42 protein-coding genes (1 of these 42 running past the window's edge) are annotated in these 57671 nt (G+C 49.1%); 10 read left to right on the plus strand and 32 right to left on the minus strand.

Annotation, left to right across the window (positions count from 1 at the left end; all coding sequences use genetic code 11):
• Positions 1–57: 57 nt before the first annotated feature.
• Complete coding sequence (locus tag A8O23_RS19235) at positions 58–543, minus strand: ankyrin repeat domain-containing protein (protein ID WP_066625091.1); 486 nt, start codon at positions 541–543, stop codon at positions 58–60.
• Between the two features lie 307 nt (positions 544–850).
• On the opposite strand from A8O23_RS19235, the gene A8O23_RS19240 reads away from it, so the two are divergent.
• On the plus strand, positions 851–1771 hold the full coding sequence (locus A8O23_RS19240; protein WP_066625092.1) for a lytic transglycosylase domain-containing protein: 921 nt from the start codon (positions 851–853) through the stop codon (positions 1769–1771).
• 119 nt (positions 1772–1890) lie between these two features.
• Here A8O23_RS19240 and A8O23_RS19245 read toward each other — a convergent pair whose 3' ends face one another.
• The 5 genes from A8O23_RS19245 to A8O23_RS19265 all read right to left on the minus strand — a co-directional run bounded on the left by A8O23_RS19245 (position 1891) and on the right by A8O23_RS19265 (position 9277).
• The gene (locus A8O23_RS19245; RefSeq protein ID WP_066625095.1) at positions 1891–2475 is read right to left on the minus strand and encodes a hypothetical protein; all 585 of its coding nucleotides are present in this window, start codon (positions 2473–2475) and stop codon (positions 1891–1893) included.
• Positions 2476–2477: 2 nt separating this feature from the next.
• A complete protein-coding gene (locus A8O23_RS19250) occupies positions 2478–3770 on the minus strand; it encodes an LVIVD repeat-containing protein (protein ID WP_066625097.1) in 1293 nt (430 codons plus the stop codon).
• A gap of 206 nt (positions 3771–3976) precedes the next feature.
• Entirely contained in the window at positions 3977–4426 is a 450-nt protein-coding gene (locus A8O23_RS19255; protein WP_066625099.1) for a hypothetical protein, read from the minus strand.
• A gap of 172 nt (positions 4427–4598) precedes the next feature.
• Positions 4599–7352 (minus strand): S8 family serine peptidase, encoded by a 2754-nt coding sequence (locus A8O23_RS19260; protein ID WP_066625101.1) that lies wholly within the window; start codon positions 7350–7352, stop codon positions 4599–4601.
• Between the two features lie 626 nt (positions 7353–7978).
• Positions 7979–9277, minus strand: a complete 1299-nt coding sequence (locus A8O23_RS19265) for a DEAD/DEAH box helicase (protein WP_066625222.1) — start codon at positions 9275–9277, stop codon at positions 7979–7981.
• A gap of 480 nt (positions 9278–9757) precedes the next feature.
• On the opposite strand from A8O23_RS19265, the gene A8O23_RS19270 reads away from it, so the two are divergent.
• From A8O23_RS19270 to A8O23_RS19275, 3 genes are read left to right on the plus strand one after another with little or no spacing between them, the layout of a single operon-like run.
• Entirely contained in the window at positions 9758–10843 is a 1086-nt protein-coding gene (locus tag A8O23_RS19270) for a toxic anion resistance protein (protein WP_066625104.1), read from the plus strand.
• On the plus strand, positions 10843–11019 hold the full coding sequence (locus A8O23_RS21705) for a hypothetical protein (RefSeq protein WP_192849057.1): 177 nt from the start codon (positions 10843–10845) through the stop codon (positions 11017–11019). The genes A8O23_RS19270 and A8O23_RS21705 overlap by 1 nt, the downstream gene beginning before the upstream one ends.
• Complete coding sequence (locus A8O23_RS19275; RefSeq protein WP_066625107.1) at positions 11016–11819, plus strand: hypothetical protein; 804 nt, start codon at positions 11016–11018, stop codon at positions 11817–11819. The genes A8O23_RS21705 and A8O23_RS19275 overlap by 4 nt, the downstream gene beginning before the upstream one ends.
• A 134-nt stretch (positions 11820–11953) precedes the next feature.
• Here the strand turns inward: A8O23_RS19275 and A8O23_RS19280 are convergent, their stop codons facing one another.
• The 7 genes from A8O23_RS19280 to A8O23_RS19310 form a co-directional block, all read right to left on the minus strand.
• Positions 11954–16042, minus strand: a complete 4089-nt coding sequence (locus A8O23_RS19280; RefSeq protein WP_066625110.1) for a chemotaxis protein CheB — start codon at positions 16040–16042, stop codon at positions 11954–11956.
• A gap of 142 nt (positions 16043–16184) precedes the next feature.
• A complete protein-coding gene (locus tag A8O23_RS19285) occupies positions 16185–17741 on the minus strand; it encodes a GAF domain-containing protein (RefSeq protein ID WP_066625113.1) in 1557 nt (518 codons plus the stop codon).
• 348 nt (positions 17742–18089) lie between these two features.
• Positions 18090–20639 carry an ATP-dependent helicase HrpB gene (hrpB, locus tag A8O23_RS19290; protein WP_066625115.1) on the minus strand — a complete coding sequence of 850 codons (2550 nt, stop codon included), beginning with the start codon at positions 20637–20639 and terminating at the stop codon, positions 18090–18092.
• 122 nt (positions 20640–20761) lie between these two features.
• The gene (locus A8O23_RS19295) at positions 20762–24850 is read right to left on the minus strand and encodes an IPT/TIG domain-containing protein (protein WP_066625117.1); all 4089 of its coding nucleotides are present in this window, start codon (positions 24848–24850) and stop codon (positions 20762–20764) included.
• A 1051-nt stretch (positions 24851–25901) separates the two neighbouring features.
• Positions 25902–27434 carry a TROVE domain-containing protein gene (locus A8O23_RS19300; protein ID WP_066625121.1) on the minus strand — a complete coding sequence of 511 codons (1533 nt, stop codon included), beginning with the start codon at positions 27432–27434 and terminating at the stop codon, positions 25902–25904.
• Between the two features lie 81 nt (positions 27435–27515).
• On the minus strand, positions 27516–29564 hold the full coding sequence (locus A8O23_RS19305) for an AAA family ATPase (RefSeq protein ID WP_066625123.1): 2049 nt from the start codon (positions 29562–29564) through the stop codon (positions 27516–27518).
• 57 nt (positions 29565–29621) lie between these two features.
• Entirely contained in the window at positions 29622–31040 is a 1419-nt protein-coding gene (locus tag A8O23_RS19310) for an RtcB family protein (RefSeq protein ID WP_066625125.1), read from the minus strand.
• A 250-nt stretch (positions 31041–31290) separates the two neighbouring features.
• Here A8O23_RS19310 and A8O23_RS19315 point away from each other — a divergent pair, with 250 nt between their 5' ends.
• A complete protein-coding gene (locus tag A8O23_RS19315; protein ID WP_153042292.1) occupies positions 31291–31701 on the plus strand; it encodes an SPW repeat domain-containing protein in 411 nt (136 codons plus the stop codon).
• Positions 31702–31795: 94 nt separating this feature from the next.
• The gene (locus A8O23_RS19320) at positions 31796–32677 is read left to right on the plus strand and encodes an alpha/beta fold hydrolase (protein ID WP_066625224.1); all 882 of its coding nucleotides are present in this window, start codon (positions 31796–31798) and stop codon (positions 32675–32677) included.
• Between the two features lie 263 nt (positions 32678–32940).
• Here A8O23_RS19320 and A8O23_RS19325 read toward each other — a convergent pair whose 3' ends face one another.
• From A8O23_RS19325 to A8O23_RS19340, 4 genes are all read right to left on the minus strand, one after another.
• On the minus strand, positions 32941–33318 hold the full coding sequence (locus tag A8O23_RS19325) for a hypothetical protein (RefSeq protein ID WP_153042293.1): 378 nt from the start codon (positions 33316–33318) through the stop codon (positions 32941–32943).
• A gap of 103 nt (positions 33319–33421) precedes the next feature.
• Positions 33422–38329 carry an IPT/TIG domain-containing protein gene (locus tag A8O23_RS19330; RefSeq protein WP_082883174.1) on the minus strand — a complete coding sequence of 1636 codons (4908 nt, stop codon included), beginning with the start codon at positions 38327–38329 and terminating at the stop codon, positions 33422–33424.
• A gap of 184 nt (positions 38330–38513) precedes the next feature.
• On the minus strand, positions 38514–39575 hold the full coding sequence (locus A8O23_RS19335) for a nucleotidyltransferase domain-containing protein (protein ID WP_066625136.1): 1062 nt from the start codon (positions 39573–39575) through the stop codon (positions 38514–38516).
• Positions 39559–40326: a nucleotidyltransferase domain-containing protein gene (locus A8O23_RS19340; protein ID WP_066625140.1), complete on the minus strand. Its 768-nt coding sequence runs from the start codon at positions 40324–40326 to the stop codon at positions 39559–39561. Before A8O23_RS19340 ends, A8O23_RS19335 begins: the two co-directional genes overlap by 17 nt.
• A 199-nt stretch (positions 40327–40525) precedes the next feature.
• On the opposite strand from A8O23_RS19340, the gene A8O23_RS19345 reads away from it, so the two are divergent.
• The gene (locus A8O23_RS19345; protein WP_066625142.1) at positions 40526–42271 is read left to right on the plus strand and encodes a WYL domain-containing protein; all 1746 of its coding nucleotides are present in this window, start codon (positions 40526–40528) and stop codon (positions 42269–42271) included.
• Between the two features lie 45 nt (positions 42272–42316).
• Here A8O23_RS19345 and A8O23_RS19350 read toward each other — a convergent pair whose 3' ends face one another.
• The 14 genes from A8O23_RS19350 to cysC form a co-directional block, all read right to left on the minus strand.
• Positions 42317–43093 (minus strand): DUF4488 domain-containing protein, encoded by a 777-nt coding sequence (locus A8O23_RS19350; RefSeq protein WP_082883175.1) that lies wholly within the window; start codon positions 43091–43093, stop codon positions 42317–42319.
• A gap of 41 nt (positions 43094–43134) precedes the next feature.
• Positions 43135–43911: a sulfite exporter TauE/SafE family protein gene (locus A8O23_RS19355; RefSeq protein WP_066625145.1), complete on the minus strand. Its 777-nt coding sequence runs from the start codon at positions 43909–43911 to the stop codon at positions 43135–43137.
• A 23-nt stretch (positions 43912–43934) separates the two neighbouring features.
• Entirely contained in the window at positions 43935–44234 is a 300-nt protein-coding gene (locus tag A8O23_RS19360; RefSeq protein ID WP_074988443.1) for a hypothetical protein, read from the minus strand.
• A gap of 52 nt (positions 44235–44286) precedes the next feature.
• Complete coding sequence (locus tag A8O23_RS19365) at positions 44287–45393, minus strand: HesA/MoeB/ThiF family protein (protein WP_066625147.1); 1107 nt, start codon at positions 45391–45393, stop codon at positions 44287–44289.
• A 42-nt stretch (positions 45394–45435) separates the two neighbouring features.
• Complete coding sequence (locus tag A8O23_RS19370; protein WP_066625153.1) at positions 45436–45846, minus strand: molybdenum cofactor biosynthesis protein MoaE; 411 nt, start codon at positions 45844–45846, stop codon at positions 45436–45438.
• 53 nt (positions 45847–45899) lie between these two features.
• On the minus strand, positions 45900–46139 hold the full coding sequence (gene moaD, locus A8O23_RS19375) for a molybdopterin converting factor subunit 1 (protein WP_066625159.1): 240 nt from the start codon (positions 46137–46139) through the stop codon (positions 45900–45902).
• Between the two features lie 337 nt (positions 46140–46476).
• Positions 46477–46932, minus strand: coding sequence for a hypothetical protein (locus A8O23_RS19385; RefSeq protein WP_066625162.1), 456 nt, complete (start codon positions 46930–46932; stop codon positions 46477–46479).
• A 574-nt stretch (positions 46933–47506) separates the two neighbouring features.
• A complete protein-coding gene (locus tag A8O23_RS19390) occupies positions 47507–49723 on the minus strand; it encodes a xanthine dehydrogenase family protein molybdopterin-binding subunit (RefSeq protein WP_066625167.1) in 2217 nt (738 codons plus the stop codon).
• On the minus strand, positions 49720–50715 hold the full coding sequence (locus tag A8O23_RS19395; RefSeq protein WP_066625169.1) for an FAD binding domain-containing protein: 996 nt from the start codon (positions 50713–50715) through the stop codon (positions 49720–49722). Before A8O23_RS19395 ends, A8O23_RS19390 begins: the two co-directional genes overlap by 4 nt.
• Positions 50712–51239, minus strand: coding sequence for a (2Fe-2S)-binding protein (locus tag A8O23_RS19400; protein WP_066625229.1), 528 nt, complete (start codon positions 51237–51239; stop codon positions 50712–50714). Before A8O23_RS19400 ends, A8O23_RS19395 begins: the two co-directional genes overlap by 4 nt.
• Before the next feature lie 572 nt (positions 51240–51811).
• Positions 51812–52408 (minus strand): nucleotidyltransferase family protein, encoded by a 597-nt coding sequence (locus A8O23_RS19405; RefSeq protein WP_066625171.1) that lies wholly within the window; start codon positions 52406–52408, stop codon positions 51812–51814.
• A 5-nt stretch (positions 52409–52413) separates the two neighbouring features.
• Positions 52414–53571: an XdhC family protein gene (locus tag A8O23_RS19410; protein ID WP_066625172.1), complete on the minus strand. Its 1158-nt coding sequence runs from the start codon at positions 53569–53571 to the stop codon at positions 52414–52416.
• 92 nt (positions 53572–53663) lie between these two features.
• The gene (gene cysQ / locus A8O23_RS19415) at positions 53664–54491 is read right to left on the minus strand and encodes a 3'(2'),5'-bisphosphate nucleotidase CysQ (RefSeq protein WP_082883177.1); all 828 of its coding nucleotides are present in this window, start codon (positions 54489–54491) and stop codon (positions 53664–53666) included.
• A 2-nt stretch (positions 54492–54493) separates the two neighbouring features.
• Positions 54494–55108 (minus strand): adenylyl-sulfate kinase, encoded by a 615-nt coding sequence (gene cysC / locus A8O23_RS19420; protein ID WP_066625174.1) that lies wholly within the window; start codon positions 55106–55108, stop codon positions 54494–54496.
• Positions 55109–55508: 400 nt separating this feature from the next.
• On the opposite strand from cysC, the gene A8O23_RS19425 reads away from it, so the two are divergent.
• Together A8O23_RS19425 and A8O23_RS19430 are read left to right on the plus strand one after the other, a co-directional pair.
• Positions 55509–55904, plus strand: coding sequence for a hypothetical protein (locus A8O23_RS19425; RefSeq protein WP_153042294.1), 396 nt, complete (start codon positions 55509–55511; stop codon positions 55902–55904).
• A 13-nt stretch (positions 55905–55917) separates the two neighbouring features.
• Positions 55918–56817: a sulfotransferase domain-containing protein gene (locus tag A8O23_RS19430; RefSeq protein WP_066625180.1), complete on the plus strand. Its 900-nt coding sequence runs from the start codon at positions 55918–55920 to the stop codon at positions 56815–56817.
• Positions 56818–56819: 2 nt separating this feature from the next.
• On the opposite strand, the gene A8O23_RS19435 is transcribed toward A8O23_RS19430, so the two are convergent.
• Positions 56820–57293 carry a hypothetical protein gene (locus A8O23_RS19435; RefSeq protein WP_066625183.1) on the minus strand — a complete coding sequence of 158 codons (474 nt, stop codon included), beginning with the start codon at positions 57291–57293 and terminating at the stop codon, positions 56820–56822.
• A gap of 356 nt (positions 57294–57649) precedes the next feature.
• Here A8O23_RS19435 and A8O23_RS19440 point away from each other — a divergent pair, with 356 nt between their 5' ends.
• A protein-coding gene (locus tag A8O23_RS19440; RefSeq protein WP_066625186.1) for a hypothetical protein crosses the window boundary here: on the plus strand, positions 57650–57671 show its 5' portion. The gene runs 194 nt beyond the window's last position; the window shows 22 of its 216 coding nt (coding positions 1–22); it begins with the start codon at positions 57650–57652; the stop codon falls past the right edge of the window.

A 57671-nucleotide genomic window follows, 5' to 3' on the forward strand; every position in this document is an offset into this window, starting at 1 on the left:
GCCTGTTTTCTGAAAAACAGGCTAAAAACGGGGCTCATTATTAATGGTTAGAGTTACTTACTTCTGTAGCAATTCTATGGCCTCTTGGTTTCCTTGTTGGTAGGCCAGGTCAAGTGCATTCAATCCGCGTACATCGCGCAGCGTTTGGTCGGCTCCAGCTTCAATCATCAGCTTTACCAGTTTATTGCGGCCAAATAAAGTTGCATACATGAGAGCGGTTCCGCCGTTACCTGTCTGTAAATCTAACTCTGCGCCGTGTTCAATCAGAAGCTTGGCAATGTTTTCGTAGCCTTTAAAGCACACCCCCATTAAAGCCGTGTTGCCACCCAAATCCTGGATATTAGGGTCTGCGTTAGCCTCTAACAGCAGCTTTGTTGCTTCATAATGGTCATCGTAACACGATAGAATTAGTGGAGTAAACCCCTTGCTGTTTTGCATGTTGATGTCAATTCCTTCCTCAATCAGCTGTTTCAGATACGCAACATCGCCTTTGCGGGCGGCGTCAAACAATAAATCTTCGGTAGCGGTAGAGTAAAATGTCATATCTAGGTTGTTAAATGAATATTCAGGAAGTAAAAAGCGCTGTCATTCTCTTCTATTGTAAATGTATATCAGAAAAAACGCATAAAAGAACCTGTCAGGCTAGGGTGTTCAAAGCCCAAAAACAGAATGTACGTAAACCAAGGCGTAACGTCTGAGGCAATAACAAGAACTTTTTGTTTTAGTTATTAGACAGTAGGTTGAAAAGAGGGCTTTTAAATGACTAATTTTTGATTTTTTCCACGTAAAAGGGAATAAAAAACCTTTTAAAGGGTTTAGTAAATAGAATACCAATCAGAAAGGAGTCCCCATGTCACAGCATATCTGGAAATTAGTTTGCCTTACTTTGGCCATAGTGTTGGCTTTACAGCTTTGTAGCCAACAAGCAGCCCCTTCCTTTGAAGGAGAGAAAGAAGGTGCTAGTGGCGGCTTGGTTCATGATGGAAAGCTGTTCCGGTCGCCGGCTATGCCTGATGCCCTAACTTTTGCCGGAGAACCGGTTCCTCTGAATGTACCAGACGTAGCGGAACGCCTTGATCGCGAACTTCTGGCCAACAGCTATATGCATACCAGCACCTTGCTAGGCTTAAAGCGGATGCAGCGCTACCTGCCAGAGATTCAGCAAATTCTGAAAGAGAATGACATTCCGGAAGATTTTATTTATCTGGCTTTGGCAGAAAGCCTTTTCAGCCAGGTAACCTCTCCGGCTGGAGCCTCTGGCTTTTGGCAGCTCATGCCCGATACGGCCCGTGGATATGGCCTGTTGGTCAACAGCGAAGTAGATGAGCGGTACCATGTGCAAAAAGCCACATTAGCCGCCTGCCGCTATCTTCACTCTGCCAAGAAGCGTTTTGGTTCCTGGACTAATGCGGCCGCGGCTTATAACCGTGGTGTAGCGGGAATTGCCCGGGCTATGGAAAAACAGGGGGTAGACTCCTACTATGACCTTTACCTGAACGACGAGACTTCCAGGTACATGTTTCGCATCTTAGCCCTGAAAGAGGTGCTGGGGAATCCGCAGAAATATGGTTTTGAGTTACCCGAAGAGCATGGTTACAAACCTTTGGCCTCGCGTAAGATTACGGTTACCGCCAGTATTCCTGACTTACCCAAATATGCCCTTGAAAAAGGTACGAATTATAAAACCCTAAGACTCTACAACCCTTGGATCAAAGGCTATAAACTAACAGTAGCACCAGGGAAGGAGTTTGTGCTGCAGTTGCCGGAGTAAATAACCTTCTCACCAAACATTTTTTAGGTTATACCAGACAGATGCAGAAGGGTATCCGTTACGCTAAGCAGGTTGTATAGAATAAATGGCGTTTTAGCCTTGTTTTCTGAAAATCAGCCTTAAAACACAAAACCCATACGTACAGACAGCCTTTTGAACGTATATTCATCTTGCCGAAAGCCGGAGTTCCACCACGTGATTTTAGAGGAGGCCTTTTGCATTTTGTAGCCTAGGCTAAAGACATACGCGGTGTTGTTGCCCGTTTTAACCGAAAGGCCAAGCGCTGGGTTCACCATCCATCCTCCTTTGTTCTCTGTTCGTTCAACCTCACTGCTGAAGGTGGCAGAACCGTAGCCGGCATCTAGGCTGTAAAAGGGGCTAACGCGGGTGTTCAGAAGGGTGCCTCTCAGGCCTAGGCTAATGGGAGTAATCAGCATGTTAGAATAGAAATCTGCCCCAACGGTAGTTCCCACGCTTAGCAAACGGTGCAGCTGGTATCCTCCAAAAATAGAGAAGGTAGGCGAGGTTGAAATGTCGTTGTAAGCGTTTGTTTTGAGGTCTTGGTACAAAAAGCCTATCTCCACCATACCCGTGAACTTTGAGGTGTTATTTCCCGGGGCAGAGGCTGGAGTTGAAGAGGTTTCCTGGGCCTGTGCTGAGCAAATGGTCAGCAACAGGCACCATAGTGTCAGTTGTTTCTTCATGTTTAAGCTCCGGCCGGCACTACTGGTATTTTGCTCATGAGGGTGATGTTGGCAGGGTCACGGTAGTCATATTGGTACAGACCATCTTTTCCGATCATCATGAGAGTGTTGCCCAGCGGAATCACATCAAAAGCGTCTTGGTTTTTGTAATGCTTCAAGAGGTTTTCGTTCAGCTTGAGCGGATTTTTGATGTCGAATACTTTCAAACCAAACTGGCCTTCGCACAGAAACAAAGTAGATTGGTCTATGCCCAACCCGTGCGGATTCTGCATGGGGAATGTTTTAACCAGTTGCGGGCTACGTGGGTTGCTGATGTTGATGAGTTCCAGCTGGTTTGAGAAGCCTTGGCAAGCGGTGCCTGACCGCAGAGTTACATAGGCTAAGTCACCGTCTACCACCACTGGGTCACAGGCGCTCACGTGGGCATAGGTGGAAAGGTGTTGTGGACTGGCCGGGTTGCTGTTGTCATAGATGTGCATGCCATTGTTAGAGCCAATAAACAGCATGTTCTGGTACGGGAATATAGTTTCAATGCCCCACGGTAGGCTAATTTTCTGGCCCTTCTGTGGGTTTGCCCCGCTGCTGATGTCAAACAATTGTAGAGAAGCCTGCCCAACGGTATATAAATGATTGCCGGTAATAGTAAAGCGTGCCATAGAGCCACCTTTGCCTACGCTACCACCTGGTGATCCAGACTCTGACGATGAAGCGGTGTTAAAAACATTGCCTCTGGTTTCAAAGAAGATGCCTCCGGGAGCTCCGGTGCTGCAGTCTGAGCTATAGGGTTTGGTTACTACTTTCTCGTCATAGCGGGCCAGGAAAGTCTCATTATTACTGTTGAGTTGGTAGCCATACAGGTCAAACACGTCTTCCACCCGGTTTACCAGTGTTACGGCGTTAGGCTGTGAAATATTCAGCACTACCATATCAATGTAGCTGTCAGCGTATAACAGATTGTCTTTTACGGCCATGTCTACGTTGCCGGGTATGGCCACAAAGCCCACTGGTTTGGGGGTGGCTGGGTTCGTGTTATCAATGATATGAATGCCTTCCTGCATTTCATTCACGAACAGGTAATGACCAAACGCATAGATTTTTCCGGGATTCTGTAGCGCCCGTACCGGCTCAACTTTTACCGAACTCCGCAGTTCGGTTTTAGTCATCATCACCGGGGTGTATTCTACATACGTGATAGTAGATTCACACTCATCGGTGCAGGAGCTCAGCAGTAATCCGCAACAGGCAATGAGGGCCAGTAGCTTTTTTGGCAGAATGCGTAAAGTTGTAAGCTGCATAGTTGGTGTATTTGGTTGTTAGTTTAGACAATTGATCAGAATCTACTTTACTAACAAGAGCCCAAAAGATATGCATTAGTTGCACGCCCTTTCACTTATCCTATATTAAAATATTTAAAAAAGCCTTGCCCACACTTTTTTAGGTTTTCGCTTTGGTATGCTCACCGGCATAGGTTCAGAAAAGGTGCTGTTCTATTTCTGTTGCGTTAGCCGGCGGTACTAAGCTGGTTCGTAATGTCATCAATTACTTCACCTGCAAATTGCTGGGCAATCTGGTCAAGTTCAGGATTCGTCCATGGCTGAAAATACCTTTTCTCTTGCCATTTTGTATGGAGGTCTGGGCCAACGGAATAGGTGGTATGCTCTAAATGGAAGATCAAGTCTTTGGCTACGTCAAACGCTGATATCCCTGGTCTCTGAAAACCTATGAGCTGTAACCGTAGTCCCATCCGGGCAACGTTGCCATTTTCCAGACTCAATTCTTTCTGGCTGGGATTTTGGCGGTCTTTGGTCCAGGTGTCTACTACTTTCTCCAGCCGGAAATCATCAAACATAGGTATCACTTCCGCCAAGTTTTGGTATACTTTTTCAGCTAGTTTAGGAAGAATCTGATTATGTATGTGTAGCAGTGAGTCTCTGTCTTTGGTGTCTGACATAAATTGAATTATTGGGAGGTGGAATGCAAGTAACCTGCCAAGGCCACAAAACTTGGGAATCTGTTTTGGGTCTGGTTTTTCAAAATTAGCATAAAAACGACAACCTGAAGGCATGAAAAAAAAGCCTTACCAAAAGGGTAAGGCTTTTCTGAGGCATGAAGAATATGAATAATTACTGAGTCAGAATTATTTTCTGGCCTATGGCTTTTCCGCCGGTAGATACTCTGTACAGGTAAGTGCCAGTTGGCAGGTTTTGACCATTGAAAGGTACAGAGTAAGAGCCTGCTGCTTTTTCTTCTGCTACCAGAGTGGTGATTTTATGCCCTCGGGCATTGTATACCTCAACCGTTACAAAGCCGTCCTGTTCAACAGCATAAGAGAGCGTGGTAGTACCTCTGAAAGGGTTAGGGTAAGCATAGTTGCGTGCCTCTGCGGCTGGTGCCATGGCCTGAGCGGCGCTGGAAGAAGTGGCAGCGGGTTGGGTGGCGGCATCCCAATTGGTGTGGGTGCGGGTGACAATGACGGCAAACTCGGCGCGGGTAACTTCTTGCAACGGTTTGAAAGAGGCGTGCAGGGTAGGGAACAGATCAAGCGGGCCTTGGGTAACGGAATAGTACGCGTTGATTAAGTTCAGTTCCAAAGCTACGCTTACATATCCTTCCAGCCCAGCCGGAATAGAGGAGGCGTCTTCAATTGGATAGGATTTGCCGTTAACTGTCACTGAAACTTGTTTGCCGTTGCGAGAAAGCGCTGCCTCCTGCAACCCTAATGCTTGTACCAAAGAGTACGCTACCTCCGCCCGGTTCACGTTTCCGTTGGGGTTGAACTTTCCGTTGGCGGCAGGAGTCATTACCCCATTGAATTCTTGGGTGCGGTCACGCAAGGCGGCGCCTTTGGCTAGTACAGACTCAGCCAACAGTAATTGAGCTCCACTCACATCGGATACTGAAACAGCACCGTTCGTAGGCATGAACTGGCGTACCGCCTGCCCCATCATCAGATAATCTGCTAGCTGAATCCGTTTCAGTTTTTCATTAGGCTTAAATCCGTTAGACAGGGCATCTACCAGCCTTGCTGAGACAGCCATTTTAATAGAAGCTTCCGCCGGATGCCCGGTTATGTCATTCAGTCCGCTGGTGCCGGTAACTTGTGATACAGATAAAGTGCCCGCAATGGTTTCTGGCAAGGCAATGCCGTTTAATCCTTCCGCCTTTAATGTCCAGGTGCCGGCCTCAGGGGCTGCCACGGCCATGCCGCGGTCATAATACAGGGCAAAAGCTACCGGAATACCAGATCTGTATTGTTGGCCGCTAGGTGACAGCAGAATTAGGTTCACCGGATTTCCAGTTAGGCCTAACAAGCCAGTGGCATTAAACTTAGCTTCCAGGCTGTTGGTGCCTGGCGCCACATGGAAAGTAATTTGGTTTGTGGCAGGGGTGGCAGGGTTGTAGTTAATGCTGAAGCCTTGGGTTTCCGTTGAGGTGTTTACGCTGCTGTTAAAGCTTCTGGTGTAGTTAAGGGTGGCTCCAAAGGCAGTGTTGCGGTAAATGTGGTCAATGGCGGCATAGGCGTTTACATATCCGGCGCCCACTTCCCATGATGCCCGGTTAGGTATGTTAGTGGCTGTTTTCTGTAAAATGACTTTTACCTGTGCCGGAGAAAGTGAGGGCTGTGCTTCCAGCATGAGGGCCACAATACCAGCCACGTGGGGCGTAGCCATAGACGTACCGCTCATATGGGTGTAGAACGGAAGGTGGGCTGGGGATAATTCAGCGGCATCCATTTCAGCGGCCAGCGATGAAACTGGGGCAATGGCTCTGGTGGAGATTACGTCTACCCCTGGAGCCACTAACGTTGGTCGGTTTTCATAGCTCCAGCTTTCGCCGTCTACCGTGAAAGAACCGCCTTCGCCTTCTACGCCTCTTGATGAGAAATCAGCCAGACGGCCATATTTATCACCGGCGCCAACAGAAATTACCCAGGGAGCAATGGCGTAAGGGTTGTGTGTGTCTGAGCTGGGGCCATCGTTGCCCGCAGCAAACACGGAGATAATTCCTAGGTCATAAGCTTTTTTGGAGGCAATATTTACCGGATTAGCCGGGTCAAAGTCGCCGCTGGTTCCCCAGGAGTTGCTGATCACTCGTATTCCATACTGAAACTGGTGCGTAAGGGCGTAGTCGTAACCACCCAGTGCATCTAAAATGAAAAGTGCTCCGCCTGAGCCGTAGCCAATGAGAGAAGCTCCGGGAGCTACTCCGGCATACAAACCATTAGACATGGCACCGTTGCCTCCAACTGTACCCGCGCAGTGAGTGCCGTGGCCAGAGTTAGTGTCAGTGTTCGGTACATTCTCCAGGTAAGTCACAGGTAACAAGGTAGACAAGGCGTTTAAGTTGGTGGTACCCATTACATTTTGTACGAGGTGGGTGCCTAGTTCAATGTCTGAGTGGGTGCCGTCTACGCCACTGTCGTTGATCATGACACCCACACCTTTGCCAGAAACTGGCATGCCGTTGTTACGCGCCATGATTTCTTTGTCGGTCCGGAGACGCTGCACCCCTGTAAGATGTGTGTCGTTGTTGTTAAAATAACTTAACTTCTTGTTCAGGAAAACAGAACGGACGTGCGGGCTTTGGGCAAGAGCTTCTACTTGGGCGGCAGTGGCAAGAATGCCTGCCATTGGTAACTTCTGAAGGGTAATGCCTTGGCTTATGCCCAGCGACTTGAGGAGCTGGAGATGAAGGGCGGAGGGAGCACCGTCTCCATGAAAGGTAACCACTACCTGTGCTGGGGTGGTAGAGCTTTGTAGTACCTGTAGCAGTTGCTTGTCAATAGTGGCTTGAGCAAAGGCAGTGGTGCCTGCTAACAGAACAAGAACGAAGAGACTTACCAGTTTCTTCTTGATTGGGGGGTAGACTTTGAACATAAGGTGTTGTTTGGTGAAGGGTGGATTAGGAAAGCAGTGCGGGGCAGTGGGGGAGCTGCCCCGCACCTCAGTAGCTGTCGCCTTTACCTGTGCTTCTTTTGTGCCGAAACATTCAAGAAACTTATGGGTTTTAAGGGTAGGGCTATGATTGCTTTTTCACCAATACCACAATGTTCTGTCGAAGGTTTGGGAATAAGTGGTGGTAAAAGTAACTAGGACTAAAATGTAATCTTATATAATTTTTATTGTATTAATATCTTTTTAGTATTTTTATGTTAAGTAGGGATAGAGTTGTAACAGGTGATTTGACAAATATTATTTTCTGGTTTTTGCAGTGGTAAAGCAGGTCTAGCCCTAAGCTTTCTGTAGAAAATATGTTAAGTAGAAGGTGGGATGGTATCAAAAACAGGTATGAAAATTTTTGAGATTTACATATAATTTTAAGAACATCTAGTGCGCCAATGTTCTGTTATTGACTGTAAGCATAGGTAAAGGGGCATTTTGTAAAGTTCGGTTATAGGTAGCGATAATGCAGTTAATATTCCATTCTTCCGGCTCTGGCAAGTAGAGTCAGTAAACCGATAAGCTCTTAATATATCATAGTACCCATCTGTTTGAGCCAGGTGCTACCTCGCTTTCTCCACCTTCACCTTTTTCCCTTTTAATTTTTCTGCGCCCAGCAATGGTAGCGCTTTGTCAATCTTCTGCCGGTTAACAGCCACATAGGCAGCGTGATCTTGTAACTCTATGCGGCCCAGGTCGGTTTTTTCAAGCTTGCCTTTTTGTAGTATCCAACCCACAATGTCTACTTTGTTCACTTTGTCTTTTTTGCCGGCGCTGATGTACAGAGTTTCCCATGGAGAGGGTGGAGGTGGGGAAGCCTGAGCTGGTAAATGTTCTGGGGTTGGTGTAGTGGAAAGATACGCTGGCCTTTCACCTTCGTGGAGGAGGAGGTAAGCTGTGCCCTTGGCGTGCATGCGGGCTGTGCGGCCGTTGCGGTGTATGAATGCCTGCGCGTCAGGTAACTGGTAATGTACTACGTACTCCACTTCAGGTATATCTAAACCGCGGGCAGCCAGGTCTGTGCTGAGAAGTAAATGATAGGTGCCGTTCCTGAATTTCATGAGCGTGCGCTCCCTGTCCGGTTGCTCCAGACCTCCATGAAACACACCATGCGCCAACTTCTTTGAGCGGAGGAAAGAGCTGACTTCTTCAACGGCATCGCGTTGGTTACAGAAAACAATGGTGGGTCTATTCCCAATTTTGCAGAGCAAACGGTAAAGGGGAGAAAGCTTTTCTTTTCCGGTTACGGCTACAGACTTCAGTTGTATTTCCGGGGCGCTGCTAGAGTCTTGCAGGAAATTGACGGTTTCCGGATTCCGTAGTCCGGTGAAATCTGGAATAGTTTCCATGGCTGTCGCTGAGGTAAGAAGCCTTCTGTTGACATGCGGAAGCTCCCCAATAATAAACCCCATGTCTTCCTGAAAGCCCATCTCCAAAGCTTTGTCAAATTCGTCTAACACCAACGTGTGAATAGAAGAGGTGTTTAACTGGTGTTCGCGCAAATGCGCTGCTATTCTGCCGGGTGTGCCAATAAGAACTGCCGGCGGATTGGCCAGGCTTTTTTTCTCCTCGTACATAGCATGGCCACCATAGAAGCAATCTACCTTCACGCCCAGGCCCATTTGTTGCAGCACCTGTTCAATTTGCAGCGCCAACTCTCGGGTAGGGGCCAAAATAAGGGCCTGTATGCCTGGCAACGCAGGTTGTAACCGTTCTGCCAAAGGCAGCAGGAAGGCCAGGGTTTTGCCAGAGCCGGTAGGTGACAGCACCACCACATCGTGCTTTTTGGCAGCCTGTAGCGTGGCTTCCTGCATTTCCGTGAGCTGTGTGATTTTGAGCTTGTCCAGTATCTTCTGCTGCATGTTTTCTTCCATATTGGGTAAAGGTAGTCAATTAAGGGCTGCCCTTATGAGCTGTGTACGCTGCCGTTTTGCGCCTGTTTTCTTAAAATCACACCTAAAACAGGAATTATGTAGGCAAATCGACAGGCGAAGGTAATATGCTAGACCTGCTATGTTTTTAGCTTGTTTTCTGGAAAAGAAGCCGAAAACGAGGTGAGAAGCTTCTAAGATCACCATGCCTGCATGAGATTTTTTTCCTGAACATTTCTATCAACTTCTGTAAACTTTAGTTATTTCAGTGCGACTAATGCAGGTGTATGAGCTGCCGAACTGCAATGTTTTCTAGAGATACTACTGTGAGGGCGTTGCAAAAAGAGGTATATTGGGGCAAGTAAACGTTAGGGTAGAGCGTTATTCTTCAGGACGAGGAAGCGTAACGCCAGCAGGGTTTCTGCCAAAGAAGAATCTATTATCTAGACCAGAAAAGCGAATAAGAATATTATGGAAAATACTGATATCATTTTATCTGAGAACAAAGAGCTGGTTCAGCAGAAAGCCCTGGAGATGTCTAAAACCATTGACCCTGCCAAGCCTGAAAGCCTAAGTAATTTTGGGGTGGAGACGCAGCGGAAACTGGGTTACTATTCAAACGAGCTCCTGACAAAAGTAAAAGCCAAAGATTCTGGTGATGCCGGAGAGGCCATCAATGAACTGCTTGCCCAGATAAATCAGATAAAGGTAGACGAAACCGAGAAGCCTGGTTTTTTCTCAAGGTTGCCCTTTGTAAAGAAGATTTCTGACAAGTCTAAGCGCTTAGCCAGCCAATATAACTCTGTCTCAGAGAACGTAGACGATGTGGTGGTGAAACTGGAGAAAACCCGCCAGAGCGTCATGAAAGACAGCACCGGGTTGGAGGTAATGTTCAAGCAGGTGGTGGAGTACATTCATGAGGTACGCTCCCTCATTGCCGCCGGCAAAATGAAGATTGAGGAAATAGAGACGCAGGAAATACCAAAGCTGCAGGCTGAGGTAGCCACCAGCGGCGAAGATGAGCTGGTGGTGCAGCGTTTGGCGGACATGGTGGCGTTTAAAGAACGGCTGGAGAAGAAGGTGCATGATTTTACTTTGTCGCATACTATTGCCACCCAAAGCATGCCGCAAATCCGGATGATCCAGACTACCAATGATGTGCTGGCGCAGAAAATACAGAACTCTATCACTACCGTTATTCCTGTTTGGCGGCAGCAGGTAGCCATAGCCCTGGGGCTGGAAAAGCAGCGAAAAGCTCTTGAGATTCAGAAGAAAGTAACCGATACTACAAATGAAATGCTCCTGAAGAACTCGCAGCTCCTGAAAACTAATGTAGTGACCGCTGCGCAGGAAAATGAGCGGGGCATTGTAGACGTGGAGACCCTTAAGAAAGTAAACAAAGACATGGTAGAAACCCTTGATGCCGTGCTGAAGATTTCTGAAGAAGGAAGCCGGAAACGGGCCGAGGCCGTAAAAGAGCTGGCTCAGGTACAGGAAGAACTGAACAGCAAGATTATTGGTGCCTTAAATAAATCTAAACAACTGGAAGTTGAATAATGGCCGCAGACCCAGAAACAGATAAAACAAAGCCGCGCGTTCTGACCCAAGAACAGGATGCGCTGCTGGATCTGTACCTGCAAAATCTGGATAACTTCTTTGAGAACCAGAAAACAAACGAGAAACTACAGGTGGAGATTGAAACGCTGCACCTCAAGAAAATACTGACGGAATGAAGCAATTCCTGCGTTCGCTGTTTGGCTTAAAGGAAGTAACAATTAAACGTACGGGAGCAGGGACAGGGCCAGCAGTTGGAGAGCTGGAGGTGGCGTACATCAAAAGCTCTAACAAACGGCTTGCTGTGCTGCAAACTCTTTCTGAAAAGTACCAGAATACTGCACACGCCTCAAAAATGCAGGCGGTGTACGAAAAAACAAAAAATATTCATTCATACCTGGTTGGGCGCAGGTTGGCGCATGAACTGGAATTGTTTCACTTGCAGAACACAGATCATTTCATCAAAACCTTTACCGTTATACTGGAAGTACACCAGAAACACCAGCATTTAGCTTCTCCACCACCTTTGCCGGAACTGGAGGCAAAGCCCCGGGTAAAACGGGTAGAAAAAAGTCTGCAGCTGCCGGAAATGATCAAACCGATCAGCACTCAAGGCCAGTCGGCGCACCCGTTAGGTGCACGCACGCCTGTGCCACGGCTGCAAGTACCTGATATTTCCCTCAACACATTTGAGCGCATTTCATACCTACACGAAAATGCCGTGGGCAAGCTGGTGGTGCATCAGGTGGGCTTTACCTCTTCGCCAGAAGAAAAAAACACATTTCTGGCTCACATTACCTCAAGGTTAGGGCTGGAAGAAATCTCATACGTGGGCAACGCCCATGTCACCATACCTAACCAAAACGGCGTAACTCCTACCGGCATTGTTCCTATTATCCATTGGGAGGGCTTTCTCTATGCCATAAATCTTAATGATTACCGCCTGTTTCCCGTCCGGATTTATAGGAAGGGAATGTAGAGGTTTAGCGGGGAAGGTGTTTAAAAGTACAATGGGGAGAGAAACTGTAACTTGTTTTAATGTTACTTCTGCAAAAATTAATTCCTGTTTTAGGCTTAGTTTTCAAGAAACAGCCCTAAAACAGGAATAGAAATTTATTGTTGCAGGTAAATTCTGAAGGTAGTGCCTTCGTTCAATTTGCTCTCCACTTCAATCTTGCCCCCTGCGTTCTGTACAATCTTACGTACCATGTACAAGCCAATGCCAGAGCCGTCTACATGGTCATGGAAGCGCTGGAACATGGTAAAGAGCTGTTCCGTCTGCTCTTCTGTCATGCCTAGGCCATTATCTTGCACGGTGAGCAGCACAAACTCTTCCTGCTTTGTAAACTGGAGGCTGATGTGCGGCTGCCTGTCCGGAGAATGGTACTTAATGGCGTTCGAGAGCAAATTGTAGATGATGCTCCGTAGGTTTTTCTCTGAGAAAGTTAACGTTGAAACGTGGTCGGTATCAATGTCAATCTGCGCATTGGTTTCTTTTAATATCGGGTCCAGGTCCAGAATAATGTCTTGTACCGCCCGGTTGAGTTGAATGGTGGTGGCTTCGGTGGTGTGTTCGTTCTGTAACTTCGTGATTTCAGTGAGGTTGCCAATGGTACGCTTGAACCGCTCAATGGCCCCCTGCATCATGGCCATGATCTGCTGCACATCTACCTGGGCAAATTCTTCATCAGGTAGTTCCTGTTTCAGCTCTCGCAGCAGGGCCTCAATGTTGTGAATGGGGGCTTTTAAATCGTGCGAGGCGGTGTAAACAAAATTATCAAGGTCGTCAATGACCCGCAGCAGGTGGGCATTGGTTTCTTTAAGCTTAATCTGCGCTTCCTTAAGATCTGACAAGTCAATAAAAGACCCCAGCACCCGGTGCGGCATTTGGTACTCATTATGGATAATGTAGGAACGGTTGTAAATAAAAGCGTAGGTGCCGTCGGCGCGGGCAATCTTAAACTCATCTGCCCACTGGTCCTGACCACTGTTTATTGCCTCGTTAATTCCTTTTACTACGCGGTCACGGTCTTCTAAATGTATTTTACTGAACCAGGCGTTAATGCCTTTACCCATCAGTTCAGCCTTGTGCCCTAAAATTGACTCCAAAGACTCGCTCCACCAGAGTTCGTTTGTGATGAGGTTCCAGTCCCAGACCACATCATTGGTGGCCATAGACACTAATCTAAATCGCTCCTGGCTCGCACTAAGCTCTTGCGTGCGCTCCATTACCCTTTTCTCGAGCTGACCGTTCAGTTTTATCAAGTCTTCCTCGGCACGCTTCAGGTCTTCATACGCCAGCAGAATCTTCTCTTCGCTAGATTTATTTTCGGTGATATCGGCCATGGTAATGGTAAGGCCATCGCCCATTTTGGCGGCGGCAATCTCATACCAGGTGCGGTGTTGGTTAAACTCAAGGTTCTGCTCCAGGTGCAGAGGTTCACCTGTTTCCACCACCCGGACCAGCTTTTTAAACAGCCCGCTCTTTTTAAGAAACGGCATGTCTACCTGCGTGCTCTGCCCCAGCAACTGTTCCTGTGTTTTCCCCAACAGCTGCTCTGCCTGCTTGTTCAGAAGGCTCCAGGTAAAATCAGTAATGACTTTTTCTTCGTTCCGTATAGCCTTGAAAGCCATAATGTTGTTCAGGCTGCTATTTAAAACCCCCTGTACTACATTGCTCAGCACCTTTAAGGTGGTTACTTCCACAAAGCTTAACACTACGCCATCTTTGTTGCCATCTTGCTTGAGGTAGGGCAAAATACGCATCAGAAAGAACTTGCCGTCGTGGGTTTCTACCTCTAATTCCACCTCTGCTGAGGTGTTGTTGACCATCTTGATATCTTCTAACCAGCGGGTATATTTGAGGTTGTGAGACAGGTGGTGAATAGGCCGGCCTAAATCAATGTCAATGATGTTGATGATGTCTTTTACCGTAGGAGTGAACTTACGGATCACCAGTTTATGGTCCAGGAAGAGCTGCGCAATGTTGGAGCTCCGGATGTAGTTATCAAGGTCTTCATTAAGCTCCTGCAGTTCCCGTATCTTCAGCTGATGTTCTGAGTTAACCGTGTGTAGCTCCTCGTTCAAAGACTGCATCTCTTCATTAGAACTCTGCAGCTCCTCGTTAGAAGACATAAGTTCTTCATTGGTGCTCTGCAGCTCTTCGTTGGCCGTGCTGAGGTCCTGAACCGTCAGGTGCAGGCTTTCCCGTGCATCTTTCAGTTCGGCTTCTAAAGTCGTCAGCTGCTGGAAGAGGTCTGTGTCTGCTTCGGTCACCACGGCTGCCTCCAAATTCTTGAGCGTAGGGTTGATCTGGTTCAGTTCCTGTAAAATGACCAGCAGTACCTTAGGTAGATCAGGCTCAATGGTGATAGGTTTCACTGAAAGTTGAATCAGGCTTTCTTTCTCCCCTAACTTCAAGATAGCCTGCCGGCTCACAGGCTCATGAAACTTTAGTACCTTCCGCACATCTACACTTAAAGTTACCGCAAGGTCTTTGGGTACCATTTTCAGCAGATTTAGCTGCAACCGCTTATCTGGCAGTTTCAGGAAACGGTTAAAATCACCTACGCCGTGCAGTAACTGAAAATTTTCATCTACATACAGGCCGGTAATCTTGAAGTCCTCGGCAATGGCGTCTAAAAACAGCTCGTTGTAGTTGTCCTGCTGAGTGGCTTTTGCCGATTGCCTGCCGCTGTTTTGCTGGGTGGGGGAGCTGGCATGGCCGCCAATCTGCTGGTAAAAGCCTTTGGTTTCTTTTACCTTCTGAAACAATTTCCATTTGCGGTTCCTTTCAGAGAAAATAGATTTTAATTCACCTATGTTCTCTGAAGGGCCCAACAGTAAATACCCTTTCAGCTTCAGGGCATACGGGAAAATGCCCAGTACCTTTTTCTGTAGATCGGGATTCAGGTAAATTAGCATGTTTCGGCACGTGATCAGGTCTAACCGGCTGAACGGCGGGTCTTTCTGCAGGTCATGCTGGGCAAACACCACTTGTTTGCGTATGGTCTCCTTTATGATGTAGCGGTTGTTCTGGAAGTTAAAGTACTTCTGGAGTCTTTCTTCTGAAAGTTGCTTGGCAATAGTAGCCGGATAAGAGCCTTTTGAGGCATGGCGTATGGCTTTCTGGTCAATGTCAGTGGCGAATAGCTTGACATGTGTTTCCCGCCCCAATTTCTCAAATGCCTCCTGAAACAGAATGGCAAGTGAGTACACCTCTTCCCCGGTGCTGCAGGCAGTTATCCATACTTTTATGATTTCCTCGGGCGGGGTTCTGGAGATAATCTCAGGAATAACCTCATTTTCCACTACCTCAAAGGCTTCAGGGTCCCGGAAGAATTGGGTAACCCCAATCAAAAACTCCTGGCAAAGAATCTTGATCTCGGCAGGTGTGTCGTGCAGGTAATCTAGATAATCTGACAGCGTTTTTACCTTCAGGGCATCCATCCGTTTCTGAATGCGGCGGTAAATAGTGCCCCGCTTGTAGTTCTTAAAATTGGTCTGTGAATGGGTGCAGATTAGATCTAATATTTCCTCTAAGACTTCGTCATCAGAATTGGCTATGTTGCGCTCAATTATGGTCTTTACCAGCGGAATTTGCCGGGTGTATTCAATGATCTCATTAGGCATTCGCTCCGGTGAGAAGATATAGTCAACAAATCCGGTTTCAATGGCACTTTTAGGCATACCGTCAAACTTAGCAGTGGCGGGGTCTTGCACCATGACCATGCCGCCAGCTTTCTTGATCATTTTTATGCCCTTGGTGCCGTCAGTTCCTGTGCCTGACAGCACAATGCCAATGGCGTACCTGCCCAAGTCTTTCGCCATAGACTCAAAAAAGACATCAATAGCAAAGTTGGGCTCTCGGTTACGTACCTGGTCTACCAAATGTAGCCTGCCATTGCTGATGGTAAGCTGCTTGCCGCTGGGCAGCAAGTACACGCAGTTGGGTTGTGTGACCATGTTGTCCTCGGCCTCACGCACCTTCATTTGGGTATGTTTAGACAGCAGCCCGGCCATCAGGCTCTTGTGGTCCGGAGACAGGTGCTGGATAATAACAAAAGAGAAACTGGAGTTGCTCGGGAAATGATCAAAAAGCTTATGGATGGCTTCTAATCCGCCTGCCGATGCCCCTATGCCAACCAAATAATGATCTGTTTTAGGAGGAGGGAAAGACTTAGCGTCACGCTGAGTTGTCATATACAATTAATCTGTCGGCAAGACTCTAAAAAAATGAGGCTAACTCTCCGGTAGCCTTATTTTTTCAGGTTTTGCCTTTGCCTTCTACATTAAAGTGGCGCAATGCACCGCCTTTATTACTTCCTTCTGGGCCAAATAGGCTTTAGTACCTCTCCCTGATAATCTTCTCCAGCACTGCGCTTCTTAGGGCTTCGGCTGCTTCCAACTCTTCAGGTAGCCAGGGAAGAGAGGTGTGCCTTACCGTATTCTGGTATCTGGTGAAGGAGTTTCTTGGGTGGTAAGATTTGCCGTCTGCTTCCATCTGTATGGCCTGATCAGGATTACCTCCCCAATGAATGGTCTGCAATACCTCCGGCCGAAAACCTAGAACGTACTCAGCCTGTTCAGGGTTAATACTCATCATGATCAAGCCGCTGGCCACCTCATGGTATTCTTTTGCCCGCACGTATTGTTTAGGCAACGTGTCAGTGGCGTATACTGCAGTGTTCTGGTTTCGTTTTAGCCAAAACACCAGTTCTTTTATTTCCTGATTAGATGGTACCTGCCCCTCTGTCCAAACACCCCCTTCGTACAACACGGCAACACCTGAAAGGTTTAGCAATTCAGAAATTTTAGTGTTGCCATTCAACAAGCCATCGGGAAAATTGGAGGTGGTGTATAACTGTTCCAACAACTGTGCGTGAATGCCCCTGAGTTGGGCTCTGAGTTCAATGGATTTCTCCCGTTCTTTGGCCGCCAATTGCGTAGACACAATGTCAGAAAGCAACTCTAAAGCAGACCTGAGCTCATAACTTGGATGTATGGCAGATCGGTGGTGGCAGGAGATAAGGCCCCATAGTTTATCATCAATAATCAAGGGCAGAGACATGGAAGCCATAATACCCATGTTGGCCATGTATTCTAAATGCACACCCGCCACGCTACGCAGGTTACACTCTGAAAGATCAGTGAACCGCTGGGTAATAGGGTTGATGACTGGTATTAAACGCGCTGGTTTATATTCTCTGGTAGGTATGAGGCGGTAGGGGTTGCGAAGGTACAGGTCCCGGGTTTGCTTGGGTACGTCTGAAGCCGGAAAGCGAAGCCCCATGTAATCTTCCATGTCTTCTTCTTTGGCCTGCCCAATCACCATTCCGTTCCACTGCGGGTCGAACTGGTACGCCAGAATTCTGTCAAAGCCCGTGAGCTTTTTCATTTCCTCTACGGTTATCTGAGCTATTTCCTCAATAGAGTTGGCTTGTTTTAGTAGGGAAGTGATGTATTTGGTTTGCTGGTACAGCTGTATAAACGTACCAGTCTCTGTGGGGAGTTTAGCTTTTTCAATTTCAATAAGTACGTACTCCTCGGTGGGGTGCACCAGTGCCGTAAATGCCACCTCTTGGCCCTGAACCTGAAACGTAAGGGTAAAGGGGATTTTTTCCTGTGAATTTTTGCCCTCTATCTTGCTCTTTAAATCTTCTGCCTGTTCATTAGGCAAGAAGCTAGCGATAGGCCGACCCTGAATATCCTCTATAGGTAAATTCAGGAATTCACTGGCATTTTCACTGACCTGCCTGATTTTAAGGTTCTGCTTGTCTAGAGTAAGAAGAAAGCCATGGCGTTGAATCAAGTTTACCAAATGCAAAGGAATGCTACCGCAGAACTCTGAATCATAATTTTTCTCGAGAGTAAACCCGATAGGGGCTTGTTCTTTTTGCATAGTAGGTAGGGGTTATATACACGCAGAATAGAAACTTCGGGAGGTAAATTATGACAACTTCTCCATATTGCCAAAAGTGAAAAACCTATTGATTATCAGAAACTTTTTAAAGTGATCAACCATGAAATCAAAGTATTTATAAATGGTTGAAGAAGACTCTACTACGGGTTCAAACCAAGAGATAGTAGCTTAAGGTAGCCTCGCCAGAATTTAGTGTAGTATATCAGCAGTGAAGGGGTCTGATTATTCCGATATTTTCGTGTTCCCTATAAAATAAAACCCCTCACCTGCCAAAGGAGAACGAAGGGTTTTCAGGCTGTTTTTTGAAAATCAGCCTGAAAACAGAAGCTACCAGGTCCTCTTCTTAGTGCCGCGGGTGGGAGGGGCGGAGAGAGGATCTTCGGGCCAGTGGTGTTTAGGATAGCGCCCTCTCAAATCCTTCCGAACATCAAAATAGCCGGTACTCCAGAAACTGCGGAGGTCGCGGGTGACTTGCACAGGGCGCGAGGCGGGTGAAAGTAAGTGGAGGAGGAGCGGTACTTTGCCGCCGCCTATGCGGGGAGTGTCTAGCATTCCGAAAACTTCCTGCAGACGCACGGCCAAAACAGGGGCCTCCACATCAGAATAATCTAACGCTATGCGGGAGCCGCTGGGTACCTCAAAATGCGAGGGGGCTAACCGTTCCATTTCCTGGCGCTGCTCCCAAGTCAGGTCTGCCAATAGTATTTCTTTAAAGTCAAGCTTGGCGACCTGGTCCATCGTCCGGAGCCCCAGCAGGTGCGGAGCCAGCCAATCTTCCATGGTAGAGGCTAAGGCGGTATCTGAGACATCGGGCCAAAGGTCTGGCTGAAGGTGGTGCAGAAAAGCCAGCCTTTGCCGGACTTTCAATGCTTCTTCTGGCCATGGCAGGCGCTCCACGTTTTTTTCCTGAAGAGCCAGCAGCAGTGCTTGGGTCACCAGTTCAGGGTCGGGAGAAGCCAAAGAAGTTTCTTCCAAGGTAAGGGCACCCAAGGAGGTGATTTGACGGGCTATTACCCGTTCGGTGGCAGCGTCATACCGCACTTCCTGCTTTTTCTCTAGCTGAGACGAAAAGTACTGTAATATTTCAGCTTTTGAAAGGGGAGCGGCTAACAGTACTCGGGGCTGCTTTCCCAGATCAAGGTGCGCCACGCCATAGAATTCAGCCTCAGAAAACAGCTCAGTGGCCAGGGTGGCTCGTTGGCCATTCACCAGCCGCACTTTGCCGGAGGTTTCTCTCTGAGCTAAGCGGTCTGGATAGGCCAAGGCGGTAAGCAATCCGGCAGGGTCTGTGTTTAGATTCCCTTTGGCTAATTTGATTCTTTGCCGCAGGTTCTGGGCCTGTTCCTTTACTTTTCTAATAGCATTTTCATCTGGCACGAAACCAGGGGTGGGCGGACGTTTTCCGGTCAATAACTCCAGGCGCAGGCCCAAGTCTGGCAGCGGATTTCCCCACTGAATCTGGATGGGCTTGAGAACATCTCGGTCAGATAACAGGGCAGCCAGATCACAGGCGGTGGTGCCGAAACCTAGCTCATTGCCCCGCATCACCAGGTGACCCAACCGGGGCGATAAACCCAAAGCTGCCAATGCTTTTCCGTGCGCGGTGGGGTTGCCGTTGTGTTCAATGGCCTCTAATTTCAGCAGCAGTTCTTTGGCCAAAGCCAGCGCAGCGGCGGGCGGAGTGTCCAGCCACTTCAGATCAGTTACATGCTTTACTCCCCAGATGGAGAGTTCCAAGGCTAGACCGGTTAAGTCGGCCTCGCAAATCTCCGGCGCTTGCCTGTCGGGGAGTTGCAAATGATCAGCTGAAGACCAAAGGCGGTAACAAACACCAGGCCCCAAACGACCCGCCCGACCACGGCGCTGATCTGCGGCTGCCTGTGAAACTGGAATGGTAGCCAAGGTGGTGAGGCCGGTTCTGGCCACGAATTTAGGCACCCGCGCAAACCCTCCGTCTATCACAATTTTAACGCCTTCAATGGTCAAACTGGTTTCTGCTATACTGGTAGTTAGCACTACCTTCCGTTGCCCCGCCGGAGCCGGACGAATGGCCGCCATTTGCAGGCTCAAGTTCAGGTCGCCATGCAAGAGGTGTAGGTTTACGTGGGCCGGAAGTTTCTCTTCCAGTACCTGACCAATACGGCGCATTTCGCCCATGCCGGGCAGAAACACTAGCACATCGCCCTCTGTTTCCTGTGTCAGGGCCTGACGTATGGCTTTTGGTACCAGGGCAACCAATCGTTCGGCGGGACGGGCACCAGATTGAGCTGCTACCTCGGCAGCTGAGAGATAATGCGTTTCTACCGGATACTGCCTGCCCTCGCTGCGGATGACGGGCGCCTCCAGCCATTGCCCCACCTGAGTGGCGTCTAACGTCGCACTCATGACCACCAACCGCAAATCTGGCCGGAGAACGGCTTGCGCATCTAAAGCCAGAGCTAAACCTATATCGGCCTGCAGGCTACGCTCATGGAATTCGTCAAAGATAATGGCAGCCACATTTTCTAAACCAGGATCAGACTGCAGCAGGCGCGTGAGAATTCCTTCCGTGACTACTTCAATTCTGGTTTTGTTGGAGGAAACGTGCTCCATGCGCACCCAATACCCCACCGTCTGGCCAACTTCCTCGCCCAGCAGATCGGCCATGCGCTGTGCCGCTGCCCTTGCTGCTAAGCGGCGAGGTTCCAGCACGATGATCTTGCCGTTGTTACGCCAACCGGCCTGCAACAAAGCCAAAGGCACCAAAGTGGTTTTACCGGCCCCCGGAGGAGCTTCCAACACCGCCCGCGGATTTTGCTCCAGCGCCTCCATCAGGCGCGGAATGGCTTCGGAAACAGGTAACTCAGGTAAAGGCAAGGGAAAAGAATGCTTCGTCATCTGCCTCAAATTTCAGCATTCTTTCTGAGTTTTGGTAAAGCCGATGGTGGTGAATACGTTTTGAAGCTGTTTTTCCAAAAAGAGGGCTAAAACACTTCATACAAGTGGAGGGAGAAGTGCAGTTACAGCACCATAATCCTTTTCACTACGGCTCCATTAGAAGTCTGCACCCGCACGGTGTAAATGCCCGGCCCAAAATGGGAGAGGCTCAATTTCACCTCATCGCCCGGAACAGGTTCCCCCTTTTGTACTAGCAATGTTTTCCCGATGGCATCATACACTTCTACCTGCTGCACAGTATAGTTGGCCTTGTACCAGTTAACGGTGATCTCGCCGCGGCTAGGGTTCGGGAAAACGGCAATGGCGTCTTCCTTGCTCAGGTCTAGAACTGCAAATTCATCTCCGGTAGCTTCCCCTCCGGCCCCTTCAATTTTCACCGCTCCGGTACTCACTCCTTTAGGTGCTTTTACCACCAAAGTAGTAGGCGTAGCTTCTAAGACAGCCGTGGGTTCCCCATTGAAGAATACCGCATCTGCCTGCCCATCGGCCCCGAAATTCTGGCCAGTGATGGTGACCAGCGTGCCGGCGCTCCCGCTGTTGGGGCTAAACGAAGTGATAACCGGAGCAGGGATAAAGGTGAAATCAATGGCGGTCTGGGCCGTGCCTCCGGGCGTCTGCACCTGAATTTTACCCGACTGGGCGTTGGCCGGTACTTTCACCGTGAGGCTATTAGCTGTGGCAGCAATAACTTGAGCCGCTGAAGTGCCAAAAGTTACAGTGTTGCGGTTAGTAGCTTCTGCGAAATTGCTTCCCTGCAGAGTTACCGTTACGTCTGTCTTTCCTTTGTCTGGGTTGAAGTTGGTGATGACAGGGCGGTGCCAGACCATGAACTCCTGCGCGGCTTCCACTTGCCCACCTAAGGACTTAATCAAGATTTTTCCTTTTGTGGCAGTGGCGGGAACCTCCACCATCAACTGCGTTTTTGTGGCCTCAGTTACTCTTGCTTGCACGCCGTTGAAGTAAACAGTGTCTTCCTGCGCAACTGAAGAAAAATGGGTTCCAGTTATGGTGACCATGCTGCCCGGTTTTGCCTCAAGTACGGAAAGAGAGCTGATGGTGGGTGGCTGAAAGATAATGTAGTCTGAGCTGCTATGAACGGCTCCATCTGGGGTAACCACCTTGATTTTCCCGGTGAAGGCATTTGCTGGCACCGTTACTTTTAGTTCTTCGGCAGAGGCACTCTGTACCTGCGCTGCTACCCCGTTAAAGTAGACCTTGTTGGCGGTGGCATTGACGGCGAAGTTTTTCCCGGTAATGATTACCTGTTGTCCTGCGCGGCTTTGGGTAGGGGTGAAAGACGAGATAGACGGAGACACGACCACATTCTTGGCCGACAGCTTGCGGTCGCTCAGCACGGGCGGCATGTCGTAGATGCGGTTCTGGATGGTGTTGGTGCGCACCGGCTCGTTGTAGTCGAAGAAGATGTCGGCCAGGTTCTCTATCAGGTGCTTCTCCGGCAGGTCTGCTTTCGGCCTCACGCTGAACTGGATGAAACCGTTGCTGCCGGCCTGGTCGGCGGCGCTGTCGGGCAGCATGATGTTGTTGAAGGTGAAGGTGAGCACCGGCTTCTCCTTGCCGCTCACAGACAGCACGTAGGGGTGCGACACCGCGCCCACCTGGAAGGTGGCCATGTCAAGGTCTACTGAGAGCGTGTCTACCACCACCACTCTATATGCCACGTCGGTGCCGGTGTTCTGGAACCGGACGGTGTAGCGGAGGGGGGTGTTGGTGGGGGTATAAAATTCAGAGGTCAATCCCACGGGAACCACCTGTTTGTCGTTGGGATCATAGGAGTCGATGATGGGCAGGCAGCTCTCTGAGACTTCCAGCTCAGGGTCGTCGGGCGGCAGGGCCATCATGGCGGGCGCGGGAATGCCATTGTTGCGCGACCTGATCTCCAGATTGGCGCTGGCCATGGTCTTGATCGGGTGCCCCTCGGGCTGGTCGGCCTCCAGTCTTATTACCCTGCCGGTGGTGGGGACGCGGAGTACTGTGCTGTCGCCGGAGGCTAATTGGTATTTGCCTGTCAGAAGCAATTCTTGGTCTTCATACACGCGGAAAGAGAGGCTGTCGGTCATGTTTCCCTCACCTTTGTTTTGGAGTAAAAAGCGCGCTTGTTCATCTTCTGCAGTAGAGGCGGCAAGGGTAATGTCAGCTTTACTCCATTCCGGCAATACTGGGTATGTATTCACTGGCGTAATCCAAGCCTTGGTGCAGACGGTAAGGCCCCTGATGTCGGGGTCGGCGCAGGAGACGGAGTCCAGTATGGAGATAACGCCGCGCTGGCCCGGCTGCAGGGTGCCCACCTCAAAGAGGTAGTTGCCCTTGGCGTCTCTAGTGAATGGAAGGCTGGCTGATTTGAAGGCCACCTCCGCGGGGAACTGCACTGTCACCTTAGCGTTGGCCGCCGGGGCAAAGCCGTCGTTGGAGTAGGAGACGGTGGTGACATTCTCCATGCAACGACGCCGCCTGTTAGAGGAGAGGTCTACCTCTAAATATGGGGAAAGGATGACCTGATTCCCGAAGTTTATATTATTAACTCCACCGTTTGCTGCTGTTACATTAACTGGCTTACCTTCTGCAGCATTATAGCAAATTGGTGTAATTTTTCTGCCATTCCCTTGGGGAAGGACAGGCTTTACAATGTAGCTACCCGTATCTACATTAATGGCATAATTGCCCTGAGCATCAGAAATTCCATAAAAAGGACCAGGATAAGCAGCCACCACCACTGCCTCCATTCCTTTTTCAGATTCATTTGGTGAGCAGTCACCGGACTCTTCCTGGAAAATTTTTCCTTTGATAAAAGTCTGATGAAGGGAAATGCTAGCGTCAAATAAATTCACGCAAAAAGCATCATAATAGCCGTAGTTTTTAACTGTGTGCTCTCCAGCAGTAAATGATTCTAAGTAATACCCTAGCACCTTGCTGACAGAACCAGAGGAAGGTAAGATTTTCATTACCAAGCCAGGAGTACTTTGTCCTAAATTTGATTCCCAAATTATGGTCCCGTTTTGATCATAGCTGGTAATTCTTGGCAAGGGATTATTATTTTCTGCGGTTATATAGCCACCGGCCTGTATTCTGCCTTTTAGATAGGCAACAGTAAGATAACGGCTGTTATTACTTGGGAAAGCCCCACTTTTAGCCCAGGCTACCTTTCCACTTGGTTCCAACTTGGCAATGAAAGCATCACTAATTGTGTCTGTGTTAACTGGTGGAGCAGGAGTGTTGAGTTCAATCTTGTCAAATGCTGTTTTACCGCTAAATGTACCTGCCACATATACGTTGTCCTCATCATCTAAGGTAAGGTCTATGCCCTCGGTAGAACCTTGCTCTCCCCCAAAAGATTTTGCTTGAAGTACCTCTCCTGTAGGGGAATATTTTACAAAAAGCAGGTTTTTGACTCCATTAGGGCTGTTGAGATTAAAGCTGCCGTAGTTACCAGAGCTTGAGATGGACCCAACTTGTATTACATCACCTGAATGATCAAATGCTAAGGAAGAACCCTTAGAAATTAAGTTTTCACCCAAGCCAGCCTTCACCCATTCTAATTGTCCGTTGGTGTTATATTTTAGAACAAAATCGCGCTCTTTACAGCAGGCTCCGCTATATAGTTGTAGACCAAGAATGCTTGAACTCATGGTGGAACCTGTTATATAAGTGTTGCCGTTTTCATCTGCTATAATCTGCCTTGGATAAACAGCCGAGAATTGCCCCTCATCTTTAACCCAGAGGTTGTTCAACTCAGAGTCAAATTTGGCAACAACTATAGAGTTTTGTTTTCCATTACCTAAGACGTAGATAAAACCTTTGCTGTCTACAGTTACCGAAGGGAAATGTTCTCCCAGGGTACGTAAAGATTTGAAATTCTTCAAATTGCCCGCTAGGTCGAAAACCGCAAGGAAGCTTGCATCAGAACTAACTTCAGTGGAAGAGGTGGTAGAATTAATGTACCCTCTGGTTTCAAGGTAGTGACCCATAGTGCCCACCACGTACATGTTGCCTTCTACATCAGTGGCAGCATCATAAACAAAATCAGTGCCTTTGCTGCTGAAGCTAATAGGGTTAAACAGCGCCTGTGAGAAGGTTTTAAGACCTCCAAGGAAGAAAAAAACAATGAATAGAAGAAATACTATAGGGGTTTTCATAAGCGGGGGTTATGCGCGGATTTAATTTGATATGTAAATTTTCTATGAGTAAACATACAAAAATACCAACTAAAAGAAATGAAATAATTCTGTGCGCTTGCACGTAGCCAAAAGGGAGAGTAAGGTAGTTGGAGCTTTTGGATATATAAAGCAACTAGCTGTTGCAGAATCTACTAGCTGATGCTGCTTTGGAATTTAGCCAAAGAAACGGGCAACAAACGGGAAGAGACATTTTGGCGTGCTACCTTACACCAGTTTCTTTCTCTGGGAGAAAGAGTAGCAGGACTTGAACCTGCACTTCCCGAACCTGAATCGAAGTAACTCTTGCCTACGGCACCGTTCTTTGGTTAAAAATTTAATAGGTATTGCCAGCTCATTCCCCCCATTGGTAACTGTTTTGTTGGGTACACCAATGGAAATGAGCTTCAAATTCTACTTGTAAATAATTAAGGCACACGAGCGGGCGACAAGCGATAGGAGACTGTACGTTGCTCTACCAACTGAGCTACACCTCCAGTGATAAAAGCTGGTGGAGGTGACGGGACTCGAACCCGCGACCCACGGATTAAGGATCGAAGTAACTCCCACCTACGGCACCGCTCGTTTTTGCCTTGTTTTTCAGAAATCAGGTCTAAAACAGGAGAGGGGAAAGGGCGACAGGCGGCGCGTGCTTACCGCCCTTGCGGACGGGCAGGGCTCGAACCTGCAACGTCAAAAAGACTTACCACGAAGTATCACGCGCCTACGGCACCTTTCCTGTTTCTCTGTTTTCTAAGTAAGTTTTAGCGCTTCAAATTTGTTTAGTCTGGTGAGGCCATAAAAGGAGGCGGAAAGGGCGACAAGCAACAGGAGACTGTAAACATTGCTCTACCAACTGAACTACGCCCCCTGGGGAGCGGAGGGACTCGAACCCCCGACACATGCTATCGAATGGAAGTCGAAGTAACTCCCGTCTACGGCACCTTTCCTTTTACTTTGTATGGTTCTCAACTTGCGTTTTAGGGTCGTTTTCTTAAAAACAGGCCGGAAACGCTTTTATAGTATTGCAGGTTTAATCTATCTCGGTTTTCTCTACCTCCGCCAAAGCGTTGCCGCCGTTCTCAATGGCCTGCAGTACTTCAAACACCTTGTCTGACCAACCGGAGATCAGGAAGACATCGTCCTGCTCCAGGCTTAGGGGCGTGGTGCCATGGCCGGCCAGGTCAAACAGGTAGAGGCGGGCGCAAGGGTACAGGGCCTTGTACTGCTTCCACTCGTGAGCCAGGCTGGTGTTGTTGCCGGTGCTGTTCCAGAGCTGGCAGTCGGTGAAGAGCATGATTTTGTCTGCTTTCACTTTCCGTTGGCGCAGGTCTTTGATCACCAGAAAGCCATTGGTGCTGTAGCCCACTTCGCCTGCCTTACGGTACAGCTCCTGCACGTTGGCCAGCACTTGCCCTTTGGGCAGGTTTATGGTTTTCCAGGTGTCGCCGAACATGCCGGAGATGACCCGCTCACATTTGTGTTGCAACAGCATGCCCAGGAGCAGGCCAATGTCATAGAGCATGACCTTGCTCCGCGCCGATACCGGCATCTGCATAGAGCCCGACACGTCACAGGCCACGACCACCTTCTGCTCACCGGAAAAGCCGGGCAAATTGCGGATGCTGTGCTGCACGGCCTCTTCCAGCGCGCTGAGCACGCGGGAGACATCGGCTGAGGCCAGGCCTTTCACCTCGCGGTACGCCGCCAGAAACCGGAACGGCAACTGCTTCGCTTTTTGCACCGCCAGCGGGCTGGCCAGCGTCTGACATACCTTCCGGATGTGCGCATCAGAAACCTGGGCCTCCAGAATGTTGCGGAGGTTGCGCAGCAGGGCCATATAGCCCAGCCGCCCGCTGTCTATGAGCTCTTCCCACTTCGCTCGAAACGCCTGATCCCGCGCCTCCTTATCTGCAAAGGGCTGTTGCCCCAGCGCCGACAGTTCGGTTTCCCAGGTGTAGGGCGTGGGCAGTGTGTTAGAGGCAATCTGGTGGAATACGGCTTGCTGCCGCTGGTCTTTGGGCTGCGGGTGCACCAGGAACAGGGCATCGCGGAGTTTGACCTCGGCGGCGCGGTTGTACTTGGCGAACTGGTAGGCATCAAAGCGGTTGAAGGCCAGGGCCACGCCCCGCTGCAGTTGCTTTGAAAGCCGGTTCAGTTTTTTGGTGCCTTGGCGGCCGTTCCGGAGCTGGTAGTACGCCAGCAATTCGGTAATTTCATCGACGCGTTGCAGGGTCTGGGCCACGGCGCGGCTCACCAGGTTGTCGCCGCGGTGCCGGTGCGCCAGCTCCACCAGCAATACCAGGGGCACGCTGCGCAGGTTCATTTTGGTGCGGGCGTACACCGCCAGCTTCGCCACAAACTCCGGCTCGTTCTGCGCCACCAGTTCCTGCAACCGCTCCAGCCGGGCACCGGCGGTCTGGTAAAAGGTGTTCTGCAACGAAGCCGTGACAGTGGCCGCGTACAGCTCCGCCTTCGGGTCCATTTTCCAAGCCAACGCCCCCTCATAATTCAAGGTGTCGGCTTCGGTCGCTTTTGTTTTCGGTTTGAAGAAGTTGAATCGCATCGCCTTTGTGGTTAGTGAACGATACAAAGGTGAGGGGGCAGTGCGCAGTCTTTTTGCGTAGGTGGAGAAAGTTTTAGAAAATTAATTAAAATTATTGTTATGCCTCTGAATAAATTCAAATAAAGTAATTGTAATATCTCTTGCGTCTTGGTTTTGGCTTATGTCTTTCCAAGTTAAGTTATGGGCTTCAACTTCATCTAGGACAAATTTTGAGAATTTGTTTTTATAATCAGTTGTCAAGGTGTTGCTGTTTGTCTCTTTAACTTTAGGAATTTTTGGTACTTTATTTCTTAATCTTTCAGTAAGGAATTTGCCTAATCCTTCTTGTCTGTACCTTAATTCTGTAAATTCCATTCTATCAACAATCTCACTTTCAATCTTTAGAACTTTTTTCATGATTCTATTTATGATTACCGCCGAAAGGGTATTCTCGATCTCTAAAGCGCCAGTTGTTTTATAAAGAAATTTTTCGCTTTGCCATTTCTGGTACTCTTCATGCTTTTGTTGTTTCCAATCACTTGAATCTTGATCTGCAAGAATGAAAATTCTATTGGAAAGGAAATGAGCTTTTATTTTGTTAAGGTCATTAGAATTTTCTTCATTAAAAAGATAATGCTGAAGATTTGAACCAGCATATTCAAAAAAAGAATAATGTAAATCTTCCTGATATGTTTTTGTTTGGGTGTTGGAGTATGCTAATAAAAATGCTTGAAGGTAGCGCCTGTCTGAGATTCCTTCTACCCATATGCTACAATTTGACATAAAAACTGAAGCATTGTAAACACCGAGTAAGTCTAATACTTTGGTATTGTTTCCAATTACTTGGGATATTCTTGTTGGGCTCTTATTCTCAATCTCAATTTTTTCGAATGAAAAGATTGAGATTGATTTCTGATGTGATAAACTAAGATTTAACAGATGATTGGAATGGCTTGTTAAAAAGAAAGTTAGATTTTTACTTTTGATGAAGCTATTCGCAAGAAGTGTGTTTAAAAAAATGTGTTGAAGTCCAGGGTGTAAGTTTATTTCTGGCTCTTCAATGAAAAACCATGAATCTTTTTCTGCCATAAATATAGGATAGAGGAGAATTATTAAAGATTGAACGCCATCACCTAAATCATGAATTTCTCTGTCTTCTTCTCCTTTAATATAAATCTGAATATGTTCCTCTTCATTAGTGTCTTCTTCAAGGGCGATTATGTCTATATCTCTTCCATCAAAAAAGTTATTACTTAGAAATTCTTCGAAATTTCTAAATCTATCTCTAATTTCTCTTCTGCTATTCCTGTTTTTCTTTATCTTGTTGAAGAGATCCATTCCAGTAAAGACTTCTATCTTGTCTTCTGGCTTGATTTGATAGTGCTTGCAAATTGTTGAATGGTATATATCTCTATTGATTTTATAGGTTTGATTATTGTCTGATTTGTCATAAAAAGAGACAGCGGATCTTAGTGTAGGAATATAAATTTTTTTTGGACTAAAATAGTCAATTTTAGAATTTAATAGCGTTGTGGTTAGATCTAATAAATTTTTGAAATTATTAAACCCTTTTAAGACTTTATTTGATGAAGCGTTTACTCTTATATAGCTAGTATGATTGCCTCCTGTCTCATTTATGATTTCATGAATATTTACAATAACGTCAAGAGCAAGGTTGAGTTGTTTAATTTGGATTAGTGAGGTTGATATATCGTCTGATGAATTTAAAGAGTTTATGGTGTCGTCAATAACTTTATTAATATAATATTCATTTACTTCTATTGAACTTGAATTGAAATTTATTATAAAATTTTTTATTTTATTAAAGAAGGTATAGTCTGGGTTTATATTTTGAACTGAGTTTGCTGAAGTTCTTTTAGTGATTGTAACATGAGATCCTTCATCGAATGAAGTAAATATATTTTCTGCTTCAAATTTAATCTTCTGTATAATTTCTTGAATGTTAATATTTAATAAGTTAAGTGATGGAAGTTTGAGTAAAGATCTGGTAAATCTGCTTTTACGGGAATTGTTTGAGCCAATTAATATATTTAATTTATTTATACTGCCTATACAGTTAATTATTTGGTTTTCAGTATTTATATAATCTTGGTTAATGACACTTTTAGGTAAATACAAGTATTTGTTCATTGATAAATTTTTATAGCCGGTTCATTATTGTCCTAGTTCTATAAATCTATCTAATTTTTACTCCCCCTCCAAATACTTCTCATTCCCACACATTCGCACAATCTTAGGGGTGAAAGTGCCTACCACGTCTACCAGTTCCTGCTGGGCGGCCATGACCTGGTGGATGTCTTTGTAGGCCATGGGCGCTTCGTCCAGGCCGGAGCCGATGAGGTCTATGCCCGCGGCTTGCAGGTGCTGTTGCACCAGGGCGGGAGAGAGGGTGTTCTGGGCTTGGGTGCGGGACATCTGACGTCCGGCCCCGTGCGAAGCGGAGTTGACCGAAGCCGCCACGCCGCGTCCGCGCACGATAAAGCCGGGGGCGGTCATGGAGCCCGGTATAATACCCAGCACGCCTAATCCGGCCGGAGTAGCGCCTTTGCGGTGCACAATGACTTCCCGCCCCTGCGCGTCCAGCTCTCTCCAGGCGAAGTTGTGGTGGTTCTCCACTAGGGCCAGCGGTTCCAGGGCCAGAGCCTGCGCCAGCCGCGCGTGAATCTGGTGGTGGCACGCGCTGGCGTAGTCGCCGGCCAGGTTCATGGCGAGCCAGTATTCCTGCCCGGCCTCAGTGTCCAGATCTAGCCAGGCCAGGTGGCGGGCCTCCTGCGGAAGCGGCGTTTGCGCCATGGCCAGTTTGGTGTAATGCCCGGCAATTTGCGCACCCAATCCGCGGGAACCCGAGTGGGAGAGAATACCCAGATATTCTCCCACGGGTAAGCCAAACTCGTTCTGGGCATCAGAGAGCGTCACCGCCCCGAACTCCACAAAGTGGTTTCCGCCACCCGAAGAACCCAACTGCGAAAAGGCCCGGTCTTTCAACCCACGCAGCACCGGAATCTCCATGAACTCCGCGCGGTCAATCACGGCATGCTCCTGCGGCTTCTGGAACGTGGCCCGCCCGAAGCGCGTGTTGTCTACCAATATCTTTTTGAGTTGGTCGCGTTGCTCGGTTATCAACGTGGCCGGAGCTGGGTAAAGCGTCAGGCACATGCGGCACCCAATGTCCACGCCCACGGCGTAGGGAATAATGGCGTTGCGCGTGGCCAGCACCCCGCCAATGGGCAAGCCGTAGCCTTGATGCGCATCGGGCATGAGGGCACCCGCCACCGCCACCGGCAAACGCATGGCCGTCACCATCTGGCGCTTCGCCCCTGACTCAATCCCCTCCACGCCATACGTGGTGAAGGGAATAGGTGCGTCATGCAGGGGAATAATGCCTGGTGCCTTGGGTGCCGTAAGCGCCTCTGCCAAGTCCGCGAGAACGGGGTGGGCAAGGTATTCGGCTGGGTTGGCCAGTACCTGCGCTAAAAGTAGAAGCTGTTCCTCTAGGGGAGTAGCGGCAAAGTGCGCCTGCAGCAATTTGAGCGTCACACCAATTGCCTTGCCCTCAGGGAAGCCAAGGGCGAGCAGGTCTTTTCCGGTAAGTGTTTCGTTTGCCATAGTTTGTAGGGTTGCGTGTTGAACAGTGGCAAAGCAAAAGCTAATGTGCGCAGTGTTTTTGCGCAGTTTTAGAAAAATTAATACAAGTTTTTGTTTTTGGGCTGATTTCTAGAAAACGGGCCAAAAACAAATTAAGACCGAAGCGTTTCCTCCTGATTATTTCGCCTGAACATCCTTTGAGCCGCCTCGTACAGAACTAGACATGGTACGCTTTGGGCTACCGGCTTTTTCCACCTTAAATCAGAAATATATGTGGCAACCTATTTCAAGAGAACTGCACGGCATTGCCGATGTGGCGTATATTCCGGCCGTAGCCTCGGCCCCCGAGACAGTGGGTTTTACCGAAGAAGAAACCGCCACCACCCTTTGCCGCGCCATTAGCGGCGGAACCTTGGTGTCAGCCTTGGTCACCAGGGCAGAGTGGGGAGCCGTAAAGGCCATGCCCTTTAAAATGCACCTGGCCGTTGACTTTGCCACCAGCGCCTTTGCGTTGGCCGCTCCCTGGCTTTTTGGGTTCTCTAAAAATGCGAAAGCCCGCAACACCTTTGTCGCCATGGGCTTGACTGGTCTGGTCGTAGGCTTGCTGTCCAGACCCGAGGAAATGGATCCTGACAAAGAGCAATGGCTGAAACAGAAGGCCGAACAGCTTCCGCCGTTGTAGGTGCCTTTACGGCTCCAGTTTGATAGCCAAGCTTGGGCAGCCTGTTGTCTGGGCTTGGCATTTTTTTCTTCGTCTGAATTCAAAAGAACGTTCTATGCAAGACCAGCTTACTGTTGACCAAATTATAGATCGGCATAAAGAGGCCGGTACGTTTATAGAGGTAGAACACCTGAAGACTTTTGTGTTGGATCAGGGCGGTGGTGAGGCGGTTTTATGCGTGCACGGGGTACCTACTTCTTCTTACCTGTATCGCAAGGTCATTGCCGAGCTCGCCGCCAATGGTTACCGGGGCGTGTGCGTTGATTTACCCGGACTAGGATTGACAGACAGGCCTCAGGACTTTGAATACTCCTTTCCGCATTTCGCCCGTTTCCTGGCGAAGGCTGCAGACAAACTTGGTCTTGCAAAATATCATTTGGTAGTGCATGATATTGGTGGCCCCATTGGGTTTGCCCTTGCCGCCCAGCACAAAGACCGCATTCTGTCCCTTACCATCCTGAACACTTGGATAGATGTGGTCAACTTTAAGAAACCGCTGCCCATGCGCCCCTTTGAAAAGCCTGTGTTAGGCGAGGCGCAGCTGGCTGCCGTGCAACATCTCACTTGGTATATGATGTTTACCACTATGGGCGTGTCTGACACAGAGAACATCAGCAAAGAAGAGGTTTACGCCTATGTAGATCTGCTGAAACGCGAAGACAATGGAGCTGCTTTTCTGCGGATCATGCGCAATTTTGACCACCGCGAGGAGTTCAGAGAAACGTGCCTGCGGGCGGTGCAGAACGTGCCCTATCCGGTGCAGGCTATCTGGGGCGCTGAAGACCCTGCCCTCCGCTTTGAGGAGCATGGAGAGGAAATAAAAAAGGCCGCAGGTCTAAAGGAAGTACACCAATTGAATGCCAAACATTTTCTGCAGGAAGAGAAGTGGCAAGAAATAGCTCACTTGATTATAGAGCAGGCAAAGGTACGGAGGTAGAGGGTGGCTCTGTTTTAGTCTTGTTTTCAGGAAAACAGGTTTAAAATGAAATTACTTTTTTACTTCATAATGTCCTCCATTCGGATGTGTTCCGGTGCAATCGCATGATTCAAAAGAATGGCTTTCTACCCAAACAAGTTTATTTTTGTTCTGCTTATACCATTTCCGGACAGCGGCTTTAAAATCTTTTCTGTTTTTATACTGCTTGTTTAAGTGTTTCCAGTAAGAACAGTAGCCACAGCCTACTTCATCGAATTTAGTGCCTAATAATTCAAAGGTTGGTAAGCCATGAATATTTCACCTAAGGCCACATAGGCTATGTCGGCCACTGTATATTGGTGTCCAAACATGGATACAGCCGCGGCAGTGGAAGTGGAGTCATCTAACTTGTCCAGCAGTAGGGGAATAGCGTTGGCCTTAAGTTTAACTACTTCCCAGAAATGTTTTGAGCCACAACCTTGGGTAAGAACATTTGCCGTACCTGGTGTTCCCTCGCAGATGGAGGGCATTTCGGTGACAAACCGCAGACTGTCTACCTTTTTGGAAACACTGGCAGTTCCCTGTGCGATAACTGTTTGGCTAAGGAAGCAAACCAAGACGGCATTGGCCAAAAGGAAAAGCCAAAAGTGTAAACTCTTCATTACTAGAGGTTTTAATTTGTGTGAATGGAAATCCATTCTTCTTAATCGAAGTGAATTATAGTTGCACTTGCTCCTTTGCAATGAATTTTAATGGGCTGTTCATTTATATGATAGAAATTCTTTTAATCACCTTGCCTCTTGAGGTATGGATCACCAATAGGAACATTCCGGGTGGGGCATGGTTTAGGTTCACTTCTACGCTCTCCGTCTGACCCGCTGTGATGTTTTGAGTGTGTAGCAGTTTGCCGGTTATTTCAAAAACCTGTACTGCCTGCACATCAAAATCAGCTTTAATAAAGTCAACGGTAAACTTGCCTGTGCTAGGGTTAGGGTACACCTGAATAGCCTGGTCTGCGGTGAGTTCCTCAACGGTAAAGTTGGCGTGAGCCCGACCGCCCAGCCCCGCTACCGTTACCTGTCCGGTGACGGCACCTCGCGGTACCCGCACCTGTATAGTAGTGTTGGAGGCGTTCAAGACCAATGCTTTTGCTTCACCAAACCAAACGGTGTCTTGCTCCCCAATGGCTAAGAAGTTATCTCCTTTTAAATCTACTACCGAGCCCACACTGGCACGGGCAGGTTGCACTGCTGTAATGATGGGCGCAGGAATAATTTCAAAGAATTTGCTGGCAGAGCCGCCAGGCGTAGTAGCGGTCACCATGCCTGACACCGCGACTGCAGGTACTTTTACCAGGATTGAGTTCCCTGTAGACGCTAGTACTTCTGCTGGCTTATCACCAAACTGTACAACATTTCTGTTATTCTCTGCAGCAAAATTGTCTCCTAAAAGGATAACGAGCCCGCCCACGCGTTGTCTTGGTACATTAAAACCAGAAATGGAGGGAGTATACCATACTTTGAAAGCGGTGTGGCTAACGGCTTCTCCACCTTTTGACAGTATAGTGAATTTGCCGGTGGTGGCATTATGCGGTATGGTTACAGTAACTGAGTTTGTGCCGAATCTGATAATAGGGCAAATCAATTCTCCTAGCAAAACCTGTTTTACCAACTCTTGGGTTAAGAAGCTGCCTTGCAGCGTCACCTCTGAACCAATAATTCCCTCAGTGGGGCTAAAGCTGGTAATAACAGGTGGTTGGTAAATGATAAAGTTAGTAGGGCTGGTGCCTTGGCCATTCTCTGTGATCACTTTTACTGGGCCTGTTGTGGCTCCCGTTGGTACTACTACTCTCAATAAGGTAGGGCTGGCTTCTATTACCTGCGCCTGCGTTGTATGGAAGAATACCTGATTTTTGTCGGCGCCCTCAGCGAACTTGCTGCCGGTAATGGTCACTTCAACTCCCACCTTTGCTGCATTGGGGCTGAAGTCCGCCACAACAGGGTGATGCCAGACCATGAACTCCTGCGCGCTCTCCACCTGCCCCCCGAGGGTCTTGATCAGGATCTTTCCTTTGTAGGCGGTGGCAGGCACCTCTACCTTGAGCTGCGTTTCTGAGGCCTCCAGTACTCTTGCCTCCACGCCGTTGAAGTAGACGGTGTCTTCCGCTATGACGGACGAGAAGTGGGTGCCTGTGATGGTTATTGTTGCCCCCGGTGTGCCTTCCCACGAGGAGAGGGAACTGATGGTGGGTACTTGAAAGACAGTGAACACTTCGGCGGCGCTGGCTGTCCCGTCAGAGGTAACTATCTTCACCTTGCCCGTAGTTGCGCCAAATGGCACCAACGCTTTCAGCTCTGTGGCGGTGGCGGCAGTTATCTGGGCTTGGGTGCCGTTGAAGTATACTTTGTTGCCGGAGGCGGTGGGGCTGAAGTTCCTGCCGGAGATGGTGACCAGCGTACCTATCCTCCCTTGGGCAGGGGAGAAAGCCTCTATGCTCGGTGACACAACCACATCCCTTGCTGATAACTGGCGATCACTGAGTACAGGCGGCATGTCGTAGATGCGGTTCTGGATGGTGTTGGTGCGCACCGGCTCGTTGTAGTCGAAGAAGATGTCGGCCAGGTTCTCGATCAGGTGTTTCTCCGGCAGGTCTGCTTTCGGCCTCACGCTGAACTGGATGAAACCGTTGCTGCCGGCCTGGTCGGCGGCGCTGTCGGGCAGCATGATGTTGTTGAAGGTGAAGGTGAGTACCGGCTTCTCCTTACCGCTCACCGAGAGCACGTACGGGTGCGACACCGCGCCCACCTGAAAGGTGGCCATATCCAGGTCAGCGGAGAGCGTGTCCACTACCACCACGCGGTAGGCCACGTCGGTGCCGGTGTTCTGGAACCGGACGGTGTAGCGCAGCGGGGTGTTGGTGGGGGTGTAGAACTCTGAGGTGAGGCCCACGGGCACCACCTGCTTGTCATTGGGGTCGTAGGAGTCCACGATGGGCAGGCACTCCTCCACGAACTCAGGCTCAGGGTCGTCGGGCGGAAGGGCCATCATGGCCACGTCCGGCAGACCGGAGGTGTTGCGGCTTCGGATCTCTAGGTTGGCGCTGGCCATGGTCTTGATTGGGTGCCCCTCAGGCTGTTCTGCTTCCATCCTAAGCACTCTGCCGGTAGTAGGTACGCGCAGGACGGTGCTGTCGCCGGAGGCGAGCTGGTACTTTCCTGTTGTCAGGAGCTCCTGGTCTTCGTAGATGCGGAAGGAGAGGCTGTCTTTCATGCTGCCCTGGCCTTTGTTCAGCAGAACGAATCGGGCTTGGTCCCCCGCAGATTCCGCTGCGGAGAGGGCGATGTCGGCCTTGTCCCAGACGGGTGACTCGGGGTAGGTATTGGTAGGGGTGATCCACGCTTTGGTGCAGACGGTGAGGCCCCTGATAGTAGGGTCGGCGCAGGAGACGGAGTCACTGATGGAGATAGTGCCCCGCTGGCCCGGCTGCAGGGTGCCCACCTCGAAGACGTAGTTGCCCCTGGCGTCTCTGGTGAAGGGAAACGAGGCGGACTTGAAAATGACCTCCGCCGGAAACTGCACGTGCACCTTGGCATTTGCCGCCGGGGCGAAGCCAGTGTTGGAATAGGAGACAGTGGTCAGGTTCTCCATGCAGCGTCTGCGCCGGTTAGAGGAGAGGGAGACGTTAAGAATTGGGGACAGAGTTACATGATAGCCAAAGTCTGGGCCCATGACCAAGATTCCATCTTTCTCCACGTTTATGATAGGGCCAGTGGGTGAACAAGTGGGAATAATCTGTTTTCCTGTAACAGAGGGTGGTATCAAGGCCGAAACAGTATAGGAGCCACTCTTCACCGGAATTACATACTCTCCGTTTTCATCAGAAATACCATAATAGGGGCCTGGTTCGGCTTTTACTATTATGCCGGGCAAGGGCTTCTCCCCAGTATTGACTTTACAGTTTAAATTTGAATCCTGGAAAATTTTACCGGTTATGGCGCTTTCAATTGGCGTGCCTGCAGAAAGATGTTCCGTAACGTAAGAGAAGTTCAGCACCAACAGTTTGTTACCTGTTCTATTAAAAGATAACAGACCGGACGAGCTAGGTATGGAGCTGATTTGTTGGCCTTTAGGGTTAATTACCCTAATCACACTTCCCTCACCACTCCATAAATAAATATTGCCAAAATGATCTACCTGAATTGAAGCTAAAGGCAGGTTAAAATTCCGCGGATAAGAGCCTTCCGGACCTTTTAGATCGAAAACGTCAAGTACGGCATTTGTACTGCTGTACTTATGAATTCTGTAATTATTGTAATCCACCACGTACAGGTTGCCGGCTTTGTCGGTGGTCAAAGCAGAAGGGGAATAGAAAGTTCTGCCTCCGCCAGGGTAACCTATAATCTCCCCTTTCGGATTGATTTTTACAGCATGGCCAAATTGTGCGTTAAGCACATAAAAGTTGCCCTGAAAGTCTAAGTGGAACTGCGCAAACTTGTAAATACCGTTCGTAGGGGTAGGAGGGAACTCCATGAGGGTTTTCATCAATTTGCCTGCAGAAGAAAACTGTTTAATGCGGGCTCTATTGGTGGTATTAGATTCAAACAAGAACACATTACCCATGGCATCGGCTTGAATGCCAATTGGTAACCATTGAAAGCCTGACTCAATTCCTGTGTATTCAAATTTCAAAAGCAGCTTCCCATAAGAATTGTATTTCTCTATGGCTACCGCAGGGGAAGTCTGGAGCAGGTAATAATTCCCGAAACTGTCTTGAGTAATGGATTTGTATCTTTTTGTGTTCCCAATGGTTTGCCTGAGTTCTCCGGAGGAAGTAAAGATTTGAACCAGGCCATTTTGGTCAATATAATTTTCTGCAACATGTATTTCGCCCTGAGCACTTATGGCCAGATTCTTAGTTCCATTACTGATTGTGGCCCCAACGGTACTTAAATATTGGCCTCCCTCAGAAAGCCTTTCAATCTTCTTGCTATACTCTTCAATGACATACAAATTACCAGAAGAATCTACGCCCAGGTCTCCGTAGTTTTTGGTGGAAGTATTATGAGGAAGAGAAATTTTAATGGTGCCAAGCAGGATGCCGTCCAAAGAATACTTCATGATTTGGTCTGCGGTGGAAGAAGCCAAAAGGATATCATTGGGCGTAATGGTAATTCTTCTTAAGGGAACGCCTGTGGTAAAGCTTCGGAGTAAAACACCGTTTTTGTTAAACTTTTGAATTAGATTTACCTCATTATAATGAACAAAGCTGTTTCCTTCTGAGTCAACCGCAATACCGGAAACATGTGCTGTTTGCCCGGACGGTTTTACATCAAACTTAGCTATGGAGGCGCCGGAAGGGTTTAAGATTTTTACATAAGAATAGCTGAAGTTGAGGAGGTACACATTTCCCTGCCGGTCAACGTCAATGGCATTCATATACCCTGGGTAATCTTCTGTGACTTCCCCTATCGTCTTTAGAAAAGTGCCCGAACTGTCAAACACTTTCACATGATTGTGTTCCAAAACATATTTGTTTCCCTCCTGGTCTAGGGCTATGTCATAGGCGTGTGACATAGGTAAGCCAAAGGTTCTTGTTAGATTAAATTCTGGTACCTGCGCCCAAAGAAGAACGGAAGGAAGTAACAAGAGGAGGGAAAGTAAAAGCTTTTTCATTTGGCTAGATGAATTCAATATTGGTTATGAAAACCTGCTTGTAAAGAATAAAATATTTGATATAAGTTGTGTTAAACAAAAATAGCTTAATTATCATTAGGATGGTCTTATGAAATAACCTGTTTTGGGCCTGTTTTTATAAAATCAGGCCCAAAACAGATATGCCATTTTAACACAGCCTTATTTAACACTGGTAAAACTCCCGCCGCATTTGCACCAGCACCTCATTTATCTTTGTCAGATCTGGCTCTATAGGTAAATCAGAAGCGGCATAAAGCGCATCCATCTTTTCAATCCGTTCCTCGGCCATCTGCACCAGTTCTGCATACTCAAATGCACAGGAGCGGATTTGGAGCAGGAAATCACGATTGGGTCTGCGTACTTGTATTTGGCCGGTGCGGGCAATTTCCTCGGCCATGTCTAGCAGCCGGAACGTGTGCATGAGGTTCTTGGCATCATAGTTCTTGCCGTGGCTGAGGGTGTTTTGGTAGCGGGCGTCGTTCCGTCTCTCCACCCATTCCCAATACTCGCGGTATTCTTTGCAGTAAGTGGAGTAACCGTTCTTGTTAAAGGACATGAGCGCCAGTGGTTCCAAGCCTTTAGGAATGGAGCTAAGTGAAACATCGTTGGCTTCGGAGTTCTGGACAATGCCTTTGAAGTTGGAAACTGGGTCAGAATACAGGCCATACAGTTCCGGCATGTGCGGAATCTTGGCCAGCCCACAGGTTTCCTGCCGTAGCCCGCGCTCCGCCAGGAATTCCAGTACCGGTACCGCGCCCTGCCCCTGTGCCACAAAGCAAAAGTCCAGCACGCTTTTGCGCTGCGGCTCCACCGGGTTGACAATTTTCTTGTTCAAACCTTTGGCTTTTTTGACCTGCGTAAGGGCGTAGCCGGCAAAAGTGGTCTGGCAAAGCCTGGATAGGAACAGCTTAGGCTTTAGGCGCTGGAACAAAGGGTGCTGTTGTAGAATACAATCCTCAGGCATAGCCAGCAACTCCAGCATATTGGGGTTGTTTTTGGCCAACAATTCAACAAACCGCTTCAGCTCATAATAAACAATGTCGTTGCTGGGGTTGTTCAGTTGCTCAGTGTAGTGCAGCCCGTACAGGTCTGCCTGCGGCAACACAAATACCCCGCGGATATCGGTGTCAGAGGTGGGGGTGGCCAGGCCATAAGCTTTGCTACCGCTGATGCACTCCAGCAGTAAAAGGTTCTTTTTAGGTAAATCTTCAAGCGAGAGTGCCATGGTCTAAAACGGTTTTACGGAATAAGGTATCCAGTGCTTCGGTACTGCCATTGGCTTTGGGCATGTCTTCAGCTTTGCTTTCGCAGTAGCGTAACGTTTGGTAAAGATACTGCTCCAGCGCCTCTTCCTTTGGGTGTACATATTGTTCGGTTACGGTGGCTTTTAGTGTAAGAAGCTCCTCAATTTTTTGAAGTAGCGAGGGATCTTCCACTAATGGGAGCAGCTCCGTGAACAGCATGGGCGGCATAGTTCGGTACTCCACAATCCAGCGGCTGGCCAGGGTGGTGCGCAGCAAATAAAAGTAGCTCTTCAGCTTTACATTTTGCTCTGGCGCACAAGCCTTGTAATAGTTGAAGGCCATGCTCAGGTAGTGGTGCAGCCCAGCCCGACAAGAGAAATAAGTAGGTGCCACTGCCTGCAAATCTTCCAGAAATGACCTCTGCTGTCTGTACACTATAGGCGACTGCATTTTTTCGAATATTGACGCATTGGATTTACGGAGCAGGCGTAATGCTTTCCGCAGATCCCAGCCTACCAAGTCAAGGTCGCCGTCCATAGACTCAAGGGTGTCTTTCCGCTCGTCAATGGACAGGTACCAGTCTGGCTGGTGCTGGTACACAAATCGCACATCATAATCAGAGTCGGGTGAGGGGAAACCCCAGGCGCGGCTGCCGCTTTCTATGGCAAACAAAATGGTGATGTTGTTTTGGGTCTCTAGTTCCTGCAGTTTCTGTTGTATCAGTTTTTCCATAGTTGTTTTCTTTTGATGCTTCAAAAGAAAGACCTAACTGCGCAGGCTTTTTGCGTAGTAGAAAGTTTTTTCTAAATTTCTTCCCAAAGCATCAACGGTAGGTTTGAGTTTATAGCCTTGCATCCTGCTATTCAGGGAAGCAAAAAACCATAACCACTCACTTTAATCTAATAACTGTTCACTGATTACTGACACCCTCATGCCCGTTAACCGCAATGCCCTTATCCGCTTCAGAACCATAGACAATTGCCTCCGGAACCGGTACCGTAAATGGACGTTGGAAGACTTGATTGAAGCCTGCTCTGAGGCTTTATACGAGTACGAGGGCATTGACAAAGGCGTGAGCCGGCGCACCGTGCAGATGGACTTGCAGCTCATGCGCAGCGATAAGTTGGGGTACAATGCGCCGATTGTGGTAGTGGACAAAAAGTACTACTCCTATGAAGACCCTGACTACTCCATCACCAACATTCCGCTCACCGATCAGGATCTGGGTAAACTGACCGAGGTAGTGGAAATACTGCGGCAGTTTAAGGGCTTTACGCATTTTAACGAGCTCAACGGCATGGTGCAGAAGCTGGAAGACCGAATCTACACCGCTAAAACGAAGCAAGCACCCATTATTGACCTGGAAAAAAACGAGCACCTGAAAGGACTGGAGCACCTGGATGTGCTGTACCAGGCCATCCTGAAAAAGCAGGCGCTCACGCTGACCTATCAGTCTTTCCGCGCCCGTGATGCCAGCGACTTTACCTTTCACCCGTACTTTCTGAAAGAATTCCGGAACCGGTGGTTTCTGGTGGGCGTGAAGAAGCGGTCTCAGCCGGTGCTTACCCTGGCGCTCGACCGTATTATTGCAGTGGAGGAGGCGCAGGTGGCTTACGTGGAGAACACCACCATTGATGTTTCGGCCTACTTTAGAGACGTGATAGGGGTGACCGTGAACCCCACTGAGGAACCGCAGACTGTGGAGCTGTATTTCAACGCTGACAATGCCCCCTACGTGCTCACCAAACCCCTGCACCACTCGCAGAAATTACTGGAAAGAACAGGTAATGGCATTATTGTGCAGCTCCAGGTGCAGCTGAATTTTGAGTTGGAGCGCGAGATCATGGGCTTTGGGGATTGCGTGAAAGTGCTGAAACCGGAGCGCCTGAAACGCCGCATTCAGGACAAGATGAAAAACGCCGCGGAGCTGTACGAGAAAGAACTGAACCTGATAGAGCTGGAAAGCTGTAAGCGGAAAGTGCTGCGCAGCGGCTCCGCCATTTTAGATAACCTATACACCCACAAAGAAGTGGGACAGATGCTCAGCATCATCAAACGCACCACGCAGGCGCATCCAGACCGGTTCAAAGGCACCGAAGATTTGTTTTCCATCCGGAACCTGCTGCAGGAGATTCCCAAACTCAAAACCGTGCTGTTTAACCAGAACCTTTGCCGGCTGGTGAAAGAGGGCTTCGGGGAAAATTACTTCCTCACCAAGGCCATCTTTTTCGATAAGCCGCCGCAGTCTAACTGGTACGTGACCTGGCACCAGGACATACCCATTAATGTGCAGGGAAAAATCGAGACCGAGGGTTTTCGGGGTTGGACAAACAAAGCCGGATTAATAAGCGTGATTCCGCCGCTGGAGTACCTGCAGAAGTCGGTCACGGTGCGGGTACACTTAGACGATACCGATGAAAAAAACGGAGCGCTCCGCGTAATTCCCAAAACGCATTTCAAAGTGCTGAACAGTGAAGAGATTGCCCACATCAGGGAAACGGAGGAGCCGAAGTGCTGCAAAGTTCTGCGCGGTGGCGTGCACCTCATGAAGCCTCTAACACTGCACGCTTCCTCTAAAACCGAGAATGATCAACACCGCCGAGTCATTCACCTAGAGTTTAACTGCCTAGAGCTGCCTGAGAAAATGGAGTGGCTGGAGCGGGAGGATGTGCTTTAATCTGTTTTGGGGCTGTTTTCACAAAAACAGCCCCAAAACAGAAAATTACTCAGAGGTCAACCTCGTCCAGATTTCATTCACCTTTCCTCCGGTGCTGCTGAGGCCGCTGTGGTGCCAGTTGCCATCTTTCACCTCATAGTTGAACGTTAAATCCAAGCCCACGCGGTTGTTGTCGCGGGAGAAGAACTCAATATGCTCCGTGTATTTTCCGTCTTTTAAAGTGTAGGTGCCGCCACCGGTACCGGAGAAAGCAGCCGTCTCCAAATTGAAGGCAATCCACTGGAAGCGGTCGTCGGAAAGGATTTTAATGGTTCTTCTGGGGCCAAGCTGCATGGAGTTCATTTGCCCGTTCTGTACCTCCCGCCCGCTGATCCGCCACGCTCCGGCCAATGGTGAAAAAGGTGTCTTTTCCTTTACCTTCACCCAAGTCTGTTGTTTTCCGTCTTTTCCGCTAGGAGTCTGTATCTGCCATTTGCCGTTCTTTTGGCTAAACGTGCCCGCTACTTTGGAACCCACTTTGGTGCTATCAAAGGTGTTGAACTGATAGGTGGCGGTGAACTTGCCATTTTGCAGCGTATAAGAGCCGCCGTAGGTGCCAATAAACTTCTTGTCGGGCAGGTTGAAATATGCGACGGAGAAGAAACCATCTTGCATGTTTCTGACTACGGTGATGTTGTTTTCGGGCTTCTCTGTTAGCTGCCAGGAGCCTTCCAACACTGTAGCTTGATTTGGTGCAACAGGTTTGAAGGCCGGTAAGAAAAACAGGCTACCCAGTAGCACGACCACCCCTAAAATTGATTTAAAAGATATTGCTGCCTTCATACGTAATAGGTTTTTGTGAACACGACTGAATAAAGTAACTTCTAAATACTGATGCCCAGGCTATGGCTCATGACCAGTTTTACCCCAACGTACAGCACCAGCACACCGGTCAAAGCCCGAATGGCAGACGGTTTCAGCTGCCGCAGGCTTAGCCTAGTGCCTAGCTGACCGCCGGCTATTACCGCCAACAACAGCAAACCCAGCAACGAAGGGTTTACGTGCAAATTTCCACTAGCCGCTTGCCCTAAGAGTCCGGCGGCTGAATTTACCAGAATAAAGAAGCTGGCTAAGGCAGCAATCTTTCGGGCTTCGGCCCACTGCAGCAGATGCAGTACCGGAGAAATTAATATTCCCCCGCCAATACCAACCAACCCCGACACAAAACCAGCCCCGCCGCCAAGTACTACATTCTGCAGCTTTGATCGTTGAGGAATTTGCAAGATAGGAGAGGGTATAGCAAAGAACTGAATAATGAGCAGCAGCCCAGAAAAGGCCAAGACACTGCCCAGGCAAATGAAAAAGATGCTTTTTGAGAGCACCACGGTTGCACCCAGAAAAGCTGCCGGAATACTGCAGGCCACCATGGGCAGAAACTTTTTGGTATCAAACTGCCCGTCTTTGATGAACAGAAATGTGCTGCCCGATACCACCGCCAGATTGCAGAAAAGCGCCGTAGATTTTATCTCCAGAAAGTTAGGCAGAAACAAGGCCAGCAGCGCCAGATAACTAGACCCGCCCCCAAACCCCACCGAGGAATACACCAAGGCAATGGCAAAAAAGCTAAAGGCAAGCAGGAGCATGTGGGTGTCTAAAATCATGGAAGAGCCCCTTCAAGATAAAATTAAACAGCAGATTTCATTCCTCTGATTGATGTCCAATATTCTTCTTTTACATCTTCATCAATGATGACAGGCACTTTGCTTGCCCAATGATAATCACCTCCTCTTTTCTTACAACCAGAAACCCAATATTCCTCCAAAGTGTCTGGGTTGAAGAAGTTGCCTTTTATCTTTCCCGAGCCTGCACGGTGTAAGGTAATGCCTTTGTAACACACTGTTTGGTAGGTTCTCGAAAAGGAAATACGCCCTATTCTTCCTTCACCAGTTTCTTTGTTTTCAAGATACATAATTCTTGATCTCATGGCTTGCATTTAGAGTTGGCAGGGAGCTAAGGTTATTAGTTTCATTACCCGTTTATGTGTTAGGAGTCTGGTTTATGACTAGCTGGTTTCCTAATTGGGCCAGCCACTGCTCCATGCCGCCGATCACGCTGTATACCTCAAGGTCATTCTTTTTATCCAGTAATAAGTGGGCGGCTTTTTGGCTTCGGACGCCTTTCTGGCAGAAAGTAACCACGGGCTTTTCTAGAAACAAATTTCTTGTTTGGGCCTCAAAGTCTGACAAGGGAGTATGGCGGGCATTGGTTAAATGCCCCTGCTGATATTCTTGTTGCTCCCGAACGTCTAACAACATGAAATCCTTCCCGTCTTCTATCCATTGATGCAGCGTCTCAACTGATAATGCGGCAACGGTGGAACACCCAGCAGTGGCGTAGGAACTTTTCAATTTCTTAATACTCTGGTTCTCTGGTTTTGCCTTCAGTTTCATTTTAAACTGAGTGTTCTGGAGGAGGTCGAGCATTAACAAAACGCCTGTCAGTGGTTCGCCCACGCCTGTAATAATCTTAACCGCCTCCAGTGCCTGATAGGTACCTATAATGCCGGGCACCACGCCCAACACGCCAGCGGTGTTGCAATCAGGTATTTCAGCGGGGGTGGGAGGCGTGGGGAAAACACAGCGGTAGGTGGGGCCGCTTTGGTAGTTGAACACGCTTACCTGTCCTTCAAACTGATGCAGGGCGCCATATACAAAGGGTTTGCCCAAAATCACGCAGGCATCATTAATGAGATAGCGGGCCTCAAAATTATCAGTGGCGTCAATGACCACATCAAAATCTTTCAGAAGATTCAGTGCATTTTTTGGGTTCAGATGGAGGTGGAAAGGAAGCAGTTTTACTGTGGAGTTCAGCTGGGTTAACTGCTTGGCCGCAGCCTCTACCTTTGGCTGTCCTACTTGCGCTTCGGTGTAGAGTACCTGTCGGTGCAGGTTATTCAGGCTCACCACATCACCGTCAGCCAATCCTAAGGTACCTACCCCCATGCCTGCTAAATATTGCAGCACTGGTACTCCAAGCCCTCCTGCTCCAATCACAAGTACCCGCGCCTCTGCTAACTTCTGCTGCGCTTCCGGCCCAAAAGTCGGTAACTGTGTTTGACGACTGTAACGGGGATTGATGTTCATGGGGGGAATAGGTATTAAGTTGTGTTTCTGGTTATGATTTGCCTATGGATGCGCGTTTACCCACACGCTGTTGTCTTGGTAGTACTCCTTTTTCCAGATGGGCACGGTTTTCTTCAGCTCGTCAATCAGGAAACGGCAAGCAGCAAAAGAAGCATCGCGGTGGGCGGAACTGGTGCCAATTACCACCACAGGTTCGCCAATCTGCTTTTCCCCCACCGCATGCTGCATCACTAATCCTTCCAATGGCCACTGTTGCTGCGCCTGCAAAGCAATTTTCTCCATCTGTTTCAGGGCCATAGGCACATAGGCTTCAAATACCAACTTAGTTACCTGCTTGCCCTGTGCATGGTCGCGCACAGTCCCCACAAACAAATTGACACCACCAGCACTGTCACTCTGCAGCTGCTGATACGCTTCGTTTAGGTCAATCTGATCTACTATGCTGATGTGCATGCTTTTTAATGAGCTAATGTGTGAAGGAGTGGATGAGCGAAGGAGTAGTTATTTTAACCTCCGCTTACGGGCGGAATAAGGGCGACTTCGGCTCCAGATGGAAGGGGTTGCGCATCGTCGGCATATTCGCTGTCAACGGCAACGGCCAGGGAGCTCAGTTTTTGCAAGGCAGGATATTGTTGCGCCAGCCATTCCTTCAGTTTTCCTACTGTTTCTGGTCGGTCTTGAGTGGGTACCGTCAGTTGGTTTTGCCCCACAATTTCCCTGGTGATTCCGAATAAAAGGATTTCCATGGATGTTTTTTTCTATTGGTACTGCTCTTCTACGCGACATCGGGTAGAATGTCTAAATCTACTGCTCATTCTTTTACCAGCCAAGCGGGCGGTGAGATAGAAAGTTGTTTTAGGAGTGATTTATGAAATGTAGGCTGAAAACAGATATCTTTTTAAAGAAGTATTTAGCACGTATTCCTGATACTCCCCCTTTGAAGGGGGCGAGGGGGATGTTTACACAGGAGAGCTTAGCGTTGCATGAGGGGTACTTATATTCTTTGCTAGCTAATGCTACTGAGGTTGTTCTAAAAAGAAGAAGCCAAGAGAAACTGTAAAGACAATTCACGAGAGCACCAATCTATTCCATCTGGAGCGGAATGGTGAAGCTGCTTGGGGTAACGCAGTTGTTGGTATCAACTTTTCTTAGCCTGATGTAGCGTAGGTGCTTAATGAGCTTAGGCTTTAACTCCTCCACATAACTAAAATTACCGACTTTATCATTTAGCCTAATTTCTATAGAGTCTTGAGGATTGTTACGTGAATAAAGCTTCGCGAAAAGAATGGTGTAGTTATGTAACAATAAACTGGTTGTGTCTATTTCTGCCTTAAAAACAATTCTACCTACATAGGAGGCTTTAGTACGGTAAGGTTTGATAAAAGCGTCAGGAGTCAAAAAGTAACAGGAGGGTACTGAGCCATAGATACAATGTGAGTTTGGTACGGTGCTAATATCTGTTTTTGTTGATTGTCCAAAGCAAGTCACCCACATGCTGGCTAGGCCAAGGAATAAGATATGGGTAACCCCTTTTTTCATTGTCAACAGCTTTTTTTATTTGAAGATATACATAGTTGAACACCTGTCAAAAGGATGGTATGTGAATAGTGCCTTCGTGTAATATCTTCTTTCCACGCCAATTCCTGAAGCTAAATAAATAATTTGGTAGTCTCTACAAATTACCTTCTAGGGGAATGGGTTCCATACGCTGGCTTCTACTGTACCGCCTGCCGTTGTTGCGTGTTCTCGCCAACAACTTCCTATGCTGTTGGTCTAACCACCATCGCTTTTCTTAGTTTCTGACTAAATCTCTCTCTGAAGAGGTTTGTCACTTTTCTCCTTGATGTTCAACCTAACCAAAAGAATCAAGAAGCCCCTGACTCGCTGCCGCTCAAACAAAAGGGGCTTCAATTACTTTACCACCTGGCCCATGTGCGCTGTTCCATAGCCACGGCGGCTACTGCTGACTGGAACCTGTCCCTCGTGCTCCCGCTAAGCGCCTGCGTGCCTTTGGCACTGCGTTGCCCGCTCCCGCAGGAAACGCTAAGGAGGGTGTGGTGGTTTCTGATTCAAAACTCAGGACTCGAGACTCGAGATTCAAGACTCTTAACTCCTAAAGCAGCTTGTCCAAAGTAATTGGCAGTTCCCGTACCCGTTTTCCGGTGGCGTGGAAGATGGCGTTGGCGATGGCGGGGGCTACGCTTACGATGCCTATTTCACCCAAACCTTTCGCGCCTAAGGGATTCACAATGTCGTCTTGCTCGTCTACGAAGATGACGTCTATGTCATGCACATCGGCGTTTACGGGCACGTGGTATTTGTCAAGGTCGTGGTTCATGAAACGGCCCAAGTTGTTGTCCATCATGGTTTCTTCTTCCATGGCCACGCCAATGCCCCAAACGGCCCCGCCCAGTATCTGGCTTTTGGCGGTTTTAGGATTGATGATGCGGCCTCCGGCAATGGCGGCTACAATGCGGGTCACTTTCACGGTGCCCAAATCTTCGTCTACTTTCACTTCCACAAAGGTGGCGGAGTGGGCGTAGGGCGAGTAATTCTGCTGCTTATCCGCGGGCTGCTGCGTAGCCTCCGCTTCCACCGATTCTCCGCCGTTCTGCGCCAAAGCTGCTTTGATGGAAACAGATTGGGTAGGATTCTGTGAAAGCAGAATCTGACCATCGGAGAAAATGACGTCTTCAATTGAGGCATTCTGTAGCGGCGAGTTATCTACTTTCTTGGCAAGTTCTAGCAGCGTTTCCTGCACTTTTTCACAGGCCAGCTTTACAGCAGAGCCCACCGATGAAACCGTCCAGGAACCACCCTCCAGCGGTGCCATCGGCATGGAGGAGTCGCCGAGGCGGAACGACACATTCTCCAGCGGAAGCCCTAAGGTTTCGGCGGCAATCTGCGACATGACGGTGTAGGTACCGGTGCCAATGTCGGCGGTGGCGGAGGTGACCAGCAGCTTGCCCTCGGGGGTGAGAACTGCTTTCGCGGCGGCTTTTTTCTGCGTGGCTTCCCAGGCCCCCTGCGCGAAGCCCCAGCCAATGAGATTGTGCCCTTCTTTCATGGAGCGGGGCTCCATTTTGCGCTTGCTCCAGCCGAACTTCTCCGCACCCTGGCGGTAGCATTCTTTCAGTTCTTTGCTACTGAACGGCTTGTCTTTATTCTGGTCTTTTTCAGAGTAGTTCTTGATGCGAAATTCCAACGGGTCTATGCCTACCTCATAAGCTAGTTCATCTATGGCGCACTCCAAGGCATAAATGCCGGTGGTGCCGCCAGGCGCGCGCATGTCCAGAGGGGTGTACACATCCAGCCCCACTAATTTGTGCGTGAGCTCTACGTTTGCGCAGTTGTACAGTACGCCTGGCCAGATGACCACGTCTTCGGAATAATCTTCAAATTTGGAGGTCTCGGCAAAAACCTCTTGTTTAATGGCTTGCAGTTCACCGTCACTAGCGGCCGCTACGGCAAATTTCTGATTGGTTTTAGGCCGGTGACCGAAGGAGAACATCTGCTGCCGGGTCATGACCACCCGCACCGAACGCTTCAGCTCCCGCGCGGCCAGTACGGCCAAGAATAACTGGTACTGCGGCCGCAGCCCCGAACCAAACGCCCCACCCACGTATGGTGAAATCACCCGCAGTTCATCCTCAGCCAATCCGAATGCTTTCATCAGATACTGCTGGCTGTTTTTTACACCCTGAATTTTGTCATACACGGTTAGCTTTCCATCTTCATACACGGCGGTGGAAGCGTGCATTTCCATTGGGTTGTGGTGCTCGCTAGGGTGCGCGTATTCTGCCTCTACTTTAGCTGTGGCACTGGCCAACGCCGCAGCCGCATCTCCTCTTGGGTCTGGGGGAGGGGTGGCTTTGTATTTCTTTGGCTTGTAAGCTTTGGGCAAGTTGGCTTCAAAGTTGGTGTCATGCGGCTCCTGCTCATACTCTACTTTGACCAGCATAGCCGCATAACGGGCCAGCTCAAACGACTCGGCCACCACCAGCGCGATGGGCTGCATGCTGAACTGAATTTTGTTACTGTACAGCGGCTTGAACGGAGAGCCCGGTGGTGAGTCTTTGTCTTGGTAGTCTTTGTCTCGCCAAGTATAGCCGGGGCGGTTTTGGTGAGTGAATACCTGCAATACTCCTTCTAAGGCCATGGCCTCAGAAATATCGATATTTTTGATGGTTCCCTTGGCGATGGCGCTGTTCACAACCACTCCATAGGTCAAATCTGGGGCGCTGAACTCGGCGGCGTATTTTGCCTGTCCGGTTACTTTTTCAAAGCCGTCTACGCGGTTGGCGGGTTTGCCTATTTGTTGTGCACTCATGCGCTTGCCTCCATGTTAGTGGCCTGCTCCAGCGCCCGTACAATGGCGCGCTTGGCCAGTTCAATTTTAAACGTATTGTCTCCGTAGCCTTTGGCTCCCTCCAGATATGCTTCCGCCACTTTCTGAAAGTTCTCTCTTGTAGCAGATTGTCCGTGCAGCAACGCTTCTGCCTCTGGTTTGCGCCAAGGCTTGTGCGCCACCCCGCCAAGTGCTATTCGAGCTTCTTTCACGGTGTCACCTTCCAGTTCCAAGCCTGCCGCCACTGACACCAGGGCAAAGGCATACGAAGCTCTGTCGCGGAGTTTAAGATAGGTGTAGTGCTGAGCGAATCCTTTGGATGGCAGCTCAATGGCTGTGATGATTTCGTCAGGCTGCAGGTTCGTGTCCAGGTGCGGCGTGTCTCCGGGCAGGCGGTGGAAGTCGGCCATCGGGATAGCGCGGGCACCGTTGGTGCCGGATACATGTACAGTGGCTTCCAGTGCGGCCAGCGCCACAGCCATGTCTGATGGGTGCGTGGCGATGCAGTGTTCGCTGGTGCCCAAAATGGCCAGGTCACGGTTGTAGCCTTTAATGGCGGAGCAGCCGGTGCCGGGCTCCCGCTTGTTGCAGGGCGTTTGGGTGTCGTAGAAATAGTAGCAGCGTGTGCGTTGCAGCAGGTTGCCGCCATCAGTGGCCATGTTTCTGAGCTGAGCCGTGGCGCCCGCTAGAATAGCATGCGACAGAAGTGGATACCGCTCCTCGACCAACGGATGGTAGGCGGTGTCTGCGTTTGTGGCCAAGGCGCCTAGTTTCAGTCCGCCGCTTTCGGTTTCCTCAATGGTGTTGAGGGCAATTTTGGTGATATCGATTAAGTGGGCGGGGCGCATGACGTCAATCTTCATCAGATCCAGCAAGTTGGTGCCGCCGGCAATGAATTTTGAGTCTGGGTAAGCAGCTACCTCACGCACGGCGGTCTCTACATCCTGGGTTTGGGAGAAGGAAAACGGTCTCATTGGGCGGTGCTCCTTTCCAGCGCTTCCTGCGCCACTTTTACTATGTTGGTATAAGCTCCGCAGCGGCACACATTGCCACTCATCAGGTCTCTGATATCATCTAACGTTTTGGCTTTGCCCTCGTTCACCAACCCAATTACGGAACAGATTTGGCCGGGGGTGCAATAGCCGCACTGGAACGCATCGTGGTCAATAAATGCCTGCTGCACCGGGTGCAGTTCTTTGCCTTGGGCCAATCCCTCAATGGTGGTGATTTCTGGACCTTCCTGCATCACGGCTAATGTTAAACAAGAATTAATACGCTTGCCATCAACTAGCACGGTGCAGGCGCCGCATTGTCCGTGGTCGCATCCTTTTTTGGTGCCGGTAAGGTGCAGGTGGTCGCGGAGTGCATCAAGCAATGAAGTCCACGGGGCTAGTTGTAGTTGGTGTTTTACGCCGTTCACGGTAAGGGTGACAGAACGTGTTTCGGGGAGCCGAGGCCGGTTCCCTTCGGCGCTTCCTCTGGGTTTTTCTTGGTTCATGGAGTTGTCCGTTTGAACGGGTGGAACATCGGGATTTGAATAAGAAAATCCGCGCAACCAAGTATGGAGGGCGGATTTTCTGTAGAATCAATTCATCACAAGTGTACGGTCTGTACACCCATCCAACGGTAGCAGCAGGTGGTCATCCGCTGCTCAGTATTTTTACGGAGCGGTTACCCGATGGTTGAAATCAGTTGGAAAATTTAGCTGAAACTTTTTGAGGAAAAAGAGGTAGGCTGTTTTTGACTTGTTTTACTGAGAATAAGCTAAAAACGGATCAGGAAAGCAAAAGCCAATAAAGTAGCGAAGGAAAAGACTCTCCCCTGGAGGGGAGCGAAGAGGGGTGTTTACACCTGCCGGTCTACGTATTGCTGAAATGTTACTCTGCTGATTTTTTTGGTAAAAAGTTCTGAATGATTTTACCAGGAATACCTGCTCTCCTGTGTAAACACCCCTCTTTATCTCCCCTCAAGGGGAGAATCCGCTACGTCACACGCTTAATTGACAGTTGAGTGTTTAACACAACTAATAACATTTACAAAAAGTGGTGCTGGTAAGCGATGAGGTGGAATCTAAACTTTCGGCTCCCGATGCTGGAGAGCGGCAAATTCCTGAGGCGTGTCTATGTCAATGGCGCCCAATTCAAAAGGAACGGCCGCTACTTCTTCTGCGTGTTGTTTCAGGAGTTTCTTGGCGCCGTCTTGTCCCTGCAGTTGCTTTAGTTCAGAGAAAAAGGGACGAGTGAACAATACCGGTGCTCCTAAGGTATTTTGGTAGGCGCAGGCGACTATGCCCTTGCCAGTATGCTGCTGGGCCTGTAGCAACTGCTGGAGTATTTCTGCAGATACAAAAGGCTGGTCGCAGAGCATGAGAATAACGCCGGAAACAGTGGGAGCAAGGTTTAGAAGTTCTTGGACGCCCGTCCAGATGGAGGAGCCCATGCCGGTTGCCCATTCGGGGTTGTGGACATGGTGCACGGGTAGGGATTCCAACTGGGGCAGTACGGCTTGGGAATTAGCACCTGACACTACAAGCACAGTACCTTCCTTTATGCCTGCTGCAGCACTGACCGCCCGTTGCAACAGTGTTTGTCCTAGGTACATCAGGTTCTGCTTGGGTTGACCTAAGCGGGTAGAGGCACCGGCTGCCAGAATGATAACACCTACCATGTCGCCTAAATAGAGGAAAAAGAAGCTAGATTAAGGTTGATGCCGCGGGTGTGGATTGGCTCCTGTTTGTCCCGCAAAAACGTTCCTGCCCGTTGTGATAGAACAGCTTTTATTTCCGCCAGAATAGAAAGAGAAATTTCCTCAGAGGCCTCGGCGCCAATGTCTAGACCGGTAGGGCCAAAGACTTTTTGCAGCATCTCTTCTGTCATCTCTATGCCTTCGTCTTGCAGCTCTTCGAGCATGCGGGTCAGTTTCTTTTTCGGCCCCAGCACACCAACATAGGGTAATGGGAGCGGAAGAACCTGCCGCAGTATAGCCAAGTCATAGTTGTAGTTGTGAGTCAGGAGCAGGAAAACGGTATGGTCATCTACCATAACTTGAGGCAGTACCTGCGGCGGCTTCGCTACCAGCACCCGATTGGCCATAGGAAATCGCTCTGCAGTGGCGTAATTGGCTCTGCCGTCTACCACGGTGGTTTCCCAGCCTAAGAGCGCCGCCATGTTAACCAGAGGCATGACATCGTTACCGGCTCCACAAATGACCAGCGAAACAGTTGGCTTCAGTACCTGAACAAAACCAGTGAGGGGAGCAGCCTCTGAATAGCTTTTTATTTGTGAGTGCCCTATTTCAAGTGCTTCCCGAGCATCAGCTAAGACGGCTTCTTCCAAAGTTTTATCAAGACTGGTGCTGTAGGGCTGGCCGTGTTGCGTCAGGAGCAAACAGGAGCCAGGCTGCTCTGCTTTTCGGTCTTGCCAGTTAAATAGAGTTACCACTACCGCCTTGTGCCGTTGCCGTTGCGCCTCTTTCAGGAGCTGAATAGGATGATTAGGGTTTTCAGTGTTGATTGGCTCAATCAGAATATGGATGATGCCGTTGCAACCCAGACCCACACCCAATTTGGCATCATCGTCATCGGTGGTGTCATAGGTGACCAACAGGTTCTGGTTCTGCGCCATGGCTAAGCGGGCTTTGCGCAAAGCATCACCCTCCAAGCAACCGCCGCTGATGGCCCCCGTCAGCTCCCCGTCTTCAGTGACCAGCATGCGCGCGCCCGGCTGCCGGTAAGACGACCCTTCTACATGCACCACGGTGGCCATGGCCATTTTTTTTCCGGATTGCTGGTGGCGGTCAAAGGCTAGAAGTATGTCGCGGATTTCTTTCATGTGAGCGGTAAAGAAGAAGAGTGCAGAGGCTTCTTACTGCATAATTACTCGTTTAGTTCTGAAATTGGAAATGACTAAGCCATCGTTTCAGCTTAAAAGGCCACAAAAGAGGGGTTTAGCAGGTCCGGCTTGTTGTACTTTAATTCAGAGGTGAGGTCGGTTTGGTAAATGCTGCGGTTCAGGGCGTTTAAAATAGCATGGCTAGCGGCTGTGTCCCACTCCATGGTAGGGGCGAAACGCGGATAAATATCAGCTTTTCCCTCTGCTAGCAACATAAACTTGAATGAACTGCCCATAGAAGCTGATGCAGGCTTTTGAAACTGCTGGATAAATGCATCTGTCTCTGGCGTGCGGTGCGATTTTGAGGCTATCACCTTTAGGTTAGGCTTCTTTTTCAAATCAGCTAGGGTATATCTATGGGGCAAGGGAGTAAGAGTTTCTGTGCCGGTGGGCGATTCTTTTGTTACTCCAGTTTCGGCAGAGCCAAAATAGAGGGTTTGGACGGTAGGAGCGTAAATGACTCCAGCCACCGGAACCTGCTGGTGCATGAGTGCAATGTTCACCGTAAACTCTCCGTTGCGCTTGATAAATTCTTTGGTGCCGTCCAGCGGGTCCACAAGCCAATACCATTCCCAATCTTTGCGTTCTTTATACAGAATTTCTTTTCCTTCTTCAGATAAGATAGGCAGCCCCAGTGGCTGAAGCATTTCAAATATGATGTGGTGAGCCGCTTTGTCTGCTTTGGTCAAGGGTGAATGATCCCCTTTATGCTCCACCCCAAAGTCAACGGTTTCATACACAGCTAATATGGCTTTGCCTGCTTCCAAAGCAGCAGTTCTGGCTGTCTTTACCCAGAGGTTCAGGTTTGGTGGAGGGGGAGGAGTGGGGCTGGTGGAAGAATGTATTGAGGCTTCGGTCATGGTTAAAAAGCTGCATCCATTTTTTCCTGCATCGTTACACGGGGTTCTACAAATTCAATCAATTTGAGTAACGATTCTCCAATGGCTTCTTCACCGGTTTTCACTTCAAGATCGGGCAGGAGCGGGGTTTCATAGGGAGCGCTGATACCGGTGAAATCTTTGATGATGCCCTGACGCGCTTTGGCGTAGAGCCCTTTGGTGTCGCGCTTTTCGCACTCAGCTAATGGGCAGTTGACAAATACTTCCATAAATCGGCTTTCGCCCACAATCTGCTTCACCAGTTCCCTTTCCTCGGCATATGGCGAAATGAACGCGCATACCACTATTAATCCGGCGTCAACCATCAGTTTTGCCACCTCGGCCACCCGTCTTATATTTTCTTTCCGGTCATCGGCACTGAAGCCAAGGTCACGGTTAAGGCCGTTGCGCACATTGTCACCATCTAGCAGAAACACCTTGTGCCCCCGGTGAAACAAGTAATGTTCCAGCCGCAGCGCCAGTGTACTTTTGCCTGAGCCAGAAAGCCCTGTGAACCACACCAATTGCGACTCCTGCAGCATCTGCTCTTTTCTTTGTTCGTTGCTGACTTTAGATTTGAAAGGGTAGATATGCTTCATGGACTTGCACGGATTTTGTGGTGATGTGCCTTCTACGCCAAAAGCGGAGGTGTGGGTTGGGGTTCATTCGTATGCACGCAGATTAGGAAATTATAGTAAGCTTTGTTTTCGGTCTGTTTTTTGAATAACAGGGCGAAAACGTTTTTCAGAAATGATTGGGAGACGCAAGGTATTGCGTCTCTACAAACAAAGGTGATGCGCGGAGCGCGAGTAACTCTACCCAGGAACTACAGAAACAAATAACCAACAGCAGCATTTCAACAGCAACACAAGGGGCAGAATTGGAACTGTTACCAGCCTTGGGGATGAGCGCCTCGCTTTGAGCGGTGCCGCGCCAGCGGCAAGGCCGAAGGTCTAGTGAAAAGGGCAGTGCGAATCCACAGGGCGGGGCCTCGCGGCCGTGAGCGCATGGAGCCGGAGCCACGGAGAAGGCGGTCTTGTGGAGCCTTGGATATGCTGGGGCTTTAAAATTCGGGAGCGGGAAAAAGGAGGGATGGGTTACTTAGTTTTGGTTGTCCGTGAGAATATACAACAACGGCAAGTGGTAAAGCGGAAGCAGGGGCAAAAATCTTCATTAGATCCTTCGGCTAACGCTCAGGATGACCGCAAAAGAGTAAGATCAGGAATGCGCGGACCGGCAGGTGTAAACATCCCCCTTCGCCCCCTTCAAAGGGGGAGTATCTGGAAGCGTTTCTTAATAATTGTGTTTTCGGCCTGTTTTTCAGAAAAAACACCCAAAACAGAACAGTTAAAACCTTTGCTCACCACTTTCCGTCAGGAAGAATTCCATCACTAACTTCACACATCACATGCACATTTTGCAAGGCGGCGCACCCAAGTGCGGAAACTTTTGGCTCTACCAAATCATACAGGAAATCATGAACCTGACTGGCCATACACACAAAAGTTTTATTCAGAACCACCCCATATATGAGCTCGCAAAAACATGGGACCTGAACTACCCCAGCCAAGCCAGTATTGATGTGCTGGAGATAACCGATTTGCAGGACAGCTACCGCATCAGCAGTGTGTTCCGGATGCCTATTGTGGACCTTAAAAGCTACGTAGCCCAAGCCAACCACGTTTGGACGCATTCGCCTATTTGTAAGCGGAGCGGAGAGGTGCTGGAGCTGTTTGATAAGAAAGTATACATCGTACGCGACCCGCGGGATAGAGCCATCTCGGCAGCGAAGTACTTTTGTTCGGACTATATGCTCAAGTATTACCCGCAGGAAATAAAAGACCCGCAGGTGTACCTGGAGCGGCACTTTGATGAGCTGATGCGCGAGTGGGTATGGCATGTGTTTGACCACCTGCGTCTGAGTCAGGAGCATAACATCCACATTACTTTATACGAGGCGTTCTTGCTGGATTTCCAGCAGGAGCTTGACCGGTTGTTACAGTACTTGAACGTGGACCTAAGCCAAAATCAGCGCGATGAATTGCAAGAGGCCATGAGCTTTGCCACGCTGAAAAGTAAAAACCCGAAACACCTGAAAAAAGGACAGTCGGGCTACTGGATGGACCAGCTAACGGATGAGCAGGTGGAGAAAGCTGAGATTATTGCCGGACCGCTGATTCGGTTCTTGGGGTACCCCAGCCAAAGAGGTCAGGAAATGACTTACGCCACTGAATTCCCGCACCATGATTTTGAGTTGCTGAAGCAGGAGATCCTGGAATCGCAGGTCCGGCTGTACGAGCCTGCTTGAGCTTACCATACTCCTAATTGACGGCCCACCGTTTTCAGCTGCCCAATATGGTAGCCGGTGTGGTTAAATGTGGTCATGGCGGCCCAAGAGAGAGTTTTTCCGTTGGGCTGCACTTTGAACAAATCTACCTCCGGATTCTGTACCAGCTGCACCATTTCTTCCTGATCGGCCTCAAAGGCATCAATGGCGGCGTTCCATTCCTGCTCCGTGGCGGGTTGGTGATTTTCAGGCCAATGCGCGTCTGGCCACACATCAATGTATCCTTCGGGGTTTTTCATGAACTGGAGTAAGGTGGAGAGGCGGGCGTGCATGTGCCCCAGCAGAACCCAGCCTGAAAAGTGGAGGCCCGGCAGCATGACACCGGCTTTGTCATAGTTGAATTCCCGGAGCAAAATCACGTTAGGGGCAAAGCCGCCTCTGAGTAATTCTACCAGTTGCTCGCGTACCAGTTGGTCAATGTGTGCGTTTGAAGTCATTTATGTGCTATAGGGTGTTTTGGTGCTGAAACGGGAGAGGCAGGAAATAGGTTAACGTACGGACAGGGCTAGATCTCTCCTGATGCAGTGGACAGCGATTTAACTGGAGAGGCTTGAAAGAAACCCGCCCCTCCTGAATGAGTTCTGAGTTCTGAGTCGCGAGTCTTGAGTCATTTAAATTAAATAAACACCACCCCTTCCTCCTTGGCTTTTCCTGCGGGAGCGGGCAACGCAGTGCCAAGGGCACGCAGGCGCTTAGCGGAAGCACGAGACGCAGGTTCAATTTAGTAGTAGCCACAGAAGCTATGGAACAGCGCACATCGGCCAGGTGGTAAATTTACTGAAGCCCTTACTGTTTGAGCGGCAGCGAGTTTAAGG

Source organism: Rufibacter roseus, assembly GCF_001647285.1.
In the GTDB taxonomy this organism is placed as follows: Bacteria; Bacteroidota; Bacteroidia; order Cytophagales; family Hymenobacteraceae; genus Nibribacter; species Nibribacter roseus.

Excerpts from the sequence above, each read along its gene's own strand:
- A8O23_RS19280 (WP_066625110.1), bottom strand. The coding sequence starts at position 16,042 with ATGACAACTCAGCGTGACGCTAAGTCTTTCCCTCCTCCTAAAACAGAT.
- A8O23_RS19350 (WP_082883175.1), bottom strand. The coding sequence starts at position 43,093 with ATGAAGGCAGCAATATCTTTTAAATCAATTTTAGGGGTGGTCGTGCTA.
- A8O23_RS19310 (WP_066625125.1), bottom strand. The coding sequence starts at position 31,040 with ATGGCAAACGAAACACTTACCGGAAAAGACCTGCTCGCCCTTGGCTTC.
- A8O23_RS19320 (WP_066625224.1), top strand. The coding sequence starts at position 31,796 with ATGCAAGACCAGCTTACTGTTGACCAAATTATAGATCGGCATAAAGAG.
- moaD (WP_066625159.1), bottom strand. The coding sequence starts at position 46,139 with ATGGAAATCCTTTTATTCGGAATCACCAGGGAAATTGTGGGGCAAAAC.
- A8O23_RS19265 (WP_066625222.1), bottom strand. The coding sequence starts at position 9,277 with ATGCAGCAGAAGATACTGGACAAGCTCAAAATCACACAGCTCACGGAA.
- A8O23_RS19330 (WP_082883174.1), bottom strand. The coding sequence starts at position 38,329 with ATGAAAAAGCTTTTACTTTCCCTCCTCTTGTTACTTCCTTCCGTTCTT.
- A8O23_RS19275 (WP_066625107.1), top strand. The coding sequence starts at position 11,016 with ATGAAGCAATTCCTGCGTTCGCTGTTTGGCTTAAAGGAAGTAACAATT.
- A8O23_RS19390 (WP_066625167.1), bottom strand. The coding sequence starts at position 49,723 with ATGAGTGCACAACAAATAGGCAAACCCGCCAACCGCGTAGACGGCTTT.
- A8O23_RS19430 (WP_066625180.1), top strand. The coding sequence starts at position 55,918 with ATGCACATTTTGCAAGGCGGCGCACCCAAGTGCGGAAACTTTTGGCTC.
- A8O23_RS19305 (WP_066625123.1), bottom strand. The coding sequence starts at position 29,564 with ATGAACAAATACTTGTATTTACCTAAAAGTGTCATTAACCAAGATTAT.
- A8O23_RS19435 (WP_066625183.1), bottom strand. The coding sequence starts at position 57,293 with ATGACTTCAAACGCACACATTGACCAACTGGTACGCGAGCAACTGGTA.
- A8O23_RS19315 (WP_153042292.1), top strand. The coding sequence starts at position 31,291 with ATGTGGCAACCTATTTCAAGAGAACTGCACGGCATTGCCGATGTGGCG.
- A8O23_RS19250 (WP_066625097.1), bottom strand. The coding sequence starts at position 3,770 with ATGCAGCTTACAACTTTACGCATTCTGCCAAAAAAGCTACTGGCCCTC.
- A8O23_RS19405 (WP_066625171.1), bottom strand. The coding sequence starts at position 52,408 with ATGGTAGGTGTTATCATTCTGGCAGCCGGTGCCTCTACCCGCTTAGGT.
- A8O23_RS19335 (WP_066625136.1), bottom strand. The coding sequence starts at position 39,575 with ATGGCACTCTCGCTTGAAGATTTACCTAAAAAGAACCTTTTACTGCTG.
- A8O23_RS19270 (WP_066625104.1), top strand. The coding sequence starts at position 9,758 with ATGGAAAATACTGATATCATTTTATCTGAGAACAAAGAGCTGGTTCAG.
- A8O23_RS19235 (WP_066625091.1), bottom strand. The coding sequence starts at position 543 with ATGACATTTTACTCTACCGCTACCGAAGATTTATTGTTTGACGCCGCC.
- A8O23_RS19385 (WP_066625162.1), bottom strand. The coding sequence starts at position 46,932 with ATGAAAAAAGGGGTTACCCATATCTTATTCCTTGGCCTAGCCAGCATG.
- A8O23_RS19370 (WP_066625153.1), bottom strand. The coding sequence starts at position 45,846 with ATGCACATCAGCATAGTAGATCAGATTGACCTAAACGAAGCGTATCAG.
- hrpB (WP_066625115.1), bottom strand. The coding sequence starts at position 20,639 with ATGACGAAGCATTCTTTTCCCTTGCCTTTACCTGAGTTACCTGTTTCC.
- A8O23_RS19295 (WP_066625117.1), bottom strand. The coding sequence starts at position 24,850 with ATGAAAACCCCTATAGTATTTCTTCTATTCATTGTTTTTTTCTTCCTT.
- A8O23_RS19410 (WP_066625172.1), bottom strand. The coding sequence starts at position 53,571 with ATGAAAGAAATCCGCGACATACTTCTAGCCTTTGACCGCCACCAGCAA.
- A8O23_RS19365 (WP_066625147.1), bottom strand. The coding sequence starts at position 45,393 with ATGAACATCAATCCCCGTTACAGTCGTCAAACACAGTTACCGACTTTT.
- A8O23_RS19260 (WP_066625101.1), bottom strand. The coding sequence starts at position 7,352 with ATGTTCAAAGTCTACCCCCCAATCAAGAAGAAACTGGTAAGTCTCTTC.
- A8O23_RS21705 (WP_192849057.1), top strand. The coding sequence starts at position 10,843 with ATGGCCGCAGACCCAGAAACAGATAAAACAAAGCCGCGCGTTCTGACC.
- A8O23_RS19245 (WP_066625095.1), bottom strand. The coding sequence starts at position 2,475 with ATGAAGAAACAACTGACACTATGGTGCCTGTTGCTGACCATTTGCTCA.
- A8O23_RS19395 (WP_066625169.1), bottom strand. The coding sequence starts at position 50,715 with ATGAGACCGTTTTCCTTCTCCCAAACCCAGGATGTAGAGACCGCCGTG.
- A8O23_RS19360 (WP_074988443.1), bottom strand. The coding sequence starts at position 44,234 with ATGAGATCAAGAATTATGTATCTTGAAAACAAAGAAACTGGTGAAGGA.
- cysC (WP_066625174.1), bottom strand. The coding sequence starts at position 55,108 with ATGAAGCATATCTACCCTTTCAAATCTAAAGTCAGCAACGAACAAAGA.
- A8O23_RS19325 (WP_153042293.1), bottom strand. The coding sequence starts at position 33,318 with ATGAAGAGTTTACACTTTTGGCTTTTCCTTTTGGCCAATGCCGTCTTG.
- A8O23_RS19345 (WP_066625142.1), top strand. The coding sequence starts at position 40,526 with ATGCCCGTTAACCGCAATGCCCTTATCCGCTTCAGAACCATAGACAAT.
- A8O23_RS19285 (WP_066625113.1), bottom strand. The coding sequence starts at position 17,741 with ATGCAAAAAGAACAAGCCCCTATCGGGTTTACTCTCGAGAAAAATTAT.
- A8O23_RS19240 (WP_066625092.1), top strand. The coding sequence starts at position 851 with ATGTCACAGCATATCTGGAAATTAGTTTGCCTTACTTTGGCCATAGTG.
- cysQ (WP_082883177.1), bottom strand. The coding sequence starts at position 54,491 with ATGACCGAAGCCTCAATACATTCTTCCACCAGCCCCACTCCTCCCCCT.
- A8O23_RS19255 (WP_066625099.1), bottom strand. The coding sequence starts at position 4,426 with ATGTCAGACACCAAAGACAGAGACTCACTGCTACACATACATAATCAG.
- A8O23_RS19340 (WP_066625140.1), bottom strand. The coding sequence starts at position 40,326 with ATGGAAAAACTGATACAACAGAAACTGCAGGAACTAGAGACCCAAAAC.
- A8O23_RS19355 (WP_066625145.1), bottom strand. The coding sequence starts at position 43,911 with ATGATTTTAGACACCCACATGCTCCTGCTTGCCTTTAGCTTTTTTGCC.
- A8O23_RS19400 (WP_066625229.1), bottom strand. The coding sequence starts at position 51,239 with ATGAACCAAGAAAAACCCAGAGGAAGCGCCGAAGGGAACCGGCCTCGG.
- A8O23_RS19300 (WP_066625121.1), bottom strand. The coding sequence starts at position 27,434 with ATGCGATTCAACTTCTTCAAACCGAAAACAAAAGCGACCGAAGCCGAC.